Source organism: Sphingomonas kyeonggiensis (genome assembly GCF_030812785.1).
GTDB classification, from domain to species: Bacteria; Pseudomonadota; Alphaproteobacteria; order Sphingomonadales; family Sphingomonadaceae; genus Sphingomonas; species Sphingomonas kyeonggiensis_B.
Genome location: NZ_JAUSTJ010000001.1, coordinates 557,242 through 611,528 on the forward strand (window position 1 = coordinate 557,242; position 54,287 = coordinate 611,528).

Consider the following 54,287-nt stretch of genomic DNA (forward strand, 5'->3'; position numbering starts at 1 on the left):
TCTGCTTGCCGGGCAAGGCGTCCAGGGTGAAGCGCGCGCTGACTTCGGAGACGCGGCCGGCACCCTTGGTCACCACGATCATGTTGATGATCACGATCACGGCGAACACGACCAGGCCGACGACATAGTCGCCGCCGATCATGAAGGTGCCGAACGCCTCGATCACATGGCCGGCGGCGCTTTCGCCCTCATGGCCGTGGACCAGCACGACGCGGGTCGAGGCGACGTTGAGGCCGAGGCGGAACAAGGTCGCGAACAGCAGCACGGTGGGGAAGGCGGAGAAGTCGAGCGGCTTCTGCGCGTTCAGCGCCACCATCAGCACCGCGAGGCTGATCATGATGTTGAGGATGAAGAAGACGTCGAGCAGGAAGGCCGGGATCGGCACCACCATCAGCGCGACGAGCAGCAGGATCGCGCCGGGCAGCGCGAAGCTCTTCAGGGCAGGCGCAGTCCCTGCGGGAAGCGAAAGTGCAGACACTAGGGGTTACGCTCCCAGGTTCGCGAGCATGAGATAGGCGAGGCGGGCATTTTCCGGCGTCGGGCGCAGCGGATCGATGCGTCGGCCGAGCGGATCGCCGGCGGCTGGGCCCTGCGAGACGTTGAGCTGGGCCAGCGTGTTCTGCACCCAGTGCCGGTCGCTATCGACCGCGCCATTGCCGAGCACGACTTCATTCTCGCCATCGGTGAAGCCGCGGGCGGCGGCATCGAAGCCGGCGTCGAGCCCGTCCGAGGCCATGCCGGTGGCGCCGCCGGCCGCCGCGCCCTGGTCGAGCTTGCCGGCGAAGCGGCTGTAGATCTCCGACAGCGTGCGCGGCTGGCCGTTCGCGGCGTAGAACACGCCGCGATTGGCGCGGGCGGCTGCCGGGAACATGCTGGCGCCGGTGCGGCCGGGATTGTCGGCCATCGCGCTCAGGAACTTGTCGGCGCCGCCCAGGCCGAGGAAATGCGCCATGTAGAGGTCGGTGCCAGTGGCCGGCCGGCCGAGGGTGTCCTCGAGCGACGCCTTGTTGTCGGCGGCATGTTCGGCGGCCATCAGCGAGGCGGTCTGCGGATCGCTGCGCAGGTTGAGGATCGCGCTGCGCGTCGCGGGATCGCTGACGACGTAGCGGCCCGATGCGTTCTGCTTGATGCTGTCGGCGGCCCAGGACAGGCCATGCTCGGCGCCGTGCTGCTTGACCACGCCGAGCCAGCTCTGCTCGATGAACTGATAGAGACCGGTCGCCGAGGAGGTGCCGGCGCGTGCATTCGCCTTCAACCCGCTCTCGACCTGTGCCTGGCCGAGCAGATAGTTGAAGTCGATGCCGGTCTTGCGGCTCGCCGCGGCGATCGCCGTCTGGACGCTGGCCCTGGTATTGACCGAAGTGACGCTCATCTGGTCCCGATCCGGATTGCCCTTATTCGGGGCTATCGCAGCAAGGACCGTGCCAGTTCTGGTTAATCGGCGTTATGCACGCCTGTCAGGCCAGCGCGTAGCCGACCGCCTTGTAGGAAGGCGCCTGCTGACCGGAAAGGATTTGCAGGCGGCGGCGAACATTTGCCGCCATCAGGTTCACATAGATGCGGCAGGTCTCGTTGAGCTTGTGCGCCTCGGCGGCGAGCTCGCGGATTTCGGCATCGGGAGCCTCGCCGTCATGCAGCGCTACCGTGTCGATCGCGGCCAGCTTGGCATGGGTCGCCGCCTCGAGCGCGGCGACGTCGTTCGTCTTCAGCGCCGCGATCTCGGCGTGGAGGCATTCGATCACCTGGATGAGCGCGTCACGACGGTTCACGGGACTTCCAATCGAGCTTGAAGGCGAGCAGCCGGTCGGCGATCGTCGAGGGCGAGAGCGGGAACTTGTTGTCCTGGATCGCCTTGCGGATGCGCGAGACGCGGTCGGCATCGACCGGCGGCCGGGCCGCCTGCTCCCCCGCGATCTCCGCCGCCGCGCTGCGCACCGCCGGGGTGTCGCTCGCGACCGGGCGGACCGCGGCGACCTTGGCCGCCGGTTCAACGGGCACAGTGCGACGGTCGGTGACCGCGCCTGTCTTCGTGCCGATTGAGTCCACCATTGCCTGCAACCTCGCTATGCCTGCAGCCCATCAAACGGCCCGGCGGCGCGAAACTTTACGGGAAAATTCAGCTGCCCTCGGCAAAGCCCGGCAAGCGGGCGCGGCCCGGCTCGATCGCGATCGCCTGGAGCGGCGGCTGCTTGTCGTCGATCTTCACGCTGATCCGCCCGCCGGGAGGCGCGTCGTTCATCGCGACGCCCTGGCGCGAGATCGAGAAGCCCGCGGCCCCCGCCTCGACCGTGACCGCGTCACCGCGCTTGATCACCGGCTCGGCCTTCACCGCCACTGGCGGGCGCACGACGACATTGGCGGGCATCGGCGCAGGCGTGGCGACCTTGGGTCTGGGCACCGCCGCGACCGGCACGAAGATCTTCCAGGCCGGCGCCATGCAGCGGACCACGACCGCGTCATGCGTGTCGCTCCGCCATTCGAGCTGGGGCGCGGCGCAGCTGGCGAGCTTGAGCCGCCGGTCGATCGGCGCGATCGCTCCGCCCTGCTCGCCGATTTCCTTGCCGGTGAACTGGGTGACGATCGTGTCGAGCGCCGCGACCGATTGGAAGTCCGGGGCGGCGAGGCTGAGTGCGAGTGCGAGGATCATGGCCGGTCTCCTTCGAAGCCGAGCGTGAGGACGGCGCGGCGCTGGCCGCGGCCGGTGGAAAGAACGATGCGCGAGGGATCGATCGCGCGCTGGCGGATGAGCAAGGCGGCGACGGCGCGCGCGCGGTCGGCGGCGAGGATCGGGCCGCTGCCGGTGGCGGGATCGACGTCCGCCGCCGATCCCTCGACTTCGCCGGTGATGCGCAGCCGGGTGCGCGGATCGCGCGCGGCGGTCCGCGCCCATTCAAGCGCCGAACCGGTGTCGGCCAGCACAGCCGAACCCGGTGCGAAGCCGGTGGCGGTGGCGATATCGACCGGCATCGGCGCCGGAACCGCAGCGCTCTCGCTGGCGCCGAAGCCCGCGCGGATGCCCGCGGCGAGCCTGGCCGGATCGACCTGGTTTGCCTGGAGGAAGACGAAGAAGCCGACGAGCAGCAGCGACAGGTCGGCCAGGGTCATCAGCCAAGGTGCGCGGGCGCGCTCGTCCTCGTCGAACGCGGTCACGCCGCTATCTCCTTGATCCGGCCGCTGCCCGGCTCGATCCCGGCGAGCAGTGCGAGCGCCGGCTGGAGGCGGAGACGCTCCTGCGCCTCGTGCCGCGCCCGGCGCTTGAGCCGCGTGGCGACCGGCAGCAACGCGAGATTGGCGAGCAGCGCGCCGTAGAGGGTGGCGAGCAGCGCCACGGCCATCGCGCCGCCGATCGCCTGGGGATCCTTCATCGCGGAGAACATGCCGACCAGGCCGACCAGCGTGCCGACCATGCCCATCGCCGGCGCCAGTTCGGCCGCGCCGGACCAGACTTCCCAGCCGCCGCGATGCCGCTCGAACCGCGCGCAGCGGCGCTGCTCGAGCAGCGTCCCGACCTCCTTCGGGCTCGCCCCGTCGACGATCGCGGCGACTGCGGCAGCGATGTCCGAATCCTCGATCTTCGAGCGGTCGAGCGCGATCACGCCGTGGCGCCGCGCGATCCGGCCGAGCGCCGAGACCTGCGACAGCAGCGGCTCCACATCGAAGCGCCGGCGCGGCAGCTGGCCCAGCGCGGCGACGCTGCGGGCAAGGTCGCCCGAGGCGCTGCGCAGCACGGTGCCGGCCACCACGCCCCCGCCGACAATGGCGAGCGCGATCGGATCGAGGAAGGTCCCCAGGGCAGGAAGCACATTCATATCCATGCCCGTGTGGGTGCAAGAGGCGGGCCAATTGCCCTCCCCTCAGAGGGCGGCAATCCGGCCCCGCAAACCCGGCAAGCAGCTGCCGACACACCGGCAAAAACCTGCCGCCGCTTGCCGCTCCTCAGAGGAAAGGCGGTTTTTTCGCCTCTCCGGCCAAATTGGCACGGCGGTTGCAGAGAAGCCCACAAGCCTTTCCGGCGAACTTTTGTGCGGGAGACGTGCAATGCCCAATGACAACCTCTTCGGCGTACATGGCACCGCGCTTGCCGTGCGCTCGCAGCGCATGGGCATGCTCGCGTCGAACATCGCGAACGCCTCGACCCCCGGGTACAAGGCGAAGGACATCGACTTCCGCGCGGCGCTCAACGGCGCCACCGCTGCGGGCGGCTCGATCGACGGCGCGATCGACGCCAACACGCTCTACCGCGTGCCGCTCCAGCCCTCGGCCGACGGCAACACCGTCGAGCTGACCACCGAGCAGACCGCCTTCGCCGAGAACGCCGTCGCCTATCAGACGACGCTGTCGTTCCTGAACGGCCGCATCGGCCAGATCACGCGCGCTCTGAAGGGAGAGTAAGAGATGGGCGACCAGCCGCTTTCGATCTTCCAGGTCTCCGGCCGCGCGATGAGCGCGCAGCTGGTGCGGATGAACACCACGGCCTCCAACCTGGCCAATGTCGGTACCGTCGCATCGAGCCCGGACGCCGCCTATCGCACGATCAAGCCGGTGTTCCGCACCGCCTTCGACCAAGCGAGCGGCATGTCGACCGTCGATGTCGAGCAGGTCGTCACCGCCGGCTCCGAGCCGACCAAGCACTACGATCCGGGCAACCCGATGGCCGACAAGGACGGCAATGTCTGGGAAGCCGCTGTGGACGAGACCCGGGAGCTGGTCGACATGATGGAGACCGCCCGGAACTACCAGAACAACGTCGAAGTGATGCAGACTGCCAAGCAGCTCATCGTCGACACCCTCAAGCTGGGCCGCTGATCATGAGCGATTTCGATAGTGCACTGCAGAACCTGGGCATCCCCCGGTACAACACCTCGAGCACGACGAGCGGCACCACGCTCGACACCAAGGACACCTCGCGGCTCGGCAAGACCGACATGGGCGTGTCCGACTTCCTCGCGCTGATGACCGCGCAGCTGAAGAACCAGGATCCGTTCCAGCCGGTCGACAACAGCCAGATGGTCGCCCAGATGGCGCAGTTCTCGTCGCTTTCCGGCATCACCGAGATGAGCTCGACGCTGAAGACGATCGCCGGCCAGCTCGGCTCGACCTCGCTCAACGACGCGATCGGCTATGTCGGCAAGAACGTGCTCGTCCAGGGCTCGACCGCCTATCCGCGCACCACCGGCGGCCTCGCCGGCGCCGTCGCGCTGGAGAAGGACGCGACCAACGTCACCGTCACCATCAAGGACAAGGACGGCAACACGCTCAAGACCATCGAGATGGGCAAGGAGACCAAGGGCGCGGTCGCCTGGGACTGGGACGGCAAGACCGATACCGGCGCGGACGCCGGCGCCGGCCCGTTCACCGTCAGCGTCACCGCCACCGACGGTACCGGCAACGTCAAGGGCTATCCGCTGGTCTGGGCACCGGTCACCGCGGTCTCGATGGGATCGGACGGCAAGCCCGTCCTCACGCTTCCCGAGATCGGCAACGTCTCCACCGACGCCGTCTGGCAGGTCGGCTGAATCAATTTTTCCTAGGAGTAACGGAAAATGTCCTTCTTCACCTCGCTCTCCGGCCTGCAGGCAGCGCAGACCGACATGTCGACGATCTCGCACAATCTCGCGAACGTGCAGACCAACGGCTTCAAGAAGAGCACCACCCAGTTCGCCGACGTCATCGCGTCGACCGCCAACATGAACCCCAGCCAGATGGTCGGTTCGGGCGTGGTCGTGAAGGCGGTGCGCCAGCAATTCGGCCAGGGCGGCTTCACTCAGTCGTCCTCCGCGCTCGACGTCGCGATCTCGGGCGACGGCTTCTTCATCGTCAAGGGTGACGAGAAGAGCGGCAATGGCGTTGCCTACACCCGCAACGGCAGCTTCCAGGTCGATGCCGATCGCTATGTGGTCGATGCGCAGGGCAACAAGCTGCAGGTCTATCCGGTGGACGGCTCGGGCGCGGTGGTCGCGACCGGCCTTTCCTCGACGGTCAGCCTGCGCCTGCCCCAGACCAGCGGCACGCCCCAGGCGACCGAGAACGTCAAGCTGGGCCTCAACCTCAATGCCGGCTCGCCGATCCCCTCGGACAATCCGAAGTTCGACGATACCGAGTACAAGTTCGACCGTTTCGACCCGACCACCTACAACCAGTCGGTCCAGACCACGGTCTATGACGCGAATGGCAACGCGCTGACACTGACCAACTATTTCGTCCGCGAGACCAAGCCGACCGATACCGACGCGACCAGCAGCTGGAAGGTCTATTCGTTCGTCGGCGACCAGCAGCTCAATGCCGGCGACGATCCCGCGACGATGAAGCAGTTCGAACTGAAGTTCGACAGCACCGGCAAGCTCTCCGAGCCGACCACGCCGATCACCTTCATGGGCTTCCTGGCGCCGGGCGCGACTTCGGAGCAGGTGCTCAAGCTCGACCTGACCGCCGGCACCACCCAGGTCAGCTCCCCGTTCAGCCTCAACTCGACCAAGCAGGACGGCTCGCCCGTCGGCCAGATCGAAGGCGTGACGATCGGCGACGACGGCACGGTGACGGCGAGCTTCTCGAACGGCGACACCCAGGCGCTGGGCAAGGTCGTGCTGGCCAGCTTCACCAACAATGCCGGCCTGCGCCAGCTCGGCAACTCGACCTGGGCGGCCACCGGCTTCTCGGGCGACGCGCGGCTCGGCGAGCCGGGCACCAACGGTTTCGGCGGGCTGATGTCGGGCGCGATCGAGCGCTCGAACGTCGACATCACCGAGGAGCTGGTCAATCTGATCGCGGCGCAGCGCAACTTCCAGGCGAATGCCAAGGCGCTCGATACCGCCAGCCAGATGTCCCAGACCATTTTCAACATCCGCAGCTGATCGGATCGGCTGAGGAGGAGTAACCCATGGACCGGCTTGTCTACACTGCGATGTCGGGGCTTCGGAGCCAGATGTCGGCGCAGGCGACGATCGCGAACAACATCGCGAACGCCTCGACGATCGGCTTCCGCGGCGAACGCGTCAGCTTCGACCGGCTGGTCCTCCAGGGTACCGGGATGGATTCGCGCCAGATGGCCTCGGCGGAAGTCGAGGACTTCGACCGGAGCAAGGGCACGATGATCCAGACCGGCAACCCGCTCGACATCGCGGTGAACGGCGATGCCTGGATCGTGGTCCAGGCCACCGATGGCACCGAAGCCTATACGAGGCGCGGCGATCTGCGGATCGCGCCCTCGGGCGTGCTGGAAACCGGCGACGGTTTCCCGGTGATGGGGTCGGGGGGCCCCATCACCGTGCCGCCCGCCGACAAGGTTTCGATTGCCGAGGACGGCACCGTCTCGATCGTGCCGCGCGGCGGCGATCCGACGCAGCCGCAGGAAGTCGGCAAGATCAAGCTGGTCAGCACCGACGGCACGCAGACCGCCAAGGGGCTGGACAATCTCCTTCATGTGAAGGGCGGCGGCGTGCTGCCCGAGGACATGGACGCGAAAGTGACTTCCGGTTCGCTCGAGCAATCGAACGTGAACCTGACGCAGGCGCTGGTCGACATGATCGAGAACCAGCGCGCCTACGAAGTGCAGGCCAACCTGCTCAAGGAAGCCAAGAACATGGACGAGAGCACCGCATCGCTGATGCGGATGCCGTCCTGATAGGGAGTAAGACCGATGGGTTCGGCAGCATTGCACATCGCGCGCACGGGTCTCGACGCCCAGGACACGCGCATGCGGGTCATCTCGAACAACCTGGCCAACGTGAACACCACGGCGTTCAAGAAGGACCGCGCCAGTTTCGAGACGCTCGCCTATCAGGTGATCACCGCGCCGGGCGCCGCCTCGACCGCGGAGACGAAGTACGCGACCGGCCTCAACCTCGGCACCGGCGTGCGCACCCAGGGCACCCAGCGCATCGAGACCCAGGGATCGCTGCAGACCACCGGTAATGGTCTGGACATGGCGATCGACGGCAACGGCTATTTCCAGATCCAGCTGCCCGGCGGCAGCCTCGGCTATACCCGCGCGGGCAATTTCTCGCGCTCGCCGGAGGGCCAGTTGGTCACCTCCGAGGGCTATCAGGTGATGCCCGGCGTCACCATTCCCGAAGGTGCGATCTCGGTCACCGTCGGCAGCGACGGCACCGTCTCGGCACAGATGCCGAACCAGACCGACCTCACCCAGATCGGCCAGATCCAGGTGGCGAGCTTCCCCAATCCGGCGGGCCTGCAGGCAGTGGGCGACAATTACCTGATCGAGACGCCCGCCAGCGGTACCGTCGCGCTCGGCAATGCCGGCATCGATGGCCGCGGCACGATCCGCCAGGGCATGCTCGAAGGCTCGAACGTCAACGTCGTCGAGGAGCTGGTCGACATGATCGAGACGCAGCGCGCCTATGAGGTCAATTCGAAGATGATCTCGGCGACCGACGAGATGCTCAAATACGTCAACCAGAACATCTGAGGTGGCAGATCATGAAGCATCTCTCCACGCTCGCCTCCGCCACGCTGCTCGCCGCCGGGCTCGCCTTCACCGCGACGCCTGCCCAGGCGCAGTTCCTCGGCATCGGCGGCAAGAAGAAGCCCAAGGAGGATTTCTCCGCGACGCTTCCCGCCCCCGTCGCCCCGCAGCAGCCGGCGAATGGCAGCATCTTCCAGGCGAACGACGGCTATGCCGCGCTCTACGAAGGCCAGCGCGCCCGCCGTGTCGGCGATCCGCTGTCGATCCTGCTGGTCGAGAAGACCGCCGCCTCCAAGTCTGCCGGCACCAAGCTCGACAGCGGCGGCGGCTTCGGCCTGACCCCGCCAAGCACCGGCGCGCTCTCGCTGTTCAAGGAGAGCGATGCCAGCGTCAGCGGCAAGCGCAACTTCAACGGCACCGGCGCCGCCGACCAGGCCAATGCGCTGTCGGGCGAAGTCAGCGTCACGGTCGCTGCGGTCTATCCCAACGGCACGATGCTGGTGCAGGGCCAGAAGCGCGTGACGCTCAACCGCGGCGACGAGTTCGTCCAGATCAAGGGCATCGTGCGCGTGGCCGACATCGACGCGAACAACCGCGTGCTTTCCACCCGCGTCGCCGATGCCCGCATCGCCTATACCGGCAAGGGCGACGTCGCCCGCGCCAGCCGCCAGGGCTGGCTGAGCCGGTTCTTCTCCGTGATCAGCCCCTTCTAAGCCGGAGCAGACCGATGATCCGCCGCTTCCTCGCGCTCGCCGCCCTTGCCCTCGCCGCCGCCACCGTGCCGGCGCACGCCCAGCGCGTGAAGGACCTTGGCGGCTTCCAGGGCATCCGCACCAACCAGCTGACCGGCTATGGCGTGGTCGTCGGCCTTCCCGGCACGGGCGACGACAATCTCGAATATACCGTCCAGTCGATGAAGGGCGTCACTTCGCGCTTCGGGCTGCAGCTGCCCGCCGGCGTCGCGCCGGGGCTGAAGAACGCCGCAGTGGTGATGATCACCGCCGAGCTGCCCGCCTTCGCCAAGCCGGGCCAGAAGCTCGACATCACCGTCTCGTCGATGGGCAAGGCCAAGTCCCTGCGCGGCGGCACGCTGATCCTGACGCCGCTGCAGGGCGCCGACGGCCAGATCTATGCGATGGCGCAGGGCAACCTCGCGGTGGGCGGGCTCGGCGCCGAAGGTGCCGACGGCTCGAAGATCGTCGTCAACACGCCGAGCTCGGGCCGCATTCCGGAAGGCGCCACGGTCGAGCGCAGCGTCGATACCGGCTTCGACAAGTCGCCCTTCATCACCTTCAACCTCGCCCGCGCCGACTTCACCACGGCCCAGCGCGTGCAGGACGCGATCAACCTGCGCTTCGGCGCCGACCGCGCCCGCGCGATCGACGGCGTCTCGATCGCCATCCAGGCGCCCGAGGGCCGCGACGTGCGCTCGGAGCTGATGAGCGAAGTCGAGAACCTGCCGGTCGAGGCCGCCGAGGCCGCCGCCCGGGTGATCGTCAACGCGCGCACCGGCACGGTGGTGATCAACTCGGCCGTCCGGGTCAGCCCTGCCGCGGTAACCCATGGTAAACTGACCGTTCGTATTGATGAGAACCAGCGCACCAGCCAGCCCGCGCCGTTCAGCAAGGGCGAGACCCGTACCGAACAGCACAGCACGGTCGGCGTCGAGGAGGAAAAGCATCCCATGTTCCTGATCGAGCCGGGCCCGAAGCTTTCGGACGTCGTCAAGGCGGTGAACGCGATCGGCGCGTCGCCGGCCGACCTGGTCGCCATCCTCGAGGCGCTCAAGGAAGCCGGCGCGCTCAAGGCGGAGCTGATCATCCTGTGAGCAACCTCCTCGCCCCGATCGGCAGCACGTCCGGCGGTGTCTCGACCGACACGTCGCGCCTCGCCTCCAAGGAGAATCTCGAGGCCGCTGGCCAGCGCTTCGAGGCGGTCTTCACCGGCATGATGCTCAAGTCGATGCGCCAGGCGAAGCTCGGCGACGGGCTGTTCGACAGCAAGGGCGAGGACCAGTTCCGCGACATGCAGGATCAGCAGCTCGCCCAGAGCATGGCCGCGCACGCCCCGATCGGCATCGGCAAGGCGATGACCGCCTTCCTCGCCAGGAACCTCAAGACCGAGACGCCGGCCCAGCCCGGCACCACGCCGCCCGCGCCCGAAGGAGGTGCCGTCAAATGACCGACCTGCTTTCGATCGGCGCCAGCGGCGCGCGCGCCTATCAGTCGGCGCTCGCCACCACCTCGGACAATATCGCCAATGCCGCGACCGTCGGCTATTCGCGCCGTGTTGCCACGGTGCGCGAAGTCGTCGCCACCGGCGGCAACACCAGCGCGATCAACTCGGGCCTGGGCGCCAATGTCGGCGGGGTGACCCGCTCGGCGGACGCCTTCCGCGCGACCGAGGTGCGCACCGCAAGCTCGGACCTTGCCCGCACGCTTGCCGGCGCGGCCTGGCTCGGCCGGATCGATTCGGGCCTGACCCAGAACAAGCTGGGCGACCAGCTCACATCCTTCTTCACCTCGGCCAAGGCCGTCGCGGCCGACCCGACCGCGCTGCCGGCGCGCGCGACGATGCTCGAGAACGCCGCGGGCGTCGCCGCAGCCTTCGGCGCGACCGGCAAGGCGCTCGACGGCGCGATGACCGATCTCAAGGCCTCGGCCGATACCGCGGTGACGCAGCTCAACAACCTGTCCGCTGGCCTGGCCAAGGTGAATGCCGGCCTCGCCCGCGCGACCGACGGCACCGCCGGGCAGGCCGCCCTGCTCGACCAGCGCGACCAGATGCTCGAGCAGATGAGCGCGCTGACCGATGTCAGCGTCAGCTTCGACAATTATGGCCGCGCCACCGTCCAGGCCGGCAACAGCTCGGGCCCGACCCTGGTCGAGGGCGCCCAGGCAGCGATCGTCTCGCAGGTCAGCAACGACGAAGGGACCTTCTCCTTCTCGGTCAAGCAGGCCAGCGGCGCGGTGCAGACCATGGCGCCCAACGGCGGCGCGCTCGCCGGCATCGCCGAGAGCGGCAGCCGCATCGCCGCGGCGCGCGACCAGATCAGCCAGATGGCGCAGAGCTTCGCCGAGGGCGTCAACGCGGTCCAGGCCGCCGGCGCCGATCTCCAGGGCAATGCCGGCCAGCCGATCTTCTCGGTCGGCGATCCGGCCTACAATCTCAGCGTCGTGATGACCGATCCGCGCGGCATCGCCGCCGCTTCGGCCGGCGGCGGCACCCGCGACAACAGCAACCTCGCCGGCTTCGATACGCTGCGCACCAGCGGCAATTACGAGCAGCAGGTGACCGATCTCACCGCCGCCAACGGTGCGGCGCTTTCGGGTCGCAACAGCGTCGCCGATGCGCAGAGCTCGATCCGCGATTCCGCCGTCTCGGCGCGCGATTCGGTCAGCGGCGTGAACATCGACGAGGAGGCGGTCGATCTGATGCGCTTCCAGCAGGCCTATCAGGCATCGACCCGCGTGATCCAGATCGCGCGCGAGACGATGCAGTCGATCCTCGATATCAGGTAAAGATCATGCGCATCGCCACTTCGCAGATGTACAGCCGCCCGACGTCGCTGATGACCCAGCTGACCGCCGCTGCCGACAAGACGCAGACCCAGATCGCCACCACCAAGCTCGGTATCACCGCGGCTTCGGACGCGGCCGCCTATATCAAGCTGCAGCAGATCCAGCGCGCCACCACCGGCGATGCGACCTACAAGTCGAACATCACGATCGCCCAGGGCGTGACTGCGCAGACCGACCAGACGCTGGAGAGCGTCGAGACCCAGATGCAGCGCGCGCTCGAGCTGGCCACCCGCGCCAAGAGCGACACGCTGTCGGCATCGGACCGTGCCTCGATCGGCGAGGAGCTGGACTCGATCCGCGACACGCTGTTCGCGCTCGCCAACACCAAGGACGATATCCGCGGCCAGCCCCTGTTCGGCGGCGCGACCGGCGACACCGCCTATGTGAAGAACGCCGACGGCTCGATCAGCTTCGCCGGCACCGGCGAACCCTCGGCAATCCCGATCGGCGATGGCGAGAGCGTGCAGCCGACGATCAGCGGCGAGCGGGTGTTCAGCCCCGCCGGCGCCGACATGTTCGCGGTCCTCGGCTCGCTGTCGGCCGCGCTCAAGTCGGGCACCGATGTCCAGGCTGCGGGTGCCGCGGCGCTGGACGGGATCAACGCCTCGCTCGACACGGTGGCGCTCGCCCGCGCCTCGGTCGGCGCGCGCGGCGCCCGGCTCGATCTCCAGGCCGACCGGCTGACCGACGTCGCCGAGACCCGCGAGACGACCCGTTCGGGCATCGAGGATACTGACATCCCGACCGCGGTCGCCAATCTGCAGAAGACACTCACTGTTCTGCAGGCGACCCAGGCCAGCTTCACCAAGCTGACCAGCGTCTCGCTGTTCGACTATCTCAAATAAGCCACGGGAAAGCCGCGACTTTCGCCGGAGTGCGCGCCGCTAGACCGTTTGTGCCCGAAACCCAAGCGAAAGCCCGAAATAATTCGCGCCGGTAACGAATTAACCATGTTTTTCCGCTGAATATCACGGCGAAACGGTCGTTAACCGAGACGACAAATCGGGGGTTTCGCGCACATGTTTCCGGCAATCGGCCTCGTCATCCTGCTGGCAATGGTCTTCGGTGGTTTCGCGATCACCGGCGGCGCGCTCGGCCCCGTGCTCGAAGCGATCCCGCATGAGATGCTGATCATCGGCGGCGCCGCCGCCGGCGCGCTCGTCATCGGCAATTCGACCAAGGAGCTGAAGGCGCTTGGCGGCGGCCTGGCCAAGGTGCTCAAGGGCCCGAAATACAAGAAGCAGGACTATCTCGACACGATCTTCCTGGTCTCCAAGCTGATGAAGATGCTGCGGACCGAAGGGCCGATCGCGCTAGAGCCGCATGTCGAGGATCCCAAGTCCTCCGCGATCTTCGCCGAATATCCGCGCCTGCTCGCCGATCACACGCTGATCAACCTGATCACCGATACGCTGCGCCTCGTCGTCGTCTCGTCGGGCACGCTCGACGTGCACGCGGTCGAGGAGGTGATGGACAACTCGATCAAGACGCACCACCACGAGGTCCAGGGCCCGCAGACCACGCTCCAGTCGTTGGGCGACGCCCTCCCCGCACTCGGCATCGTCGCCGCCGTGCTCGGCGTGGTGAAGACGATGGGCTCGATCGACAAGCCGCCGAGCATCCTTGGCGCGATGATCGGCTCGGCACTGGTCGGCACCTTCATGGGCGTGCTGCTCGCTTACGGCATCGTCGCGCCGCTCGCCGGCCGGCTGCAGCAGGTGATCGACGCCGATGCGGCGATCTATCATGTGGTGAAGCAGATCATCATCGCCTCGCTCCACGGCCATCCGCAGCCGCTGGTGATCGAGGCCGCCCGCTCCAGCATCGCGCACGTCAACCAGCCAGGCTTCGGCGAGGTGTTCGACGGGCTGAGGGGCCGGTAAGTGGCGGCGCCCCGCGCACCCCACGGGAACCAGCTCCAGCCGAAGATCATCGTCAAGAAGATCATCGTCGAGGGGCATGGCGGCCATCACGGCGGCGCCTGGAAGGTCGCCTATGCCGACTTCGTGACCGCGATGATGGCGTTCTTCCTGCTGCTCTGGATCCTGGGCGCCACCACCGAGAAGCAGCGCAAGGCGCTTGCCGACTATTTCGCGCCGACGCTGGTCGAGCTGAAGCAGAACAGTGCCGGCTCGAACGGCCTGTTCGGCGGCGAGGCGATCAACCAGCGCGACAATTATCCGGGCAAGGCCTCGCAGACCGGCACCAAGTCACTGACCGTCCCGGTAGGCGGCGCCGGCGGCAAGGATGTCGGCACCGGCGCCAAGGGCACGCTCAAGGACCAGCGCGCGCTGACCCAGCAGGACCAGAAGAATTTCGAGGAGACCGCCAAGCGGATCCGCCAGCGCATGCAGGCGACGCCGTCGCTGGCCAAGCTGGCCAATCATGTCCGCTTCGTGCCGACGCGCGACGGCATGCGGATCGACTTGCTCGACGACGCCAACTACTCGATGTTCAACTTGGGCACGACGGCCCTGGTGCCCGAGGCGAGCATATTGGTCGGCACGATCGCGGACTCGATCAAGGGCATGGAAAACCCGATCATGATCCGCGGCCATACCGACAGCCTCGGCTATGGCGATCCGCTGGCGATGAACAACTGGATGCTGTCGAGCGGCCGCGCAGAAGCCACCCGCAGGCGCCTGCTGTCGGGCGGCGTCACCGAGATGCGCTTCGAGCGGATCGAGGGCGTGGCCGACCGCGAGCCGCTGATCGTCGAGAACCCCGCCGACCCGCGCAACCGCCGCGTCTCGATCACCCTGCTCTATCGCCGGATCATGGACCAGGACCCGCAGGGCCGCTTCCGCCCCGGCCTACGCGCCAGCCGCGAAGCCGACGCGCCGCTGGGGGCGCACTAGGGGCTAGTCGCGCTTCCTCGCGTGAGGAGGCGCACGAAGAAGAGATTGACGCGGAGGCGCGAAGACGCGGAGGGGTCTCGCGCCGCGCCAGCGGCCCCCTCCATCGCTACGCTCCCGGCATCATGGCCGCTGACGCGGCACCAACACTCTCCGCGAGCGCAACCTCTTCGCGTCTTCGCGCCTCCGCGTGAACCACTCTGTTCTTCTTCGCATCCAGCAATACCGGCCCCTCCGAGACCGGCACGCGTCGCTCAGAAGAACTGCTTGCGGAAGGTGAGCTTCACCGTGCGGCCGATCGGGTCGCGCAGGTTCGGCGCATAGGCCACAGGCGTCACGCCATTCTCGTCGGTCACCCGCTGGCGCGCGTTGAACATGTTGTCGACGCGCAGCTGGATCCGCGAGCCACGGAACCAGGGGTGCTTGAGCAGGAAGTCGATGTCCTGGCCCGGGTTGAACTCGGCGAGCAGGTTGACCTTGGCCAGGCTGCCGAAGTTGAGCTCGCCGGTGCTGCCCGGTAGGCTGGTGGTGCCGCCCGTGGTGCGGGTGCCGCTCTGCCAGTTGCCGTTGAGCTGGACGAGTAGCGCGTCGCGCTTCACGCCCGCGGTGAAGTCCACCCGGTGCGCCGCGATCGCCTGACTGGTCGTGTCGCCGAGCCGGTCGATGACCGGCAGGCCCGGACGGATCTGGATTTCGTCGCGCAGCACCCAGGTGTGATAGGCGCTGAGGATGATGCGGTTGCCACCGCCTCCACCGCCAAAGCCGCCACGGCCACCGCCGCCGCCACCACCACCACCGGGGCCGCCAAAGCGCGGACCGCCGCCGCCCGGCGGACCACCCGCACCCGGGCCGGCACCGTCCGCCGGCGGGCGCGGCGGGGCTTCCTGACCCTGGCCCGGCTGGCCCTCGGGCCGCGGGCCACGGAACTGGCCGCCCTGGGTACCGCCGAACAGGCTCGACTGCTGGCCGAGGCGGCGGAACTGATCGAACATCGCCGTCATCTCGGGCGGCAGCGGCTGGCCGGTGCGGCGCGATTCCTCGCGCGCCTTCTGGAAGGCCTCACGGCGCTCGCGCATCCGCTTCTGCTGGGGCGAGGCGATCGGCAGGAACAGGTTGAAGCCCCAGCGCAGCTCCGAATGCTCGGTCCGGTCATAGTTCACCGGGCGCGCATCGATGTTGAGCAGCCGGCCGTCGCCGTCGCGCACGAAGCGGTCGGGGAATGCCGCTTCGACTTCGGCGGAAGCACCGGGGAAGCTCTGGATCGCGTTGCGGAAGCGCGAATTGGTGTAGTTCACCACGATGCCGAGATTGGTCTCGGTGAACGGCCGGATGTTGAGCCCGGCGCGGAACACGTGGCGGCTGTCAGCGCTCAGCGCGGTGTTGCCGCCGCTGATCTGGCTGATGTTGACGCTCTCGCCGCGCACGAAGTCGTAGACGGTCACGTTGGGCGTGGTGACCACCGGATTGCCGAGCTGCCCCGGCGTCGGCGCGTTGCTGTCATCGATGAAGCTGACGATCGCCTGGACCTGGGTGATCGGCGACCAGTTGAAGCCATAGCCGGTGGTGGTCAGCCGCCCGAAGTCCGAGAGCTGCTCGACTTCGATATTGGCGTTGACCGAGAAGTCGCCGATCGCGTCGAGCACCGCGCGGCGCCGGCTGGTGATCGGGATAGAGATGTTGCCGCGCACCGCGCCGGTGTCGCGCGAGATGTCGCTCGAACTGAACACGCCCGAGCGGAAGGACCTGCCCGACAGGTCGTTGGTCCGTCCCGCTACGCGGATGCTGCCGGTGACGTCGCCCGCCGGCAGCTTGAACAGCGGGCCGTTGGTGAGGAACTCGACATTGCCGACCTTGGTGGTCGATTCGGTCCAGTCGTCCGGCCGGCTGCCGATCAGGCTGTAGGGGATCGGCGCGAACGGGTTGAAGCTCGGGTCGTTGGCATTGAGCAGCGCCTGGGCCACGCTGGGGTCGACGCCGCGCGTGGTGGTCGAATCGCTGCCGGTCTGCTGGTAATTGGCGTTGAGCGACCAGCGCCAGCTGTTGATCCAGGGCGCGCTGTCGCCGTTGACCGTCAGCTCGCCGCGCAGCGCCTGGCTGCTGCTCGAGCGGGTCAGCGGGTTGAGATTGTCGTAATAGCGCCGCAGCTCGACATCCTGGCCGAAGGGCGAGAACGGATTGCCTGTGGGCAGGGTCAGCGTCGCGCTCGGCAGGCCGAGCCAGCTCTCGCTCTCGTTGACGTCGAGGTTGATCGTCGCGGTGGCGCTCACCTTGGGCGAGAGCGCGCGGTTGTAGATGCCGCTGATCGTCAGGTTCTTCGCCGGGCCGACCAAAGTGCGATAGGGCGTGACGTCGGTGATGTTGGGATCATTGGCATTGGCCGCATAGCCGGCGAGCGCCTGCTGGCCGGACACCGGCACCCCGGCGACCGTCACCGGCCGGCCGGCCAACGCGCTCAGCGCCGGATCGATCTCGCGGCCGATCGGGGCACCGGTGACCGGATCGAGCACCACTGCGCCCAGCCCACTGATGTTGCCGGTCGTGTCGAACAGCGCATTGCCGGCGCGGCTGACCCCGCGCTCGCTCTCGAGGATCGACGAATTCTGGTTGTACTTGACGTCCAGCGTCACCCGCCCGTCGCGGTTGAGCTTGAGGATGTTGAGGTTGGCGCTCTCGGTCGCATTGCCGCCATCGGTGGGCATCTGCCCTTCGAGCACCGTCGTCACTGCCTGGAAGCGGCGGCGCAGCACGAAGTTGATCACCTTCTGGGTGGCGCCATAGCCATATTGCAGCGCGACTTCCTCGGGCAGGATGTCGACCCGCTCAATCGCCTCGGTCGGCAGGTCGCGGACCTCGTTCATGCTCGAGCGGCGGCCGCTGATCAGGATCACCGGCTGCTCGTCGCCGCGGCCCGAGCCGCTGCCGAGCTGCGCCTGGAGCGCAGTGATCAGCTCGGACACATTGGAGGCGCCATAGGCGCGGATGTCGGCCGGGTTGAGCTGGACCTCGGGCTTGACGTCGGTCTTCACCGCACCGGGCAGCACGCCGTTGACGACGATCGCGCCTTCGTCGCCCATCTCGTCCGTGCCCTGGTCCTGCGCTGCTGCGGGGGCCTGCGCCTGGGGCTGGGGATGATTCTGCGCGGAGGAAGGCGTGGGCGCCTGCTGCTGCGCCTGGGCGAGCACCGCGCCCGGCATCATGCCGGCGAGCAATCCGGCAACCGCGGCACCACGCATCAACTTCGAACGCATCAAATTCCCACCCTTTTCGAAAACCCCGCGCGGCAAGTGACACCGCCAGCATGAATGCTGCGTGGCTAGCCGCGACTTGTCGCAGAAGTTTGCCGGGTTCTCGAAAAAATTGCGGCACCGCGGCGATGTCGCCGGGTGCCTGCATTTTTCACTGGTGCGGTCGAGAAGACTCGAACTTCCACGGCCTTTCGGCCACAACGACCTCAACGTTGCGCGTCTACCAGTTCCGCCACGACCGCACGTGAAATCCGTCAGTTGGGATACCGACGGCTGGTAAGGCAGCGGCCCCTAGCAACGCGTTTCGGACATTGCAAGCGGTTCCGCCGCGCTTTTCCAAACGAAGCGAAATCCGCTAAGCGCGCCGTCCCATGCGCATCGCCCCCGATCTTTCCGCCGAGATGCGCCGAATCCTGTCGCTGGCCTGGCCGGTGGCGCTGACCAGCCTCAACTGGACGATCCTCCATGTCACCGACGTGGTGGTGGTCGGCTTCACCGGCACCGAGCAGATGGCAGCCCTCGGCGCCAGCCGCGCGCTCACCTTCCCGGGCATCGTGATGGGGCTGGGCGCGCTTTCCGGCGTGCTCGTCCATGTCTCGCGCGCCGATGGGGCGAAGGACCTGCCGGGCACCGGCCGCGCCTTCCACCAGGGGCTGCTGCTCGCCGCCGCGCTCGGCATGCTCAGCGCGCTGCTGCTCTTCGCCTTCGCCATGCCGATGCTGCTGGCGATCGGCGTGGCCGGCGAGATCGCCCCGCACGCCGCCGAGGTCGTGCGGGTGATGGCGCTCGCCTATCCCTTCCAGCTGCTGATCGTCACCGCGAGCTTCTTCCTCGAAGGGGTAAGCCGCCCGCAGCGGGTGACCGTGGTCAACCTCGCGATCCTGCCGGTCAACGCCCTGCTCGCCTGGGCGCTGTCGGCCGGGCATCTCGGCTTGCCGGCAATGGGCGCGACCGGCGCGGCGCTGGCCACCACCATCGCCTCCGCCTTGGGCGCGGCCGGCATGATCGCCGCCGCCTGGACCCTGCCCCGCGCCAAGGCGCGCGGCGTGCACGACCTCTCCGGCATCTTCAGCCGCGATTCGCTAAAGGGCGCGCTGGGGCTCGCCTTGTTCGGCCTGATCCCCGCCATCGCCTCGGGGCTCGAGCTGGTCGGCTTCTCGATCCTGATCGCGCTGTCGACCGAGCTGGGCGACGTCACCGCGCATGCCTTCCAGCTCGTCTTCTCGATCCACAACGTCACCTTCTCGGTGGCGCTCGGCCTGGGATCGGCGGCGGGGGTGCGCGTCGGCAACGCGGTGGGCGAGGGCGTGCCCCAGGCGGCCGCGCGGCGCACCGCCATCGCCGCCTCGCTCGCCGCGCTCGCCACCGGCCTGCTTGCGCTCCTGCTGATCCTCGTGCCGGCGCCCTTCGTCGCGCTGTTCCCGGCCGTGCCCGAGGTGCACCGGATCGCGCTACTCATGCTGCCGATCTGGGCGCCGTTCATCCTGTTCGACGGGGTGCAGGTGGTGTTCGTCTATGCTCTGCGCTCGCTCGGCGACCAGGTCGCGGCGGGGATCAACTCGGTGATCGCCTTCTTCCTCGTCACCGGCGGCGCGGGGCTGGTGTTCGTGCGGCTATGGGGCTGGGAGGCGACCGGCCTCGTCCTCGCCTCGGGGATCGGCATGGTGGTCGCCGCGGCGCTCCACGGCGCGCGGCTGTGGCGGGTCAGCCGCCGATTTCGGTAGCGAAGGCCAGGCGCGCCGTCGCCGCGCTGCGCGGCGGATCGACCTGGGCCGAATTGAAGTCGATCGTCTGCTTGGGCCCGATCTCGCGCACCGACGGCGTGACCCGCCAGCTATAGACGAGCCGGTCTTCCTTGTCCTTGAGCTCGATCCGGATGTCGGGCACGCGCTGCTTGTCGGCGGTGGGGTTGGCCACCTTGCCCGAGATGATGAACAGCTCGCTGCCATTGGTCTGGGTGCGCAGCTCGACATTCTTGTCGGTGAACACCAGGGGCGTCTCGACTTCGCCGCCGATGCCGAGGCCCCAGCCCAGCTGCGCGGCGAGCCCGGGCGCGCCCGAATAGAGGATCGCACCGGTGCCGAGCAGCATCGAGAAGCCCGCGACGAAGGCGGCGGCGGTCCAGCGGCGCGCCGGGTTGCGGCGCGGCTTGAACGGCGGCTGCGGCGCGAAGGGATCATAGTCGGGCGAGGGCCCGCCGGCAGCGGCGGTGATCGAGGCATCGTCGAACACCCGCGGTGCCGCGGGCGCCTCGCGCTTCGGCACCTCGGCCTCGCGCTTGGGCGCCGGGGTGACCGGGCCGTCCGCCGCCGTGGCGCGCGTGGTCAGGTCGAGCGCGACCGGCGCCTGGAACCAGCTATGCTTGCAGCTCGCGCAGCGCACGGTGCGGCCGTCGGCGCCAATGGCGCTGTCCGGCACCAGATAGCGGGTTCGGCACTGGCTGCATTCGAGGATCATTGCGCTCGGCTCACGACACACGGGGGCCTGTCGCCCGATTGTCACGATTCTAGACCCATCGATTCGCGCGAACAAGAGTCCCCGGCCCGAGTATCCCCAGCTTCTTGAGAAAGGCGGGCCGTCAAATATCCACCCGTCATCCCCGCGCAGGCGGGGATCCAGGGTAATCCGGGGCAATCGAAGCAATCGGGCACGCCTTGCCGGAAACGCCGAGGCGTGCCGGGCGTGCGCCGCCCGTGGCTCTGGATCCCCGCCTGCGCGGGGATGACGATGAAGGATATCCGGACGACCTCCCCGGCGCGCCACGCTTGAGCCCGTCAAATCCCTGTGCGATGGCAGGTGCAAGGGAAGCGCCGGGAGCCTGATGGCCAGCATCGTTCAATTCGAGAATGTCGGCCTGCGCTATGGTTCGGGCGACGAGACTCTCTCGGACATCAGCTTCTCGCTGAACACCGGCGCCTTCTATTTCCTCACCGGACCCTCGGGCGCGGGCAAGACCTCGCTGCTCAAATTGCTCTACCTCGCCCAGCGCGCGACCCGCGGCACCGTCCGCATCTTCGGCGAGGATGCCGGCGCGCTGCCCCGCACCCGCCTGCCCGGCTTCCGCCGCCGCATCGGCGTGGTATTCCAGGATTTCCGCCTGGTCCCCCACCTTTCCGCCTATGACAATATCGCGCTCCCCTTGCGCGTCGCCGGCGTGTCGGAAAGCGATATCGAGGCGCCGGTGCGCGAGATGCTCGCCTGGGTCGGCCTCACCGATCGCGGCCGCGCCAAGCCGCCCACCCTGTCGGGCGGCGAGCAGCAGCGCATCGCCATCGCCCGCGCGGTGATCGGTCGCCCCGAGCTGCTCGTCGCGGACGAGCCCACGGGCAACGTCGATCCCGACATGGCCGAGCGGCTGCTCCATCTGTTCGACAGCCTCAACCGGCTCGGCACCACCGTGGTGGTGGCGACGCACGACTTCCACCTGCTCAACCGCATCCCCAACGCGCACATGATGCGGCTGGAGAAGGGTCGGCTCAACGATCCCACCGGCGCGCTGCGCAACCCGCCGCGGGGCGCCCAGTGAAGCTGAGCCTCAACCCCAACGCCCCCGATCGCCGCCTGCTCGACGAGAGCCGGCGCACCCGCGCGATGACCTGGATCATGGCGATCATGGTCTTCCTCACCGTGCTCGCCGGTGCGCTGGGGCTCGGCATGTTCGCCGCCACCGCCCAGCTCGACCGCCAGCTCGCCGGGCGGCTGACCATCCAGATCGTCGAGCCCGATGCCGCGTTGCGCGACGGCCAGGCGGCCGCGATCCGCGCGGCGGTCACCCGGCTGCCGGGGGTGCAGCGCGTCGCCGAGGTCGATCGCCAGCGGCTCGCCGAGCTGCTCAAGCCCTGGCTCGGCGATACCGGGCTCGACCCCGACCTGCCGATGCCGGCGATGATCGATATCGAGGTGCGCGGCAGCACCACCGCGGCAGTGGAGCGCGCCGCCCGCCAGGTCGCGCCCAATGCCCGGATCGACCGGCACGCCCAGTGGCTCTCGCCGGTGCGCGGGTTCATGACCACGATGAGCTGGCTCGCCGTCGGGCTGATGCTGCTGATCGCCAGCGCCACCGCTGCGGTGGTGCTGCTCGCCGCGCGTTCGGGGCTGGACACGCACCGCGACACCATTGATGTGCTCCACATGCTCGGCTCCACCGATGTCCAGATCGCCCGCCTGTTCCAGCGGCGGATCGCGTTCGATACGCTGCTCGGCGGCCTGCTCGGCACCGTGGCGGCGCTCGGGCTGGTCTGGTTCCTCCAGTCGCGCATGGCGCTGGTCGGCTCGGAGATGCTGAGCGGCGTGGCGCTGCAGCAGCGCGACTGGTTCCTGCTCCTGCTGCTCCCGCTCGGCTTCGCGCTGCTCGCCACCTTCGCGGCGCGGCGCACCGTGCTGCGCGCGCTGGGCCGCACGCTGTGATCCTGCGCCTGATTGCGCTGGTGGTGATCGCCTGGGCACTCGGCTTCGCTGCGTTCATGCTGTCGCTCGGCCATCCGCTGGAGGGCCGCAAGACCGATGCGATCGTGGTGCTGACCGGCGGATCGAAGCGGATCGACCGAGGCCTGGAAGTGCTGCGCGCCGGCGATGCCGAGCGTTTGCTGGTCAGCGGCGTCGATCCCGATGTCCGCCCCGGCGAGTTCGCGGCGGAGTACAAGATCGATCGCAAGCTGATGCGCTGCTGCGTCGATCTCGGCTGGCAGGCGGTCGACACCCGCTCCAATGCCGAGGAGACCGCCGAATGGGTGAAGGAGCATGGCTACAAGACCGTGCGCCTCGTCACGTCGGACTGGCACATGCCGCGTGCCCGGCTCGAGCTCGCCCATGCGCTGAAGGGCGTGGAAGTGGTCGGCGATCCGGTGCGCAGCCAGCCGGGCTTCGCCATGCTGTTCCGCGAATATCACAAATATCTGGTGCGCCGCATCGCACTGCTGCTCGGTGCTCGCTGATGAACTTCCTGCGTACGCTGATCTTCTCGCTCTTCTTCTACGGCCTCTCGGTCGTGCTGGTGCTGCTCGTGCCGCTGGTCGCGCTGCTCGGCGGCGATTCGCTGCGCAGCTACGCGATGGCCTGGGTGGGGCTGATGACCTGGTCGGCGCGCTGGATCCTCGGCATCCGCGTGCAGATCGAGGGCACGATTCCCAAGGGGCCGGTGCTCTTCGCCGGCAAGCATGAATCGCTGTTCGAGGCGCTGGAGCTCAGCCGGCTGCTCGGCTCGCCCGCCACGGTGATGAAGCGCGAGCTCGCCCAGATCCCGCTCTGGGGCTGGGCGGCACGGCGCTACGGCGTGATCATCGTCAATCGCACCGCCAATGCCGCGGCGCTGCGATCGATGATGAAGGATGCCAGGGTTGCGCTCGCGCAGGGCCGCTCGGTGCTGATCTTTCCCGAAGGCACGCGGGTGAAGCCGGGCGAGGCGCCGGCGCTGCGCTCGGGCTTTGCCGGGCTCTACCGGATGCTCGACCTGCCCGTCGTGCCGATCGCGGTGCGGAGCGGCCATGTCTGGCCCAAGCATGGGATCAAGAAGCCCGGCGTGATCACCTTCCGCTTCCTCGATCCGATCCCGCCGGGCCTGCCCCGCGCCGAGGCCGAGGCGCGCGTGCATGCCGGGATCAACGCGCTCAACGGCTGAGGCGCGGCCCGGCTTGCAATGTAGGATTTCGTCTGGTTGGCTCGGGCGGTCGGAACTGGCGTTCCGGCCGCTCTTTGCCTTGTTGGAAAAATAGGATCCCGCACACGCAAGAATGTTGCGAGATGCGGTGCGCTCGCGGGAACTGTGTCAAATTAGGCGCCGCGAAAACCCGCTTCTGGCGTGTACTTCGTGTCCTTTGGCGATTCGCACGGGCGGCGCCCGTAGGAATCTAGTCGTGCGAACGCCCGAAGTCCGGCGCGGCATCGTCCTGGCCCTGCTCGATGATCGAGCGGCGGATCGCACGGGTACGGCTGAACAGCTCGAACAGCTCGTCACCCTTGCCCCAGCGGATCGCACGCTGCAGCGCGGTCAGATCCTCGGAGAAGCGCTGGAGCATGTCGAGCACCGCTTCCTTGTTGGCCAGGAACACGTCGCGCCACATCGTCGGGTCGGATGCGGCGATGCGGGTGAAGTCGCGGAAGCCGCCGGCGGAGTATTTGATCACTTCGGACTGGGTGACTTCCTCCATGTCCGATGCGGTGCCGACGATCGTATAGGCGATCAGATGCGGCAGATGGCTGGTGACGGCGAGGACGCGGTCATGATGATCGGGCGCCATCGTCTCGACCTCGGCACCGAGGCGGCGCCAGAATTCGAGGACGCGCTCGACGGCGAAGGGCGCGGTGCCTTCGACCGGGGTGATAATGCACCAGCGGCCATGGAACAGCGAAGCGAAGCCGGCCTCGGGTCCGCTATTCTCGGTGCCGGCCACCGGGTGGGCGGGGACGAACACGGCATCGGGCAGCGCGGCATGGACGGCCTCGACCACGCTTTCCTTGCACGAGCCGACATCGCTGACGATCGCCTCGGCCGGCAGGTCCGCCGCGATCTCCGCCGCCGCCGCGCCCATCGCGCCGACGGGGACGCAGAGGATGACGAGGTCGGCGTCGATCACCGAGGTGCCGGCGGTATCCGCGATGTCGTCGCACAGGTCGATGCGCACCGCGGTCTCGCGCACCGCCGGGTCGGCGTCATAGCCGGTCACCCGCACGCTCGGCATGTGCTGGCGGACGGCGCGCGCGATCGACGAGCCGATCAGGCCCAGGCCGATGACCGTGACGCGCGCGAACGGCAGCATCAGGCTTCGCCCGCCAGGCTCCGCAGCGATGCGATCACGCCGCGCGTCTCTTCCTCGGTGCCGATGGTGATGCGCAGGCCATGGGGGAGGCCCTGGCCGGGCAGCCAGCGGACGATGTAGCCGGCGTCCATCAGGCCCTTGTACGCCGCCTCGGCAGTGAGCTGGCCCTCGAACAGCACCAGCACGAAGTTCGCCTGGCTCGGCACGGCGCGCAGGCCCTTGTTGCCCAGCTTGGTGATCTCGTCCGTGAACCAGCGGCGCCACTCGGCATTATGCGCCTTGGTGTGGTCGACGAAGTCGGTGTCGCCCAGCGCCGCGACTGCCGCCGCGGTGCCCGCGATGGTGATCGAGAAGGGCAGGCGGATGCGGTGCATCGCCTCGATGATCGGCGCCGAGGCATAGCCCCAGCCGATCCGTTCGGCGGCGAGGCCGTACATCTTGGAGAAGGTGCGCGTCACCAGCACGTTCGGCGCAGTGCGGGCCAGCTCCATGCCGCCATCGTCGTCATCGCCTTCGATATATTCGGCATAGGCGTGGTCGAGGACGAGCAGGATGTCGCTGCGCAGCCCGGCATGAAGGCGCAGGATCTCGCTGCGCGGCGCATAGGTGCCGGTCGGGTTGTTCGGGTTGGCGACGAAGACGATCTTGGTCTTGTCGGTCACCGAGGCGAGGATCGCGTCGACATCGGTCGCATAATCCTTGTCGGGCGCCACCACCGGGATCGCGCCGACCCGGCGGGTGGCGATCGGGTACACGGTGAAGCCGTAATGGACGTAGATGATCTCGTCGCCCGGACCGGCGAACGCTCCGGCGGCGAGGTGGAGGACTTCGTCCGATCCGTTGCCGTAGATGATGCGGGCGGGATCGAGGCCGTACTTCGCCGCGATCGTCTCGCGCAGTTCGACGGCGCTGGCGTCGGGATAGCGCTCGAGGCTGGTCGACGCGGTGAGGAACGCGTCGCGCGCCTTCTGCGAAGTGCCGAGCGGATTCTCGTTGGACGAGAGCTTGGTCACCTTGCGGCCGTCATCGGTGGTGGAACGCCCCGGCACATAGGGGGCGATTTCCATGATCCAGGGCTTGGGAACAGGTGCGGTCATGGTCGCGCGGCTTGGCGGAATGGTTACCGGATGGCAAGGGTCAGGCGCTAGGGCTTCATGGTTAAGCAGGAGCCGAGGAGGGGCAATGCGGGGGAATGGCATCGTCTGGCGCGCACTCGAGATGGCGCGGCGACGGAATCTGGAAGCGGCGGGGGAGCCGCAGCCGGTCAAGGGCGCCAGCGGCGCGACGCGGCGCGCGGTGCTGCAGGCGATGGCAGCTGGCGGCGTGGCCACCGCCCTGCCCCGCCCCGCCGCGGCGCGCCCCGCCGGCCGGGTGGCGATCATCGGCGGCGGCATCGCCGGTCTCACCGCGCTCCACCACCTGCGCGAGGCCCATGTCGACGCCTTCCTCTATGAGGGCCGGGGCCGCACGGGCGGGCGGATGTACACGCACAAGTCGGGCGACTGGACGTTCGAGGTCGGCGGTCAGCTGGTCAACACCGACCATTATGACATGCAGGCGCTGCTCAAGCGCTTCGACATCCCGCTGATCGACCGCAAGGCCGAGCCGCACGACACGTTGATCCTCGCAAATGGCCGACTGGTCAGCGATACCGAGCTGGCCGAGGCGCTGCGCCCGATCGCCGCGCAGATCGGCAAGGATGCCGACCGGCTCGACAAGGACCAGGCCCGAGTCGCCCCCGATCTCGATCGGATGTCGATCCACGACTATCTCGACCGCCACGCCGCGCTGATCCGCCAGCCCTGGCTGCGCCAGTTGCTCGAGGCGACCAGCCGCACCGAATATGGCGTGGAGCCGAAGCGCGCCTCGGCGATCGAGCTGATCTTCAACCTGCCGACGGTGGACGGCCAGCGCGCCGAAGTGCTGGGCGGCGCGGACGAGCGCTATGTGATCGAAGGCGGCAGCTCGGCCCTGGTCGAGGCGATGAGCACCCATTATGCCGACCGGATCGCGACAGGGAAGCGCCTGCTCCGCGTCGAATCGGGGCTGAAGCTGCATTTCCTCGACGGTTCGGTCGAGACGGCCGACACGCTGATCGTCGCGGTGCCCGGTCCCGTCACCCGCCAGATCGACTTCCGCGTGCCGCTGCCCGCCCAGTGGCGCGCCTTTATCGGCGAGATGGAGCTGGGCCTGAACGAGAAGGTCCAGTCCGGCACCAATGCGACGCCGTGGCGTGGGCCAATGGGCGTCGGCGGCGAGCTTTGGCAGACCGACGCCGATGCCGGCTGGGCACTCGGCTGGGACGGCAGCGTCCACCGCAAGCATGGCGTCTCGCCGGTCTGGACCTGGTTCCTCGGCGGCGACGAAGTGCTGCGTTCCGAGAGCGAGGCGCCGTCCGCGCTGGCGAAGCGCTTCGCCGCCAGTGCCGCGCCGGCGATCCCCGGGCTGATCGAAGCCGCCACCGGCCCCTTCACCCGCACCAACTGGCACGCCCAGGCGCTGACGCTCGGCGCCTATTGCAACTATGCCCCCGGCCAGCTCACCCGCTTCTCGAAACTGCTCTACGTCGAGGACGAAGGCGGCAACCAGGTGCCCCATGCCGGGCGGATCTGGTTCGCCGGCGAGCATCTCTCCGACGCCTTTCCCGGCTATATGAACGGGGCGGCACAGACCGGGCGGATGGCGGCAAGCGCGATCCTCGGCAAGCGGATCGACGCCAAGGCCGCTTGAACCGGGGGGCGCAGGCCCGTAACGAGCCGGATATGTCCGTCGATCCGCGTTTTGGCACTGGCCGCTCGGTGACGCTGCCGGGGCCTCTGCGCCTCGACGGCGGCGTGCTGCTCTCCCCGGTCGATATCGGCTACGAGACCTATGGCACGCTAGCCCCCGATGGCGGCAACGCGATCCTGGTCTGCCATGCGCTGACCGGTGACCAGCATGTCGCCTCCGAGCATCCCCGCACCGGCAAGCCCGGCTGGTGGACGCGGATGGTCGGACCGGGCAAGCCGATCGATACCGACCGCTATTTCGTGATCTGCTCGAATGTGCTGGGTTCCTGCCTCGGCAGCTCGGGCCCGGCGACGGTCAACCCGGCCACGGGCAAGCCCTGGGGGATGAGCTTCCCGGTGATCACCATCCGCGACATGGTGCGGGCACAGGCGATGCTGCTCGACCATCTCGGCGTGGACAAGCTCTTCGCCGTCGTCGGCGGATCGATGGGCGGGATGCAGGCGCTGAGCTGGGCGGCGACCTTCCCCGAGCGCGTCGCCTCGGCCGTCGTCATCGCCAGCGCGGCGCGGCATTCGGCGCAGAACATCGCCTTCCACGAAGTCGGGCGCCAGGCGGTGATGGCCGATCCGAAATGGCGCGGCGGCGATTACTACGCCGACAATGATCCACCCGTCGCCGGCCTCGCGGTGGCGCGGATGGCGGCGCACATCACCTATCTCTCCGAGGCAGGCCTCACCGCCAAGTTCGGGCGCAAGCTGCAGAGCCGCCCAGAAAAACCCGATGGCGCCAAGACCTTCGGCTTCGACGCGGACTTCCAGGTGGAGAGCTATCTGCGCCACCAGGGGCTGGCGTTCGTCGACCGGTTCGACGCCAACTCCTATCTCTACATCACCCGGGCGCTCGACTATTTCGACCTGGCCGAGGAGCATGGCGGGCTGCTCGCCGACGCCTTCAAGGGCAATGACACGCGCTTCTGCGTGGTGAGCTTCGACACCGACTGGCTCTACCCGACCAGCGAATCGCGGTCGGTCGTCCATGCGCTGAACGCGGCGGGCGCGCGGGCCAGCTTCGTCGAGCTGAAATCGCCCTTCGGCCATGACGCCTTCCTGCTCGAAAGCCCCGAGCTCGACAGGGTGGTGCGCGGCTTCCTCGAGGCGGGCAAAGCATGAGCGACTATCGCATCTCGTTCGACAAGGCTGAGCTCGACCTCGACCTGATCCATGCGTTCCTGAGCGGATCCTATTGGGCCAAGGGCATTCCGCGGCACATCGTCGAGACCTCGATCAAGCACAGCTTCTGCGCTGCCGTGTTCGCCAAGGACGAAGCGGGACAGGACGAGCAGGTCGGCTTCGCCCGGCTGATCACCGACTTCGCGACCTTCGCCTATCTGGCCGATGTGTTCGTGCTGCCGGCGCATCGCGGCAAGGGCGTGGCGATGCAGATGCTCGAGGCGGTGCAAGCGCATCCCGAGCTGGCCGGCCTGCGCCGCTGGCTGCTGTTCACCCGCGACATGCAGTCGCTCTACGCCAAGCTCGGCTGGACGCCGATCCCGCATCCCGAGCGTTGCATGGAGCGGCACGATGTGGACCTCTACACAAGATGACCCTGCGCCCCGACCTTGCGATCATCGCGGCGAACGTCGCGGCGGGGAGCCGCGTGCTCGATGTCGGCTGCGGCGACGGTGCGCTGATGGCGGCGCTGCGCGACACGCGACAGGTCGATGCGCGCGGGCTGGAGCTCGACGCGGGCGACGTCGCCGCCGCGGTGGGGCGCGGCCTTTCGGTGGTGCAGGGCGATGCCGATACCGACCTGGCCGACTATCCCGACAACAGCTTCGACTATGCCATCCTGAGCCAGACGCTGCAGACCACGCGCCACCCGGACGTGGTGCTGGAGAACCTGCTGCGCATCGGCAAGCACGCCTTCGTCTCCTTCCCCAACTTCGCCCATTGGCGGGTGCGCGCCTCGCTGCTGTTCGGCGGGCGGATGCCGGTGACGCGGCTGCTACCGATCGCCTGGTATGCCACACCCAACATCCACCATGTCACCGTCGACGATTTCCGGGCACTGGTGCACGAGCGCGGGATCACGATCGAGGGGTGCTGGTTCCTCTCCGGCGACCAGCGTTGCGGCTCGGCGATGGCGAACCTGTTCGCCGAGCATGCGGTATTCCTGCTGCGAAGGTGAGGCGATGCGGACGGTGAAGCGGCTCCACCCGGCATTTCGCGACGATATTGGCGACCTGGTCACACGACGCCCGCTGCCGGGACCGGCGATCGGCCATGTCGGCGCGTTCCTGTTCCTCAACCATCACGGGCCGCAGACCTACGCGCCGAACAATCGCGGGCTGCCGTTCGGGCCGCACCCGCATCGCGGCTTCGAGACGGTGACCTTCATCCTCGAAGGCGAGCTGGCGCATACCGACAGCGCCGGCCACTCCAGCATCATCCGCGCCGGCGGCATCCAGTGGATGACCGCGGGCAGCGGCATCGTCCATGCCGAGGTCTCGCCGCCCGACTTCAAGCGCGACGGCGGGCCGATGGAAATCCTCCAGCTCTGGGTGAACCTGCCCGCCCGGCTGAAGATGACGGCGCCGCGCTATGTCGGGGCGCAGGCCGGAGCGATCCCGGCGGTCGCCGCCGACGGCGCTACCGTCCATCTTGTCTCGGGCGCGTTCGCCGGCGCCACGGGCGTGGTCGAGTCGCTGACCGGCGTGTTCCTGAGCTGGGTCGAGATCGAACCCGGGGGCAGCGTGACCTTCACCGGGCTCGAGGGGCGCGACGTGTTCCTCTATTGCGCGCGCGGAGTGTTCCACGTGGAAGGCACCGCGGTGCCGCACTTCCATCTCGCCGAGCTGAACCCGGGCGGCAGCGTGACGATCACCGCCACCGAGCCTGCGCTGTTCCTGTTCGGCCATGCCGAGCCGATCCACGAGCCGATCATTGCGCACGGCCCGTTCGTGATGAACAGCGAGGCGGAGATCCGCCAGGCTTTCCAAGATTACCAGACGGGCAAGTTCGGCGTGGCGGAGATCGTGGAAGCCTGAGTTTCAGGGCCTAGTTCGCCAGGCCCCAGTTCACCGTGACGTTGGTGACCGCCGTGGCCGATTCGGCCATCACCCGCAGCGTGCGCTTGTTGCCGTCGCCGGCGGTGAACGACTTGCCGTCCTCGATCCGCAGCGACAGGCCCTGCGCCAGAGCCTGCTGCTTGGACCAGGTGAGGATCGTCGAGGGCGAGGCGAAGTTGGTGTAGATCACCGTGCCGCTGCGCTTGCCGGTCACCGCCACATCGCCGCTCGTGCAGCTGATGATCTTGGCTTCCTTGTAGACCGGCACGAAATCGGGCTTGTCGTTGCAGGTGCCCGCCGCGACCTTGGCCGGCACCCCCTTAGAGGTCGCGTCGATCACATTCTGCGCGGCGGGATCGTCGGTCGTCCTGGGGCCGCCACAGGCCCCGGCCAGCAAGGCCAATCCGATCACCGCAACGCGCATCATGTCATCTCCGGGCTTAGAACGGGACGTCGTCGTCCAGATCATCGGGGAACCCGCCGCCGAAGCTATTGTTTCCGCCGCCGCTGCCGCCGCCCGAGCGCTGGCCGCCGCTGTTGAAATTGCCGCCGCCGCGGCTGGAGGACTGGCCGGCGAACTCGTCGCCGCCGCCCGCACCCCAATCGTCACCGCCGCCGCCGGACGAGCGACCGCCGCCATAGCTGCCGCCCGCACCGCCGCCACCGCCGGGCGCGCCGTCGAGCATGGTCAGCACCGAGTTGAAGCCTTGGAGGACGATCTCGGTCGAGTAGCGGTCCTGGCCCTGGGCGTCCTGCCACTTGCGGGTGGTCAGCGCGCCTTCGATATAGACCTTGCTGCCCTTGCGCAGATAGCGCTCGGCGACGTTCGCCAGGCCCTCGTTGAAGACCTTGACCGTGTGCCACTCGGTCTTTTCCTTGCGCTCGCCCGAGTTGCGATCCTTCCAGCTTTCGGACGTGGCGATGCGCAGCTCGACCACCTTGCCGCCATTCTGGAAGCTGCGGCTCTCGGGGTCGCGCCCGAGATTGCCCACCAGGATCACTTTGTTGACGCTGCCCGCCATGGAAACTCCGCTATGAAAATCGTATCGACGGTGGCGCGTGCGCACTTCGCCGGTGAACGAATGGGGTACTATCCTTGGCCGAGATCATCAACCTGAACCGGGCACGCAAGGCCAAGGCACGTGTGGACAAGTCCGCCCGCGCCGAGGAGAACCGTGTCCGCTTCGGACGCCCCAAGGCCGAGAAGCAGGCCGAGGCCTCGGAGAAGGCGCGGATCGCGAGGACTCTGGACGACGCGAAGCGCGACTGAGCTTTCCTACATCCGCGCGGCGGGCGACTCGTCAAAGGCCACGAAGTACACGCCAGAAGCAGGTTTTCGCGTCGCCTAATTTGACACAGTTCCCGCGAGCGCACCGCATCTCGCAACATTCTTCCGTGTGCGGGATCCTATTTCCCCAACAAGGCAAAGAGCGGCCGAAACGCCAGTTCCGACCGCCCGAGCCAATCAGACGAAATCCTACATTGCAAGCGAGGCGCTACAAGCCCAGCGCCACCGCGCTCCAATAGGTGAGCCCGGCCGAGACATAGGCGAGCGCGAACAGATAGCCGATCATGAACATCGGCCATTTCCAGCCATTGGTCTCGCGCCGCGTCACGGCGATCGTCGAGATGCACTGAGGCGCGAAGACGAACCACATCAGGAAGGCGAGCGCGGTCGGCAGGCTCCAGCGCTTGCGGAGGTTCTCGGTGATCGTCGCCTCGCCCTGGGCATCCTCGGGATTGTCGACCGCATAGACGGTGCCGATCGCCGCCACCGCCGCCTCGCGCGCCGCCATCGCGGGGAGCAGGGCGAGCGAGATGTCGTGGTTGAAGCCGATCGGCCTGACCACAATCTCGATCCCGCTCGCGATGCGGCCGGCGACCGAATATTCGCTCTGCTTCTGCCCGGCGGGCGCCTGAGGGAAGGTGGTGAGCAGCCAGAGGATCGCCACCGTCGCGGCGATGGTGGTGCCGGCGCGCTTGAGGAAGATCTCGGCGCGCTGCCACAGGCCGAGCAGCACGTCGCGGATGCGCGGCAGCTGGTATTTCGGCATCTCCATCATGAAGCCCGAGGTCGCGCCCCTGGTCACCGTGTGGCGCAGCACGAGCGCCGCGCAGAAGGCGCCGACGATGCCGAGGATGTAGAGCGCGAACAGCACAAAGCCCTGCAGGCCGATGCCCGGGAGCAGGCTCCGCTCGGGGATCAGCGAACCGATGATGATCGTATAGACCGGCAGGCGCGCCGAGCAGGTCATCAGCGGGGCGATCAGGATGGTGGTGAGCCGGTCCTTCTCGTCGGCGATCGTGCGCGTCGCCATGATGCCGGGGACGGCGCAGGCGAAGCTCGACAGCAGCGGGATGAAGGCGCGGCCTGACAGGCCGACGCTGGCCATCACCCGGTCCATCAGCATCGCGGCGCGGACCATATAGCCGGTCGCCTCGAGCACGAGGATGAAGGCGAACAGGATCAGGATCTGCGGCAGGAAGACGACGACCGCGCCGACGCCGGCGATCAGGCCCTGGACGAGGAAATCGCGGAGGAAGCCGTCGGGCAGCGCGCCGGCCACCGTGTCGGACAGCCACGCCATGCCGCTCTCGATCCAGCCCATCGGCGCCTCGGCCCAGGCGAAGACCGACTGGAACATGACGAACATCAAGGCGAGCAGGAGGATCGGGCCGGCGACCGGGTGGAGGACGATCGCATCGATCCGGTGGGTCCAGCGGCGCGCTGCGGTCTCGGAGACGGTGACCGCGGTGGCGATCTGGCGGGCGCGGCGCTGGAGGACGACGATGTCGTGCTGGACGCCGGCACCTTCGCGCAGCTTGTGGCCGGCCTTGAGGACCTCGCCCAGCCGCTCCTTGAGCGCGTCGAGCCCGCGCTTGCGCACCGCGACGGTGGCGACGACGGGCACGCCCAGCTCGCGCTCCAGCGCTTCCGGATCGAGGATCAGGCCGTCGCGCTCGGCCATGTCGACCATGTTGAGCGCCACCACCATCGGCAGGCCGAGCGCGGCGAGCTGGAGGGTGAAGCGCAGGTGATTGTCGAGATTGGTGGCATCGACCACCACGACAATCCCGTCGGGCAGGCGTTCGCCCTCCTGCCTGCCGAACAGCACGTCGCGGGTCACCGCCTCGTCGGGCGAGGAGGGATCGAGGCTGTAGGTGCCGGGCAGGTCGAGCAGCTCGACCGGGCGGCCATCGGGCAGCGCCAGGCGGCCGGCATGGCGCTCGACGGTGACGCCGGGATAGTTGCCGACCTTCTGGCGGGCGCCGGTGAGGGCGTTAAACAGGGCGCTCTTGCCGGCATTGGGATTGCCGACCAGCGCAACCAGCGGGGCCGCGTTCATGCGCCGGGACTGACGTGGATCGCCGAGGCGACGTGACGGCGCAGGGCGACGATCATCCGGCCGATGCGGCAGGCGATCGGGCCGCCGCCGAGCAGGCCCGACTTGTGGAGCAGCTCGACCTCGACGCCCTCGTCCAGCCCCAGCTCACGCAGGCGCCGGCCCTCGGGCTCGCTCAGCTGGCTCCAGTCGACCATGGCGACGGAGCCGGGCTTGTGGCGGGGCAGGCTGGCAAGCGGAACGGGCACGGGAATCGCGGCGGGGGCATTCATGCTGCGAGTCATTATCAATTGCGGGGGGAGGACGCCAGTAGGATATGTCCTACGCCTCTCCACGATCCGTTCGTCACCCCGGACTTGTTCCGGGGTCCACCGGGAGGCAGGTCCTGGACAGGAGGTGAGAGCGCTCTGCGTGCGGCGCAGTGGACCCCGGCACAAGGCCGGGGTGACGGCTATGCTCTGCCTAGACCGCCGGATACCGCAGCCGGCCCACGAAGCGCGACAGGCTGAAGCGGTGCTCGGGCGGGGTCAGCCATTTCGCCTTGGCCTTCTCGAACTGCATGATGTTCTCGATCCGGCGGGCGAGGAAGGCCCGGGTATCGGCCTGGCCTTCGCTTTCGTCGTCGAGGAACACCGCGATGGTCGAGGCATAGACCGCGCCGAGCGTCATGCGCTTGCTGTAATGGTTGTAGTCGGTCGCGGTATCGCCCGCGGCGCGCCACATCGCATCGGCGGCGCGCCAGCCGAGCTGGGCTGCGCGGGCGAGGTTCTGGGGCATGGCGAGGATGGCGAGCGCACGGCGCAGCGCCTCGCGGTGCGGGGCGGCGAGGTCGAGCCGGGCCTCGACCAGCGCGGTGATGCGCGCGCGGATCTTCATCGCGGCCAGCTGCTCTGGGGTGAAGCGGGCGAGCATCGCGGCGTCGATATGCGCGAACCAGGCATCGATCATCGCGACCGGCCCATCGGTGAAGGCGAGATGAGCGACATCCCGGTCGACGCCGAGCGAGTCCGCCGCGGCATCCACCGCGCGGTTGTTCCAGCCGTCGAACGCCGCATTGGCCACCACCTGCGGCGCGAGTGCGGCGCGCAGTTCGTCGAGAGTCGCGTCCTTCAGGTCCATCATGCCGGTTTACTCTCCCCGGCCTCAGGTGCAACCCGCGGACCGCCGCTGCGCACCAGGACGAGCGCGATCGCGACCAGAATAGCGCCGATAAAGTCGGGCGGGCCCAGCGTCTCGCCATAGACGCTCCAGCCGACGATGCCGGCGACGATCGGCTGGGATAGCAGGCCGATGCCCACGACGAGCGGCGAGAGGTGGCCGATCGCGTAGATCATCAGCCCCTGCCCCACCACCTGGCTGGCGAGCGCGAGGCCGATCAATACGCCCCAATGCCCCGGCCAGAATGTCTCGCCCATCACCTGCGCCGCGACCAGCAGCGGCAGCGCGCTGGCGAGGGTGGAAAGGGCGAGCGCGGGCAGCGGCGCCATCGCCTCGCGGGCCTTGCCCATCAGCACGAAATAGACGGTGTAGAGCGTGCCGGCGAGCAGGCAGAGCAGGTCGCCGATCAGGTGATCGGGCGAGAGCTGGAAGGAGCGGCCGAGCAGCAGCGCGGCGCCGGCCGCGGCGAGCGCGAGGGCCAGGCCCTGGGTCCGCGTCGGCCACATGCGGGCGACGAGGAAGCCGTAGATCGGGTACATCAGCGTCGCCGAATTGCCGAACAGCGTGGCGTTGGCGAGCGTGGTCTGGAGGATGCCGACATGCCAGCTCGCCAGGTCCGCGGCGAAGGCGAGGCCGCCGAGCGCGGTCGGCAGCCACAGGCCGCGCGCCGGGGCGAAGGGCCGCTTCTGCCCCATGAAGGAGAGCGCGATCAGGATCGGCGCGGCGATCGCGATGCGCCAGAAGCCCGCCGCCACGGGTCCCACATCGGCCAGCCGCACGAACCACGGCCCGAAGGCGAGCGCGATATTGCCGGCAAGCAAGGCGGCGATCGGCAATGCAGAGGCGGTTTGCGGGGAAATAGCTTTTCTTGGGGAGGCGGGCCGATGCATGCGCCCCCTTAGCCCCCTATTTCCCGGCGTCACAGTCGTTAGGGAATTTGCGACGATGCCGAACCTGTTCGATCCGATCCAGCTGGGCGCGATCCATGCGCCGAACCGCCTGCTGATGGCGCCGCTGACCCGCGGCCGCGCGACGCGCGAGCATGTGCCGACGCCGATCATGGCGGACTATTATGCGCAGCGCGCCAGCGCCGGGCTGATCATCTCCGAGGCGACCGGGATCAGCCGGCAGGGCCTGGGCTGGGCCTATGCCCCGGGCCTGTGGAGCGACGAACAGACCGATGCGTGGAAGCCGGTGGTCGAGGCGGTGCATGCGGCCGGCGGACGGATCGTCGCGCAGCTCTGGCACATGGGCCGGCTGGTCCATCCCGACTTCCTGGGCGGCGAAGCACCGGTCTCCGCTTCGGCCAACACCGCGCCGGGTGAAGTCCGCACCTATCCGGCGGAGGAGAGCGGCGAGATCAAGCGGCCCTATGCCCAGGCCCGGCCGCTCAGGACCGACGAGATCCCCGGGCTGCTCGAGGACTATGCCAATGCCGCGCGGAACGCGATCCGCGCCGGCTTCGACGGGGTGCAGGTCCATGCCGCGAACGGCTATCTGATCGACAGCTTCCTGCGCGACAATTCCAACTTCCGCGACGACGCCTATGGCGGCTCGATCCCCAACCGGGTGCGGCTGCTGCGCGAGGTGACCCAGCGCGTAGTCGACACGATCGGCGGCGAGCGCACCGGCGTGCGGCTCTCTCCGAACGGCGAGGTGCAGGGCATCAACGACAGCAACCCGGCGCCGCTGTTCGAAGCGGCGGCAGCGGCGCTCGACGAGATCGGCATCGCTTTCCTCGAGATGCGCGAGCCGCGTCCGGGCGGCACCCGCGGCAAGCCCGATCATCCGCCGGTCCATCCGGGGATGCGCAAGGTCTTCAAGGGGCCGCTGATCCTCAACGCGGACTATCATCTCGACGACGCCCAGGCCGCGCTCGACGCAGGCGAGGCCGATGCGATCGCGTTCGGGCGGACCTTCCTCGCCAATCCCGACCTGCCGCACCGCCTGCGCGAACGGCTGCCGCTCAACCCGCAGCGCGAGGAGCTGTTCTATATCGGCGGGGCGGAGGGGTACACGGACTATCCTGTGGCGGCCTAGTTCGGGGTCGAGTCGATCGCAGTGAGCCAGGTGGTGGCGGCGGTGCGGAAGCCGTCACGCGCCTTGGCATTGAGCCCGACGAATACAAGGGCGAACACGATCCACCAGCCGATGAACGCGACGAGGAAGATCATAACGACCAGCGCCACCATCAGCGCGCCGACGAGCTGGCCCTGGCCATCGGTACCGATCCGGATCGTGCGCGGACCTTCCTTGTCGAACCACGGCGCGGTGGTGAAACTGAATCCCTCCCCGCCGACATAGCGGCCGCGCGGCTCGGGCTTGCCCAGCGGCGGGCGGTGTGGCGCCTGTAGCCGCGGCGCTTCCATCGTCCGCGGCCGGTCGCTCGGCATTTCGGGCCGGGATGCGATCGCCGGCGGCGTGACGGACCGTCCTGCCAGCGTGTCGATCACGACAAGCCGGCGCCCCTGCTCCACTACGCGGTAGCGGGACGGGGGCATGTCCATCGGATCAGCCGAACTTGCTCTTGAGCGCGAGCATCGCCAGCGCGGCCTTGGCGGCCTCGCCGCCCTTGTCCTTCTCGTCCGGCTTCGCCCGGGTAAGGGCCTGGGCTTCGTTCTCGACGGTGAGGATACCGTTTCCGATGGGGAGCGAGTCCATGGCGAGGGCCATCAGGCCGCGGGCGCTTTCATTGGAGACCACTTCGAAGTGATAGGTCTCGCCGCGGATCACCACGCCGAGCGCGACAAACGCATCATAACGGCCGGTCTCGGCAGCCATCGCCACCGCGCCGGGAATCTCGAGTGCGCCGGGCACCGTGATGGTCTCGTGGCTATGGCCCGCTTCCTCGATCGCGGCGCGCGCGCCTTCGAGCAGCAGGTCATTGAGATGCGCGTAGAAGCGCGCTTCGACGATCAGGACACGTGCCAAGTCATTCTCCGGTATCGATGGGATGCTCGCCGACGATCGACAGGCCATAGCCGTCGAGTCCCACGAGCGTGTGATGGGTGTTGGTGAGCAGGATCATGTCCTGCACGCCGAGTTCGGTGAGGATCGTCGCGCCGACGCCGTAATCGCGCAGCTCGTCCATGTCCTTGGGCTCCAGCGTGCCCTCGCGGGCCTGGAGCGCCCGGGTGAACTGGTCGGGACGCGGCTTGTTGATCACCACGACCACGCCCGCGCCCCCCTCGGCGATGATCTCCATCGAGCGGCGTAGCAGCCCGCCGCGCGCACCGCCCTCGCCGAAGATGTCGGAGAAGGGCGAGAGCGCATGCATCCGCACCAGGGTCGGCTTCTCGGGGTCGATCTTGCCCTTCACCAGCGCGACCTGCTCGCTCTCGGTCGCCTTGTTCCAGAAGGTCATCGCGGTCCACTCGCCGCCCCAGTCGCTGTCGAAGCGCGTCTCGGCGCGCTTCTCGACGAGATGGTCGTGGCGGCGGCGATAGGCGATCAGGTCGCGGATCGTGCCGAGCTTGAGATTGTGGAACTGGGCAAAGGAGATGAGGTCGTCGAGACGCGCCATCGTCCCGTCGTCCTTCATGATCTCGCAGATCACGCCCGACGGGTTGAGCCCGGCGAGCCGCGCCAGGTCGACCGCCGCCTCGGTATGGCCCGTGCGGACCAGGACGCCGCCGTCGCGCGCGATCAGCGGGAAGACATGGCCGGGCGAGGTGATCGCATCGGGGCCGTTGGCCGCATCGATCGCCACCGCGACGGTGCGCGCGCGGTCCGCTGCCGAGATGCCGGTCGAAATGCCTTCCTTCGCCTCGATCGAGACGGTGAAGGCGGTGCCGAGCGGGGTGCCGTTGACCCGCGCCATCGGCTCCAGCTGCAGCTGGCGCCCGCGCTCGGCGGTGAGCGCGAGGCAGATCAGCCCGCGGCCGAAGCGCGCCATGAAGTTGACTGCGTCGGGCGTCGCCATCTGGGCGGGAATGACCAGATCGCCTTCATTCTCGCGATCCTCGTCATCGACCAGGATCACCATCCGGCCGTTGCGGGCCTCGTCGATCAGCTCCTCGGGCGAGGAGAGGAAGGCGTGCTTGAGGCGCGCCAAAGGATTTGCTTGCTCAGGCTTTGCCACGAAGGGACTCCATGCGTTGCAGATAGCGGGCGAGCACGTCGATCTCGAGATTGACGGCCTGCCCGGCTTCCAATGCCCCGAATGTAGTGACGGAAGCGGTGTGGGGAATGATGTTGAGGTCGAATTCGACTCCGGCATCGGTATCGCGCACCGCGTTGACGGTGAGCGAGACGCCATCGACGGTGATCGAGCCCTTGGGCGCCACGTACGGCGCCAGCTCCGCGCCGGTCTGGATCACGATGTGATGCGAGCCGCCGATCTCCTCGATCGACTTCACGGTGCCGATGCCGTCGACATGGCCGGTGACGATATGGCCGCCCAGCTCGTCGCCGAGCTTGAGCGCGCGCTCGAGGTTGAGCTTGCGGCCCGAGGTCCACATGCCCTGCGCGGTGCGGCTGATCGTCTCGCCCGAGACATCGAACGCGACCCAGGCCGGACCCTTGTCGACCACCGTCAGGCAGACGCCCGAGCAGGAGATGGACGCACCGAGATCGATGCCCCCCGTTTCATAGGCGGTGGAGACGCGGACATGCAGGTCGCCCTGCTTCTCGGTCGCCTCGACCGTGCCGATATCAGTGACGATTCCCGTAAACATCAGGCGTGCTCGTAGACCTCCATCCTGTCACTGCCAAGCATGCGGCTTTCTACCAGCCCCCAGCGGCCATGGGCATCGCCCAGCCGGGTAAGCCCGATGTCGCCGAGTGCCGCCCTGCCCTCGCCGATCAGGATCGGCGCGCGGTAGAGCAGCAGCCGGTCGACCAGGCCGGCGCGGAGAAAGGCGGAGGCGGTCTCGGCGCCGCCTTCGACGAAGAGATGGTCGACGGCTTCGAGGCCGGCGATATCCTCCGGGCGCTTGAGGTCGCCAGTCGAGGACAGCATCAGCCGGCGCGGCGCGCGGTCCTCGAGGCCAGGCAGGCGGACATCGAGCCGCGGCCGGTCGATCTCCATCGTGCGCCTGCCGACCAGGATCGCCTCGTGCCGGCTGCGCTCGAGATGGGTATGTGCGCGCGCCTCGGGGCCGGTGATCCACTGGCTCTCGCCCGAGGGGAGCGCGATGCGGCCGTCGAGCGAGGTGGCGAGCTTGAGCGTGACCTGGGGGCGGCGGTTCTCCAGCCGGGCCAGGAAGCCGGCCATCGAGCGACGCGCCTCATCGATACGGATACCTTCGGTCACCTGGATTCCCGCAGCGCGGAGGCGCGCGGCCCCCGCCCCATTGGTCCGCGGATCGGGATCGCCGAGCGCGATCACCACTCGGGCGACGCCGGCGGCGATCAGCAGGTTCGAGCAGGCGGGACCGCGCGGAGACTCGTGCGCGCAGGGCTCCAGCGTGACATAGGCAGTTGCGCCGCGCGACTTTTCGCCGGCCCCGGCCAGCGCCATCGCCTCCGCATGCGGGCGGCCGCCGGGCTGGGTCCAGCCGCGGCCAATCACGGCTCCGTCGCGGACGATCACGCAGCCGACATTGGGATTGGGCGCGGTGCGCCCCCTGCCCCGCTCCGCAAGCGCGAGCGCGGCCCCCATCCAGCGCGCATCGCTCAGAAGCCGTGCTGGGTCAGCCAATCGTCATATTTCTTGAATTCGGCCTGGCGCTTCTTCTGCGCCGCCTCGAACTCCGCCTTGCGCTTCAGCTCGGCGGGCAGGTCCTTGGCCTGCTGCGCCTTGATGTCGGCATCGCTGCGATCGAGCCGCCATTGCTGCACATAGATGATGTCGCGCTTGTACGGCGTCTCGACGTTCGAGTCCTTCACGAACATCCACAGGATCACCAGCGTGACGCCCATGGCGAGGATCATGAACCACAGCTCATAAGGCTTGCGGGTGGCGAGCCAGCGCCTGAAATCGCCAAAGGCGCGCAGGGGATTGAATCTCTGAAGGTAGCTCATCTTGGCCCAAAGATAGGCGCGCGGGGGCCCGAGAGCCAGCCCCCGCGCACCATCAAGTCCCCTTACTGGTCCTTGATCTGAAAGGTGACGCTGAGCGTCATCCAGCTTTCCTCGGCCACGCCGCCCCGCGTCGCCGGCTTGAACCGCCATTTCGACAGGGCCTGGCGCCTGGTTGCGTCGAAAAAGGCCGGGCTGGTGGCGCTGACCTGCTCGACTGCCTTCACCCTGCCATTGGTGCCGACCAGCACGCGGACGGAGACGCGCCCGTCGCGCTGCTCGCGCAGCTCGGACGCCGGGTAGGCGGGCTGGAAGTCCTCGGCATAGCGCCCGTCGCGGCGGGCACCGACCAAGGGCAAGGGCGCCGGCTCGACGCGCGGCTCGGGCTTGGACACCGGTCCGGTCTCGACCGGCTTGCTGTTGTCCGGCGTGACCAGAGGGATATCCGGCGTGGTCTCCAGCTTGTTGTCGGTCGGCACGGTCTTGAGAATCGGATCGGGGGCGGTGACCGGCGGCTGCATCGCCGGCTTCGGATCCGGCTTGGGCTGCTCCTTGGGCTTCACGTCCGGCGGCGGCGGCAACGTTTCCTTGACCGGATAGGTGGTGAGCGTGGTGTCCCGGATGGCTTTGACGAAATTGGGCGAGGAATAGACCATCCCGGCGATGATCGCCCCGCTGAAGAGCAGCGACGCGCCGATGCTGACGGTGCGCGATTGCTGGGGCCGGTAGCGTTGTTCAGCGTACATGGCGTTGCACTCCATCTCCATTGCCGGTCTGTGCCGACTCCAGTGATGATACAACATTACATTAAACGTGCAAAGGGTTTTGCGATCATGCGCTCCCAAGCCGTTCCAGGGCAGCATCCTTGCCGATCAGCGGCAGGAGCGCGGCCATGTCGGGGCCATGCTCGCGCCCGGTGAGCGCGAGTCGCAGGGGCAGGAACAGCGCGCGGCCCTTGCGGCCGGTGGATTCCTTGAGCGCGCCGGTGAGGGCGGGCCAGGGATTGGACCAGTCGAGCGTCGCGGCGACCTCGGCGGCCTGGCCGAGGAAGGGGCGGTCCTCCTCGGCGATGCTGGCGGTGACGGGTCCCTCGACCACGCTCCACCAGTCGGCGGCTTCGGCGATGGTGGAGAGGTTGGGGCGGATCGCGGCCCAGCCGGCCTCGGTCATGCCGGCGGGGAGGCGGCCCTTCACTGCGGCATAATCGAGCTGGTGGACGATGCGGGCACCCAGCTGCGCCAGTTCCTCCTCGTCGAAGCGCGCGGGGGCGCGGCCGAAACGGGCGAAGTCGAAGCTCTCGATCAGCGGGGCCGAATCGGCCAGCGGCTCGACGGGATCGCTGGTGCCGAGCCGGGCGAGCAGCGCGATCAGTGCCTGGGGCTCGATGCCGATCTCGCGGAAATGCTCGATACCGAGCGAGCCGAGCCGCTTGGAGAGCTTGCCCTCGACGCCGGTGAGCAGCGCCTCATGCGCGAAACGGGGGGCGGCGGCGCCGAGCGCCGCGAACATCTGGAGCTGGGTCGCGGTGTTCGAGACATGGTCCTCGCCGCGCACGACATGGGTGATGGCCATGTCGATATCGTCGATCACCGAGGGGAGCAGATAGAGCCAGCTGCCATCGGCGCGGCGGACCACCGGGTCGGACATGGTCTTCGGATCGAAGCGCTGGGGGCCGCGGACCAGATCGTCCCACTCGATCATGGCGTCATGGTCGAGCCGGAAGCGCCAGTGCGGGCGGATGCCCTCGGCCTCCAGCTTCGCCCGGTCGGCATCGGTGAGGGCCAGGGCGGCGCGGTCATAGACCGGGGGCAGGCCGCGGCCGAGCAGCACCTTGCGCCTGAGCTCCAGCTCCTGCGCGGTCTCATAGGCCGGATAGACGCGGCCGGCGGCCTTCAATTCCTCGAAGCGCGCCTCGTAGCGATCGAAACGGGCGGACTGGCGCTCCTCGCCATCGGGGTTCAGGCCCAGCCAGGCGAGATCGGCGCGGATCGCCTCGACGAACGCTTCCTCCGAGCGCTCGGCATCGGTGTCGTCGATGCGCAGCAGGAACCGGCCGCCCTGCTTCTTCGCGAACATCCAGTTGTGGAGCGCGGTGCGCAGGTTTCCGACATGGAGCTTGCCGGTGGGGCTCGGCGCGAAGCGGGTGGTGACGGTCATGGGCTTCGCCTTAGGAGCGCCGTGCCTTCACGGCAAACCGCTCGAGCGTGGCGATGAGGTCGGCATCCTGCTCGGGGCTGAGGACATGGCGCGGCAGGATCAGCACGATCCGCTCCTGTGGCCGGACGACAATCGACTTGCCGTCGGCGAGCCAGCCATAGAGCGAGGCCCATTCGACCCGGCTGGTGCCGGCCGCAGAATCCGCGACCAGCCCGGCACCGTCCCAACGCCAGCTGGTTTCGGAGAAGAGCGAGGGCTGCTGCTCGGCCATGCGACGGACCTGTGCGGGAATGCGCCACGAGGTCCAGACCAGGACACCCAGCATCACCAGCACGCCGAACAGCGCGGCCCCCTTGTCGCCGAGGCTCCGCGCCAGCGACCACCCGACCGCGAGATCCCAAGCCATCGTGCCCAGGCCCCCCAGCGCGAGCACCACTATCGCGACGAGGAAGAACCGGGCCAGCGGCCGGCGCTGATAGGCGCGATACCATAGCCGCTGCCCGGCGACATGGTCCTCAAGCTGTGGCGTGAACGTCACTTCGCGGTGCATAACCCTCATCCCCCGTCTTGCCCCGCTGCGTATCGGCTGACAAAGGGGGCGTCGAGGGACACTCGGGAGATATTCGATGAAACTGTTGGCCGGCAATTCGAACGCGCCGCTCGCCAAGGCGATCGCGGAGTATCTCGAGATTCCGCTGACCCAGGCGAATGTCCGCCGCTTCGCCGACGAGGAGATCTTCGTCGAGATCCTCGAGAATGTCCGCGGCGAGGACGTCTTCGTGATGCAGTCGACCAGCTATCCGGCGAACGACAACCTCATGGAGATGCTGATCATGATCGACGCGCTGAAGCGCGCTTCGGCCAAGCGCATCACCGCGGTGCTCCCCTATTTCGGCTATGCCCGCCAGGACCGGAAGCCCGGTCCGCGCACGCCGATCTCGGCCAAGCTGGTCGCCAACCTGGTGACCACCGCCGGCGCCGACCGCGTCCTCTCGGTCGACCTGCACGCCGGACAAATCCAGGGCTTCTTCGACATCCCGACCGACAATCTCTTCGCCGCCCCGGTGATGAGCGCCGACATCCATAGCCGCTTCCCCGACAAGAAGTGGATGGTGGTCTCGCCCGACGTCGGCGGCGTGGTCCGCGCCCGCGCGCTGGCCAAGCGGCTTGAGAACGCCCCGCTCGCCATCGTTGACAAGCGCCGCGAGCGCCCGGGCGAATCCGAAGTGATGAACATCATCGGCAATGTCGAAGGGCGCTTCTGCATCCTGATCGACGACATCGTCGATTCGGCCGGCACGCTCTGCAACGCCGCTGCCGCGCTGAAGGCAGCGGGTGCCGAGGACGTGGTCGCATACTGCACCCACGGCGTGCTCTCGGGCGGCGCCGTTGCCCGCGTCGACGGTTCGGCGCTGGCCGAGCTGGTCATCACCGACTCGATCGGCAACCATGCGGTGATCGCCGAGAGCAGCAAGATCCGCCACCTGACGATCGCGCCCTTGCTCGCCGAGGCGATCAAGCGGATCGCGGACGAGAGCTCGGTTTCGAGCCTGTTCGACTGAGCCAAAGTACAGGAAGTACACGCCAAAGCGCGTTTTGGCGTCTTGGTCGCTTCAATGATTACAATGGCTTAGCGAATCGCCTCGGCGACGAGGGCGGTGCCGACCAGGATCATCAGCACATAGATCGCGGTGTAGAAGCGCGCCGCGTCGACCTTGCGCACCAGCCAGACGCCGGCGACGGTGGAGACCAGGGCGAGCGGCAGCAGCGCGGCTGACGTCATGACGTTGGCCGTAGTGAACTGGCCGAGCGCGAGATAGGCCGGGACCTTGATCCAGTTGGTCGCGGCGAAGAACAGCGCGGTGGTGCCGACCAGGATGTCGCGCGGCAGGTTGCGCGGCAGCACCCAGAGCTGGAAGGGCGGCTGGCCGGCATGGGCGATCTGGCTGGTGAAGCCCGAGGCGACGCCGAACAGCGAGCCGATCCAGTCCGGCCAGCGTGCGGTGTCCTTCGGGGTCGCATAGCGCGCGGCCCAGAGCCGATAGGCGCCGAACAGGATCGAGATGCCGCCGACCATCGCCATCACCGCGGCGGAGGACACGCTTGCGGCGAACCAGTAGCCGAGCGCGATGCCGACGATCGAGCCTGGGAGCATCCAGCCGAGCAGCCGCCAGTCGACCGTGCGGCGGAACGCCCAGACCCCGACCACGTCCTGCGCGATCAGGATCGGCAGGGTGATCGCCGCGGCGCGCACCGGATCGACCGCGAAGGTGAGCAGGGGGAGGGAGAGGGCGCCCATGCCGGCGAAGCCGCCCTTGCTGAGCCCGAGCAGGATCACCGCGGGGATTGCGAGCACGTAGAAATGCCAGTCGGTGATCATGCCAGGCCCCATGCCCCAACCGTCATCCCCGCGAAAGCGGGGACCCATCTCCAGGACCATCCGCAATCGCAACCGTCGTGCATGCCGCCGGTGCAGAGATGGGCCCCCGCTTTCGCGGGGGTGACGAAGTGGAGGAAGCGGCTTAATCCGCGGTCCATGGCAGAGGATCGCACCGGGCAAGTCGCCGTCCTGTTCATTTCCGAGCGCACGGGGGAAGACGCAGAGGGGTACGCCGTCGCCGCCGCGGCGATGGACGCGCTGGCGGCACAGCAGCCCGGCTATCGCGGGGTCGACCATGTCGGCAACGACCAGGGCCAGGCGATCACGATCAGCTATTGGGCCGACGAGGCGAGCGCCGTCGCGTGGCGCAAGCATCCCGAGCATGCCGAGACCCGGGAGAAGGGCCGCGGGCGCTGGTACCGATGGTACATGCTCCATGTCGCCGAGATCGGGCGCAGCTACAGCTGGCAGCGGCCATGAGGTTCCGGCGGGTCGACGGCACCTTCGCGCTGCTGTTCACCGTCATGCTCGTCATCGCGGCAGGCAATACCGCGCTGCAATCGGTGCTGCCCGCGCTCGGCCGCTCGCTCCATGCCCCCGACAGCGCCGTCGCCGCGGTGTTCTCGGTCTCCGCCCTGCTCTGGGTGATCGCCGCGCCCTTCTGGGCCAACCGATCCGACCGGCACGGCCGCCGCGCGATGGTGCTGCTCGGCATTGCCGGCTTCACCGTGTCGCTGGGGCTGTGCGGCCTGTGCCTGGCGCTGGGGATCAATGGCTGGCTGGGCCCGGTGGCGACCTTCATCGCATTCGTCGCCGGGCGGGTGATCTACGGGACCTTCGGATCTGCGGCGCCGCCGGCGGTGCAGGCGATCGTCGCGGGGCGGACCAGCCGCGAGGAGCGGACCCAGGCGCTGACCCTGCTCGCCTCGGCCTTCGGGCTCGGCACGATCCTGGGCCCGGCAATCGCGCCCTATCTGGTGATGGGGCATCTCTGGCTGGGAGGACCATTGATAGGACTCGCCGGCCCCGCCTTTGCCGCCAGCGCGATCGGGGTGGTGATCTGGATCGCCGCCGCCCGGGGCCTGCCCCGGGACGAGGGCCATGCGCACGGTGCGGCGATCTCCTATCCCTCGATCGGCGGGCAGGGGACCGGCGCGACGGTGACCGCCGCCACCGCCGAGGAGACCAGCGAGAATATCCGCTATTTCGACCCGCGCATCCGCGCCTGGATCGTCGCCGGGCTGATCATCGGCCATGCCCAGGCGATGACAGGCCAGGCGATCGGCTTCCTGGTGATCGACCGGATGCAGCTGCCGCCGGTCGAGGCGCTGCAACCGACCGGACTGGTGCTGATGATCGGCGCCGGCGCCTCGCTGCTCGCGCAATGGGGGCTGATCCCGATGCTCGACCTGCGACCGCGCGCGCTGGTGCTGGCGGGGGCGGGGCTGGGGCTGCTCGGCTGCGTGGCGACCGGCACAGCGACGACGCTGTACGGCATCGCGATGGGCTATGCGCTGATCTCGCTGGGGATGGGCTTTGCCCGGCCGGGCTTCACCGCCGGCGCCTCGCTGGGGGTGGGAGCGGAAGCGCAGGGATCAGTGGCGGGCAAGGTCACCTCGGTGAACGGCGCGGCGTTCGTGCTGGGACCGTCGATCGGGGTGGGGCTGTACGAGGTCTGGCGGCCGCTGCCCTATCTGACCGCGGCGGGGGCGCTGGGGTGCCTGCTGGTTTATGCCTGGGTGGCGACGCGGGGTTCCAAACAGCCCTAACGTCATCCCCGCGAAAGCGGGGACCCATCTCCCGGACTATCCCGCATCACAGCCGTCGTGATTGACGATAGGGCAGGAGATGGGCCCCGGCTTTCGCCGGGGTGACGAAGTGGAGCGTCAGTCCGAGCCCTTCGGACCGCGGCCCTGCAGCATGCCGGGGGCGATGAACCCCAGCGGCTGGATCGCCGAGGCCTGCTGTTTCAGCCGGCCCGACATCGCCTGGTACTCATTCTCCATCTCGGGCGTGACCGTGGCGCGCGAATCGGCGAGGGCCTCTTCGAAATGCGCCTGGGTCACTTCCTTGGCCTGGAGCGACTGGCGCAGCGCGACCAGACCCGCGCGGCGGACCACGTCCTCCAGGTCCGCGCCGGTATAGCGCTCGGTCTGCCGCGCGATCTCGTCCAGATTTACATCCGAGGCGAGAGGCATCCTGGCGGTCTGGATCGCCAGGATCCGCGCCCGGCCGGCCGCATCGGGCACGCCGACATAGACCAGCTCGTCGAACCGGCCCGGACGCAGCAGCGCCGGATCGATCAGGTTCGGCCGGTTGGTCGCGCCGATCACCACCACCGACTGCAGCTCCTCGAGTCCGTCCATCTCGGCGAGGATCGTGTTGACCACGCGCTCGGTCGCCTGGGGTTCGCCCAGGCCGCCGCCGCGCGCCGGAACGAGGCTGTCGAGCTCGTCGATGAAGATCACGCAGGGCGCAACCTGGCGGGCGCGGGCGAACAGACGTGCGATCTGCTGCTCGGACTCGCCATACCATTTGCTGAGCAGGTCGCTCGACTTGGTGGCGATGAAATTCGCCTCCGCCTCGCGCGCGACGGCCTTGGCAAGGAGCGTCTTGCCGGTGCCCGGAGGCCCATAGAGCAGGAAGCCCTTGGCCGGGCGGATGCCGAGGCGGCGGAACGCGTCGGGATCCTTGAGCGGCAGCTCGACGCCTTCCTTGAGCCGCATCTGCGCATCGTCGAGCCCGCCGACATCCTCCCAGCGCACCGTCGGCGCCTGGACCATGACTTCGCGCATCGCCGAAGGCTGGACGCGCTTGAGCGCTTCCAGGAAGTCCTCGCGCGTGACGGCCAGGGTATCGAGCACCTCGGGGGGGATCGTGCCCTTCTCCAGGTCGAGCTTCGGCATGATCCGGCGCACCGCCTCGATCGCCGCCTCGCGGGCGAGCGCCGACAGGTCGGCCCCGACGAAACCGAAGGTGGTGCGGGCGAGCTCGCCGAGATCGACCTTGTCGCCCAGCGGCATGCCACGCGTGTGGATGCCGAGAATCTCGCGGCGGCCGCGCTCATCCGGCACGCCGACGACGATCTCGCGGTCGAACCGGCCCGGCCGGCGCAGTGCCTCGTCGATCGCGTCGGGCCGGTTGGTCGCGGCGATGACGACGATGTTGGCGCGCGCCTCCAGCCCGTCCATCAGGGTGAGCAGCTGCGCGACCAGGCGCTTCTCCGCCTCGCCCGAGACCTGGCCGCGCTTGGGCGCGATCGAATCGATCTCGTCGATGAAGACGATCGACGGCGCTGCCTTGGCCGCTTCCTCGAAGATCTGGCGGAGACGCCCTTCCGACTCGCCATAGGCCGAGCCCATGATCTCGGGCCCGTTGATCAGGAAGAACTGCGCGTCCGATTCATTGGCGACGGCGCGGGCGAGCCGCGTCTTGCCGGTGCCGGGCGGGCCATGGAGCAGCACGCCCTTGGGCGGATCGACGCCGAGGCGCTGGAACAGCTCGGGATAGCGCAGCGGCAGCTCGACCATCTCGCGCAGCTGGTCGATCGTGCCGGCCATGCCGCCGATATCGTCATAGGTGACGTCGGCGCGGCGGGCATCGCCCGAGGCTTCCTCATATTCGGGGCGCAGCTCGACCTCGGTATTCTCGTCGATATGGACGATGCCCTTGGGGCTGGCCGCGACCACGGTGAGACGGATCTCCTGCAGCGCATAGGCCGGCGCGCGGAGGAACTGGGCGACCTGGGGCGGGATGTCCGCGCGCTGCTGGCCGGCAGTGGCGACGACGTCGCCCTGGGCGAGCGGGCGCTGGAAGAAGACGCGCTTCAATGCCTCGCCGCTGCCCTGGAGGCGGAGATTCTGCTGGGCGGGCGCGAATACCACGCGCGTCGCCGGCTTGGACTGCGCCTTGCGCACTTCGACGAAATCGCCCGAGCCGACGCCGGCATTGGCGCGCTGGAGACCGTCGATACGCAGGAGCTCAAGGCCCTCGTCCTCGGCATAGGGCAGCACGGCAAGCGCCGGGGTGGCGCGCTTGCCGATAATCTCGATCACATCGCCTTCGGTGAGGCCGAGCCGCGCCATCAGGGCGCGCGGCAGATGCGCGAGGCCACGGCCGCTGTCCTCGGGTCGGGCATTGGCAACCTGCAGCCGGGTGGGCTGCGCTTCTTCGTCCGCCATTTTCTGTTCTCCCCAGGCGTGTGAGACGCCGGAGGTGGGGAATCGTTCAGACAAAAAAAAGGCCGATCGCGAGGACCGGCCGGGAAAGTTTTAGGAGAGGATGCCTGAAAGGCACGTGCTTTGTGCAGTGCGGGCGGTTTTTGTGCAAGTGCGAAAAGAAACATTAACGCGTGCACAACTTGCAATCGCGAATAACAAGAGCGATATATGCCTAACACCCAAAAGGGCATTGGCGTGGGGCGAAACCCGCGCCAAGGATAATGACGCAGCGCAACAAAAAGAGAGCGAGATGCGACGACTTCCTCCCCTGACGGCAATCGAAGCATTCGTGCAGGTGGCGCGGCTCGGCTCGATCAAGGCCGCGGCGGAGGAGCTTGCGCTCTCCTCGCCGGCGCTGAGCCGGCGCGTCCAGGCGCTCGAACGGTTCATCGGCAAGCCTTTGTTCGAGCGGCGCCACCAGGCGCTCAAGCTCAACGACGACGGCGACCGGCTGCTCGGCATGATCGCCCCGGCGCTCGACACCATGGCCGATGCGGTGGAGACGATGACCAGCGGCACCGAGCTGCTGCGCCTGCGCCTGGGGCTGCTGCCGCTGTTCGCGACGCAGCGGCTGATGCCGCACATGGGCGACCTCAAGCGCAAGCATCCCGAGCTGCATCTCGATGTGGACACGGGCGGCCATGCGGTGGCGCGGCTGGGCGACGGGCTCGACGCGGCGATCGTCGTGGCGCGCGACATCGACCCGACGCTCTATGCCAAGCGGCTCGATCGCAACCGCGTCTATGTGATCGGCGCGCGCGCGCTGCTCGAAGGGCCGGATCCGATCACCAGGCCCGAGCAACTGTCGCGGCTCACCGCGCTGGTGCACCGCGACATGGCCGACACCTTCACCGCGTGGCGCGCGGCGGCGGGGCTTTCGGAGCAGGAGATCGAGCCGGCAGCGATCGACCATTTCGATTCGGGCACGCTGATGCTCGAGGCGGCGGCGCAGGGACTGGGCGTCGCCTTCATGCTCGAATCGCATTTCGAGGCGGCACGCGACGAGCGGCTGGTCCAGCTCTTCGACCTGACCGTGGACAGCGACTACAGCTACTGGTTCGTCTGTCGCCCGCGCGCGCTGACCACGCGGCCGGTCAAGCTGTTCCACGACTGGCTGGTCGACGTGCTCGAGGCAGACCGGGTGGCGTAGGCGCTGCAATCCTCTCCCTGTGGGAGAGGATCAGCGAAGCTTGGCAGCTTGCTGCCTAGCGTAGCTAGGTGAGGGTGGCCTGCTTATCGACAGGGCGATCCCCTCACCCAGCTCCGACTAAGGCCGAGCTTCGCTCGACCCAAGTCTGCGCAACCCTCTCCCGACGGGAGAGGGAAGGCTAGGACCTTACGCCTCGGTGCGCGCCTTGACGATCTTGCCCGGGTTGCGCGGCGGCTCGCCCTTCGGCAGCGCGTCGACATGCTCCATGCCCTCGGTGACCACGCCCCAGACGGTGTACTGGCCGTCGAGGAAGGTCGCGTCGTCGAGGCAGATGAAGAACTGCGAGTTGGCGCTGTTCGGGTCCATCGTGCGGGCCATCGAGCACACGCCGCGGACATGCGGCTCGCGGCTGAACTCGGCCGGCAGATTGGGCAGGCTCGAGCCGCTCATGCCAGTGCCGGTGGGGTCGCCGCCCTGGGCCATGAAGCCGTCGATCACGCGGTGGAAGACGACGTCGTCGTAGAAGCCTTCGTCGGCGAGAGTGGCGATGCGCTCGACATGCTTGGGGGCGAGATCGGGGCGCAGCTGGATGTGCACCTCGCCGGTATCGAGGGTCATGACGAGCTTGGTGGGTTCGGACACGAAACTTACTCCTGAGAAGGCTTTGCACAGCACCTAGTGGGGCGCGGGGCGACTTGCAAATCACGGCCGGCAATGGCAGCGGCGGAAGCGGGGCCAAACAGGGAGGTCGAACCTTGAGCGAGACCGAACTTCAAGCGGATAGCATGGTCCCCGAGCCCCAGCTCGACGAGGACGACCGGCTGCGGCCGGAGTTCGTCGACGCCGTGCTCGACGCGGTGCACGATGGCGACTCCGCCCGGGCGCATGCGCTGGCCGAGCCGCTCCACCCCGCCGACATCGCCGACCTGGTCGAGCTCGCGCCGTCCGAGGACCGCGCGGCGCTGGTCAGTGCGATCGCCGACCTGATCGACGGCGACGTGCTCGCCGAGATGAACGACTGGGTGCGCGAGGCACTGGTCGAATCGCTTACCGCGACCCAGGTGGCCGACATCGCCGCCGAGCTCGATACCGACGACGCCGTCGCGATCATCGAGGACATGGACGCGGAGGACCAGCGCGAGGTGCTGCGCGCGCTCGATCCGGACGACCGCGCCGCGATCGAGGAAGCGCTTTCCTATCCGGAGGAATCCGCCGGCCGCCTGATGCAGCGCGAGCTGATCGCGGTGCCCGAGCACTGGTCTGTCGGCGACGTGCTCGATTACCTGCGCAAGAACGAGGATCTGGCAACCGATTTCTGGGAAATCTTCGTCGTCGATCCCAGCCACAAGCCGGTGGGCACCTGCGCGCTTTCCTGGATCCTGCGCACCCCGCGCGTCGTCTCGATGGGCGATGTGATGAAGCGCGAGCAGACCTTGATCCCGGTCGACATGGACCAGGAGGAAGTGGCGCTGCGCTTCCAGAAATACGCGCTGATCTCGGCCGCGGTGATCGACCCGAACGGGCGGCTCGTCGGCATGATCACGGTGGACGACATCGTCCACATCATCTCCGAGGAGGCGGGCGAGGACGCGCTGCTGCTCTCGGGTGCCGGCGAGGGCGACATCAACGAGCCGGTGATCGATTCGTACAAGGGCCGGGTGCGCTGGCTGCTGACCAATTTGCTCACCGCCTTGGTGGCGGCGACGATCATCAGTCTGTTCGAGGGCACGATCCAGAAGATGGTGGCGCTGGCCGCACTGATGCCGATCGTCGCGGGCGTGGGCGGCAATGCCGGTACCCAGACCATGGCGGTGACGGTGCGTGCGCTGGCCACCAACCAGCTGACCCAGTCCAACACGCTGCGCGCGATCCAGCGCGAGATTTCGATCGCACTGCTCAACGGCGTGACCGTGGCGCTGGTGATCGGCACCGCGGTGGGGCTGTTCTACCATCATGCCGCGCTGGGCGGCGTGATCGCCGCGGCGATGATGACCAACATCTTCATCGCCGGCCTGGCCGGGGTGGTGGTGCCGGTGACGCTCGACCGGTTGAAGGCCGATCCGGCGGTGGCCAGCTCGATCTTCGTGACGATGACCACCGATTCGATGGGCTTCCTGGCGTTCCTCGGCCTCGCCAGCGCGAGCGGTCTGGTCGGTTGATCCAGGCCGGATCGCACACCAGATTGATCTCGTGCCACTTCATCTGACCAAGGTCGCCTTTGGCTGCGACTCCGTAGAGTATCTCGCCCAGCGCCTCGCATCGCGCGGGGAGGTCTGGGGGCTGACCACCCGCTATCTGCCCAAGCGCCACGAGGAGATCGGCGGCGAGGGATCGCTGTTCTGGATCCTCAAGCACCAGCTGGTCGGCCGCACCCCGATCGTCGGGTTCGGTGAGGCCGAAGGCGGGCGCACCGCGATCCTGATGGAGCCGCGGCTGATCCTGGTCGCCAACCGCCCCAAGCGCGCGCACCAGGGCTGGCGCTATCTCGAGGATACGGACGCGCCGAAGGATCTGGGCGAAGCGGGGGCGGGGCTCGACGAGCTGCCGCCCGCGCTTATGGGCGAGCTGGCGGGGCTGGGACTGATCTGAAACTCTAGCCCTCTCCCACTTTCGCGGGAGAGGGTTGGGTGAGGACACTTCTTATATTCGCCTCAGCGGACAGAAGAAATACCCTCACCCTTCCGCCGACTTCGTCGGCTCCTTCCCTCTCCCGCGAAAGCGGGAGAGGGATTGTGGCTCAATTCACCAGCAGCGGGTACGCATTGCGGAACGCCGCGACCTTCGGCTTGTCGTAGCGCACGATGTAGGGATAGGTCGGGTTCCGCCAGAAGAAGTCCTGGTGATAGGCCTCGGCCGGATAGAAGGTGCCGGTCTCGAGCTTCGTCACGATCGGCTTCGGGAACGCCTTCGCCTTGGTCAGCTGCGCGATATAGGCTGCGGCGACGCTGCGCTGCTCGTCATTCTGCGGGAAGATCGCCGAGCGATAGCTGGGGCCGGTATCGGGATATTGCCGGTTGAGCTGGGTCGGATCGTGCGCGACCGAGAAATAGATGCGCAGCAGCGTGCCGTAGCTGACCTTCTTCGGATCATAGGCGATGCGCACCGCCTCGGCATGGCCGGTCTTCTCGGTCGAGACCTGGGCATAGGTCGCGGTCTGCGCGGTGCCGCCGGCATAGCCGCTCGTCACCGAATGAACGCCCTTCACCGACTGGAAGACCGCTTCCATGCCCCAGAAGCAGCCGCCGGCAAGGACGGCGACCTG

The 54,287-nt window shown here is 68.2% G+C and carries 61 protein-coding genes and 1 tRNA gene (2 of these 62 only partly in view); 31 read left to right on the top strand and 31 right to left on the bottom strand.

Annotated elements, in window-relative coordinates; translation table 11 throughout:
- The 7 genes from flhA to J2W22_RS02715 all read right to left on the bottom strand — a co-directional run.
- Positions 1–478: the beginning of a flagellar biosynthesis protein FlhA gene (gene flhA, locus J2W22_RS02685; protein WP_307116720.1), read on the bottom strand. 1,604 nt of this gene lie to the left of the window's left edge; only the first 478 of its 2,082 coding nucleotides appear in the window; the start codon lies at positions 476–478; its stop codon lies off the left edge, out of view.
- Positions 479–484: 6 nt separating this feature from the next.
- A complete protein-coding gene (locus J2W22_RS02690) occupies positions 485–1,372 on the bottom strand; it encodes a lytic transglycosylase domain-containing protein (protein WP_307116721.1) in 888 nt (295 codons plus the stop codon).
- A gap of 85 nt (positions 1,373–1,457) precedes the next feature.
- Positions 1,458–1,769, bottom strand: a complete 312-nt coding sequence (locus J2W22_RS02695; RefSeq protein WP_307116722.1) for a flagellar protein FlgN — start codon at positions 1,767–1,769, stop codon at positions 1,458–1,460.
- The gene (flgM, locus tag J2W22_RS02700) at positions 1,756–2,049 is read right to left on the bottom strand and encodes a flagellar biosynthesis anti-sigma factor FlgM (protein ID WP_307116723.1); all 294 of its coding nucleotides are present in this window, start codon (positions 2,047–2,049) and stop codon (positions 1,756–1,758) included. Before flgM ends, J2W22_RS02695 begins: the two co-directional genes overlap by 14 nt.
- A gap of 67 nt (positions 2,050–2,116) precedes the next feature.
- Entirely contained in the window at positions 2,117–2,647 is a 531-nt protein-coding gene (locus tag J2W22_RS02705) for a flagella basal body P-ring formation protein FlgA (RefSeq protein WP_307116724.1), read from the bottom strand.
- Positions 2,644–3,150, bottom strand: coding sequence for a flagellar motor protein MotB (locus J2W22_RS02710; protein ID WP_307116725.1), 507 nt, complete (start codon positions 3,148–3,150; stop codon positions 2,644–2,646). Before J2W22_RS02710 ends, J2W22_RS02705 begins: the two co-directional genes overlap by 4 nt.
- Positions 3,147–3,809 (bottom strand): MotA/TolQ/ExbB proton channel family protein, encoded by a 663-nt coding sequence (locus J2W22_RS02715; RefSeq protein ID WP_373422929.1) that lies wholly within the window; start codon positions 3,807–3,809, stop codon positions 3,147–3,149. The genes J2W22_RS02710 and J2W22_RS02715 overlap by 4 nt, the downstream gene beginning before the upstream one ends.
- A 229-nt stretch (positions 3,810–4,038) precedes the next feature.
- Here J2W22_RS02715 and flgB point away from each other — a divergent pair, with 229 nt between their 5' ends.
- The 13 genes from flgB (at position 4,039) to J2W22_RS02780 (ending at position 14,861) form a co-directional block, all read left to right on the top strand.
- Positions 4,039–4,392, top strand: coding sequence for a flagellar basal body rod protein FlgB (gene flgB / locus J2W22_RS02720; protein WP_307116727.1), 354 nt, complete (start codon positions 4,039–4,041; stop codon positions 4,390–4,392).
- A gap of 3 nt (positions 4,393–4,395) precedes the next feature.
- Positions 4,396–4,806: a flagellar basal body rod protein FlgC gene (gene flgC, locus J2W22_RS02725; RefSeq protein WP_307116728.1), complete on the top strand. Its 411-nt coding sequence runs from the start codon at positions 4,396–4,398 to the stop codon at positions 4,804–4,806.
- A 2-nt stretch (positions 4,807–4,808) separates the two neighbouring features.
- Positions 4,809–5,516 (top strand): flagellar hook assembly protein FlgD, encoded by a 708-nt coding sequence (locus tag J2W22_RS02730; protein ID WP_307116729.1) that lies wholly within the window; start codon positions 4,809–4,811, stop codon positions 5,514–5,516.
- A gap of 27 nt (positions 5,517–5,543) precedes the next feature.
- Positions 5,544–6,851 carry a flagellar hook protein FlgE gene (locus tag J2W22_RS02735; RefSeq protein ID WP_307116730.1) on the top strand — a complete coding sequence of 436 codons (1,308 nt, stop codon included), beginning with the start codon at positions 5,544–5,546 and terminating at the stop codon, positions 6,849–6,851.
- Between the two features lie 26 nt (positions 6,852–6,877).
- On the top strand, positions 6,878–7,621 hold the full coding sequence (gene flgF, locus J2W22_RS02740) for a flagellar basal-body rod protein FlgF (protein WP_307116731.1): 744 nt from the start codon (positions 6,878–6,880) through the stop codon (positions 7,619–7,621).
- Positions 7,622–7,636: 15 nt separating this feature from the next.
- Entirely contained in the window at positions 7,637–8,425 is a 789-nt protein-coding gene (flgG, locus tag J2W22_RS02745) for a flagellar basal-body rod protein FlgG (protein WP_307116732.1), read from the top strand.
- Positions 8,426–8,436: 11 nt separating this feature from the next.
- Positions 8,437–9,135, top strand: a complete 699-nt coding sequence (locus J2W22_RS02750) for a flagellar basal body L-ring protein FlgH (RefSeq protein WP_307116733.1) — start codon at positions 8,437–8,439, stop codon at positions 9,133–9,135.
- Positions 9,136–9,149: 14 nt separating this feature from the next.
- Positions 9,150–10,250 carry a flagellar basal body P-ring protein FlgI gene (locus J2W22_RS02755; RefSeq protein ID WP_307116734.1) on the top strand — a complete coding sequence of 367 codons (1,101 nt, stop codon included), beginning with the start codon at positions 9,150–9,152 and terminating at the stop codon, positions 10,248–10,250.
- Positions 10,247–10,603 carry a rod-binding protein gene (locus tag J2W22_RS02760; protein WP_307116735.1) on the top strand — a complete coding sequence of 119 codons (357 nt, stop codon included), beginning with the start codon at positions 10,247–10,249 and terminating at the stop codon, positions 10,601–10,603. Before J2W22_RS02755 ends, J2W22_RS02760 begins: the two co-directional genes overlap by 4 nt.
- Positions 10,600–11,943, top strand: a complete 1,344-nt coding sequence (gene flgK / locus J2W22_RS02765; RefSeq protein WP_307116736.1) for a flagellar hook-associated protein FlgK — start codon at positions 10,600–10,602, stop codon at positions 11,941–11,943. Before J2W22_RS02760 ends, flgK begins: the two co-directional genes overlap by 4 nt.
- 5 nt (positions 11,944–11,948) lie before the next feature.
- Positions 11,949–12,848: a flagellin N-terminal helical domain-containing protein gene (locus tag J2W22_RS02770; protein ID WP_307116737.1), complete on the top strand. Its 900-nt coding sequence runs from the start codon at positions 11,949–11,951 to the stop codon at positions 12,846–12,848.
- A gap of 174 nt (positions 12,849–13,022) precedes the next feature.
- A complete protein-coding gene (motA, locus tag J2W22_RS02775; protein WP_307116738.1) occupies positions 13,023–13,886 on the top strand; it encodes a flagellar motor stator protein MotA in 864 nt (287 codons plus the stop codon).
- Positions 13,887–14,861 carry a flagellar motor protein MotB gene (locus tag J2W22_RS02780; RefSeq protein WP_307116739.1) on the top strand — a complete coding sequence of 325 codons (975 nt, stop codon included), beginning with the start codon at positions 13,887–13,889 and terminating at the stop codon, positions 14,859–14,861.
- Between the two features lie 251 nt (positions 14,862–15,112).
- Here the strand turns inward: J2W22_RS02780 and J2W22_RS02785 are convergent, their stop codons facing one another.
- A complete protein-coding gene (locus J2W22_RS02785) occupies positions 15,113–18,106 on the bottom strand; it encodes a TonB-dependent receptor (protein ID WP_307116740.1) in 2,994 nt (997 codons plus the stop codon).
- 152 nt (positions 18,107–18,258) lie between these two features.
- A tRNA-Leu gene (locus J2W22_RS02790) sits at positions 18,259–18,345 on the bottom strand.
- A gap of 129 nt (positions 18,346–18,474) precedes the next feature.
- Between J2W22_RS02790 and J2W22_RS02795 the strand changes: the two genes are divergently transcribed.
- A complete protein-coding gene (locus J2W22_RS02795) occupies positions 18,475–19,827 on the top strand; it encodes an MATE family efflux transporter (RefSeq protein WP_307116741.1) in 1,353 nt (450 codons plus the stop codon).
- Here J2W22_RS02795 and J2W22_RS02800 read toward each other — a convergent pair.
- Positions 19,808–20,560, bottom strand: a complete 753-nt coding sequence (locus J2W22_RS02800) for an MJ0042-type zinc finger domain-containing protein (RefSeq protein ID WP_307116742.1) — start codon at positions 20,558–20,560, stop codon at positions 19,808–19,810. The genes J2W22_RS02795 and J2W22_RS02800 overlap by 20 nt on opposite strands.
- Before the next feature lie 364 nt (positions 20,561–20,924).
- On the opposite strand from J2W22_RS02800, the gene ftsE reads away from it, so the two are divergent.
- Genes ftsE through J2W22_RS02820 form a run of 4 tightly spaced genes read left to right on the top strand, consistent with a single transcriptional unit; the run spans position 20,925 to position 23,720 of the window.
- Positions 20,925–21,629 (top strand): cell division ATP-binding protein FtsE, encoded by a 705-nt coding sequence (ftsE, locus tag J2W22_RS02805; RefSeq protein ID WP_307116743.1) that lies wholly within the window; start codon positions 20,925–20,927, stop codon positions 21,627–21,629.
- A complete protein-coding gene (locus J2W22_RS02810) occupies positions 21,626–22,510 on the top strand; it encodes a cell division protein FtsX (protein ID WP_307116744.1) in 885 nt (294 codons plus the stop codon). Before ftsE ends, J2W22_RS02810 begins: the two co-directional genes overlap by 4 nt.
- Positions 22,507–23,037, top strand: a complete 531-nt coding sequence (locus J2W22_RS02815; RefSeq protein WP_307116745.1) for a YdcF family protein — start codon at positions 22,507–22,509, stop codon at positions 23,035–23,037. Before J2W22_RS02810 ends, J2W22_RS02815 begins: the two co-directional genes overlap by 4 nt.
- Positions 23,037–23,720: a lysophospholipid acyltransferase family protein gene (locus J2W22_RS02820; RefSeq protein ID WP_307116746.1), complete on the top strand. Its 684-nt coding sequence runs from the start codon at positions 23,037–23,039 to the stop codon at positions 23,718–23,720. Before J2W22_RS02815 ends, J2W22_RS02820 begins: the two co-directional genes overlap by 1 nt.
- A 229-nt stretch (positions 23,721–23,949) precedes the next feature.
- Here the strand turns inward: J2W22_RS02820 and J2W22_RS02825 are convergent, their stop codons facing one another.
- Both J2W22_RS02825 and hisC read right to left on the bottom strand, forming a co-directional pair.
- Positions 23,950–24,858: a prephenate/arogenate dehydrogenase family protein gene (locus J2W22_RS02825; RefSeq protein WP_307116747.1), complete on the bottom strand. Its 909-nt coding sequence runs from the start codon at positions 24,856–24,858 to the stop codon at positions 23,950–23,952.
- Positions 24,858–25,955, bottom strand: a complete 1,098-nt coding sequence (hisC, locus tag J2W22_RS02830; protein ID WP_307116748.1) for a histidinol-phosphate transaminase — start codon at positions 25,953–25,955, stop codon at positions 24,858–24,860. Before hisC ends, J2W22_RS02825 begins: the two co-directional genes overlap by 1 nt.
- Positions 25,956–26,040: 85 nt before the next feature.
- Here hisC and J2W22_RS02835 point away from each other — a divergent pair, with 85 nt between their 5' ends.
- Genes J2W22_RS02835 through J2W22_RS02855 form a run of 5 tightly spaced genes read left to right on the top strand, consistent with a single transcriptional unit; the run spans position 26,041 to position 30,634 of the window.
- Positions 26,041–27,588, top strand: a complete 1,548-nt coding sequence (locus J2W22_RS02835; protein WP_307116749.1) for a flavin monoamine oxidase family protein — start codon at positions 26,041–26,043, stop codon at positions 27,586–27,588.
- Between the two features lie 32 nt (positions 27,589–27,620).
- Positions 27,621–28,757, top strand: a complete 1,137-nt coding sequence (metX, locus tag J2W22_RS02840; protein WP_307116750.1) for a homoserine O-acetyltransferase MetX — start codon at positions 27,621–27,623, stop codon at positions 28,755–28,757.
- Positions 28,754–29,191, top strand: coding sequence for a GNAT family N-acetyltransferase (locus J2W22_RS02845; protein ID WP_307116751.1), 438 nt, complete (start codon positions 28,754–28,756; stop codon positions 29,189–29,191). Before metX ends, J2W22_RS02845 begins: the two co-directional genes overlap by 4 nt.
- A complete protein-coding gene (gene metW / locus J2W22_RS02850) occupies positions 29,188–29,775 on the top strand; it encodes a methionine biosynthesis protein MetW (RefSeq protein ID WP_307116752.1) in 588 nt (195 codons plus the stop codon). The genes J2W22_RS02845 and metW overlap by 4 nt, the downstream gene beginning before the upstream one ends.
- A gap of 4 nt (positions 29,776–29,779) precedes the next feature.
- Entirely contained in the window at positions 29,780–30,634 is an 855-nt protein-coding gene (locus J2W22_RS02855) for a pirin family protein (RefSeq protein ID WP_307116753.1), read from the top strand.
- Between the two features lie 10 nt (positions 30,635–30,644).
- On the opposite strand, the gene J2W22_RS02860 is transcribed toward J2W22_RS02855, so the two are convergent.
- Positions 30,645–31,082: a hypothetical protein gene (locus J2W22_RS02860; RefSeq protein WP_307116754.1), complete on the bottom strand. Its 438-nt coding sequence runs from the start codon at positions 31,080–31,082 to the stop codon at positions 30,645–30,647.
- Positions 31,083–31,095: 13 nt separating this feature from the next.
- Entirely contained in the window at positions 31,096–31,677 is a 582-nt protein-coding gene (gene ssb, locus J2W22_RS02865) for a single-stranded DNA-binding protein (RefSeq protein ID WP_307116755.1), read from the bottom strand.
- A gap of 74 nt (positions 31,678–31,751) precedes the next feature.
- Between ssb and J2W22_RS02870 the strand changes: the two genes are divergently transcribed.
- On the top strand, positions 31,752–31,925 hold the full coding sequence (locus J2W22_RS02870; RefSeq protein ID WP_307116756.1) for a DUF4169 family protein: 174 nt from the start codon (positions 31,752–31,754) through the stop codon (positions 31,923–31,925).
- A 226-nt stretch (positions 31,926–32,151) separates the two neighbouring features.
- Here J2W22_RS02870 and feoB read toward each other — a convergent pair whose 3' ends face one another.
- The 4 genes from feoB to J2W22_RS02890 all read right to left on the bottom strand — a co-directional run bounded on the left by feoB (position 32,152) and on the right by J2W22_RS02890 (position 35,993).
- Positions 32,152–34,002 (bottom strand): ferrous iron transporter B, encoded by a 1,851-nt coding sequence (gene feoB, locus J2W22_RS02875; RefSeq protein WP_307116757.1) that lies wholly within the window; start codon positions 34,000–34,002, stop codon positions 32,152–32,154.
- On the bottom strand, positions 33,999–34,271 hold the full coding sequence (locus J2W22_RS02880) for a FeoA family protein (protein ID WP_307116758.1): 273 nt from the start codon (positions 34,269–34,271) through the stop codon (positions 33,999–34,001). The genes feoB and J2W22_RS02880 overlap by 4 nt, the downstream gene beginning before the upstream one ends.
- A 190-nt stretch (positions 34,272–34,461) precedes the next feature.
- Positions 34,462–35,121, bottom strand: a complete 660-nt coding sequence (locus J2W22_RS02885; protein WP_373422930.1) for a COQ9 family protein — start codon at positions 35,119–35,121, stop codon at positions 34,462–34,464.
- Positions 35,118–35,993: a DMT family transporter gene (locus tag J2W22_RS02890; protein WP_373422931.1), complete on the bottom strand. Its 876-nt coding sequence runs from the start codon at positions 35,991–35,993 to the stop codon at positions 35,118–35,120. The genes J2W22_RS02885 and J2W22_RS02890 overlap by 4 nt, the downstream gene beginning before the upstream one ends.
- 109 nt (positions 35,994–36,102) lie before the next feature.
- On the opposite strand from J2W22_RS02890, the gene J2W22_RS02895 reads away from it, so the two are divergent.
- Complete coding sequence (locus tag J2W22_RS02895) at positions 36,103–37,197, top strand: alkene reductase (RefSeq protein WP_307116760.1); 1,095 nt, start codon at positions 36,103–36,105, stop codon at positions 37,195–37,197.
- Here the strand turns inward: J2W22_RS02895 and J2W22_RS02900 are convergent.
- From J2W22_RS02900 to J2W22_RS02940, 9 genes are all read right to left on the bottom strand, one after another.
- On the bottom strand, positions 37,194–37,664 hold the full coding sequence (locus tag J2W22_RS02900) for a hypothetical protein (RefSeq protein WP_307116761.1): 471 nt from the start codon (positions 37,662–37,664) through the stop codon (positions 37,194–37,196). The two genes, J2W22_RS02895 and J2W22_RS02900, sit on opposite strands and share 4 nt — an antisense overlap.
- Before the next feature lie 4 nt (positions 37,665–37,668).
- Positions 37,669–38,088 (bottom strand): 6,7-dimethyl-8-ribityllumazine synthase, encoded by a 420-nt coding sequence (ribH, locus tag J2W22_RS02905; RefSeq protein WP_221262833.1) that lies wholly within the window; start codon positions 38,086–38,088, stop codon positions 37,669–37,671.
- Position 38,089: 1 nt separating this feature from the next.
- Positions 38,090–39,238, bottom strand: a complete 1,149-nt coding sequence (gene ribB, locus J2W22_RS02910; protein ID WP_307116762.1) for a 3,4-dihydroxy-2-butanone-4-phosphate synthase — start codon at positions 39,236–39,238, stop codon at positions 38,090–38,092.
- Positions 39,225–39,833, bottom strand: coding sequence for a riboflavin synthase (locus J2W22_RS02915; protein WP_307116763.1), 609 nt, complete (start codon positions 39,831–39,833; stop codon positions 39,225–39,227). The genes ribB and J2W22_RS02915 overlap by 14 nt, the downstream gene beginning before the upstream one ends.
- The gene (gene ribD / locus J2W22_RS02920) at positions 39,833–40,759 is read right to left on the bottom strand and encodes a bifunctional diaminohydroxyphosphoribosylaminopyrimidine deaminase/5-amino-6-(5-phosphoribosylamino)uracil reductase RibD (RefSeq protein ID WP_307117977.1); all 927 of its coding nucleotides are present in this window, start codon (positions 40,757–40,759) and stop codon (positions 39,833–39,835) included. The genes J2W22_RS02915 and ribD overlap by 1 nt, the downstream gene beginning before the upstream one ends.
- A 14-nt stretch (positions 40,760–40,773) precedes the next feature.
- Positions 40,774–41,121, bottom strand: coding sequence for a hypothetical protein (locus J2W22_RS02925; protein WP_307116764.1), 348 nt, complete (start codon positions 41,119–41,121; stop codon positions 40,774–40,776).
- A gap of 62 nt (positions 41,122–41,183) precedes the next feature.
- Positions 41,184–41,864 (bottom strand): energy transducer TonB, encoded by a 681-nt coding sequence (locus J2W22_RS02930; RefSeq protein ID WP_307116765.1) that lies wholly within the window; start codon positions 41,862–41,864, stop codon positions 41,184–41,186.
- 85 nt (positions 41,865–41,949) lie between these two features.
- Positions 41,950–43,275, bottom strand: a complete 1,326-nt coding sequence (gene gltX, locus J2W22_RS02935; protein ID WP_307116766.1) for a glutamate--tRNA ligase — start codon at positions 43,273–43,275, stop codon at positions 41,950–41,952.
- A gap of 10 nt (positions 43,276–43,285) precedes the next feature.
- Positions 43,286–43,825, bottom strand: a complete 540-nt coding sequence (locus J2W22_RS02940) for a YcxB family protein (RefSeq protein ID WP_307116767.1) — start codon at positions 43,823–43,825, stop codon at positions 43,286–43,288.
- Positions 43,826–43,901: 76 nt separating this feature from the next.
- On the opposite strand from J2W22_RS02940, the gene J2W22_RS02945 reads away from it, so the two are divergent.
- A complete protein-coding gene (locus J2W22_RS02945; protein WP_307116768.1) occupies positions 43,902–44,837 on the top strand; it encodes a ribose-phosphate pyrophosphokinase in 936 nt (311 codons plus the stop codon).
- 68 nt (positions 44,838–44,905) lie between these two features.
- Here J2W22_RS02945 and J2W22_RS02950 read toward each other — a convergent pair whose 3' ends face one another.
- Positions 44,906–45,655 (bottom strand): sulfite exporter TauE/SafE family protein, encoded by a 750-nt coding sequence (locus J2W22_RS02950; protein ID WP_307116769.1) that lies wholly within the window; start codon positions 45,653–45,655, stop codon positions 44,906–44,908.
- A gap of 156 nt (positions 45,656–45,811) precedes the next feature.
- On the opposite strand from J2W22_RS02950, the gene J2W22_RS02955 reads away from it, so the two are divergent.
- Together J2W22_RS02955 and J2W22_RS02960 are read left to right on the top strand one after the other, a co-directional pair.
- Positions 45,812–46,135, top strand: coding sequence for an antibiotic biosynthesis monooxygenase family protein (locus J2W22_RS02955; protein ID WP_307116770.1), 324 nt, complete (start codon positions 45,812–45,814; stop codon positions 46,133–46,135).
- Positions 46,132–47,424, top strand: a complete 1,293-nt coding sequence (locus J2W22_RS02960) for an MFS transporter (protein WP_307116771.1) — start codon at positions 46,132–46,134, stop codon at positions 47,422–47,424. Before J2W22_RS02955 ends, J2W22_RS02960 begins: the two co-directional genes overlap by 4 nt.
- Before the next feature lie 117 nt (positions 47,425–47,541).
- On the opposite strand, the gene J2W22_RS02965 is transcribed toward J2W22_RS02960, so the two are convergent.
- Entirely contained in the window at positions 47,542–49,836 is a 2,295-nt protein-coding gene (locus J2W22_RS02965) for a CDC48 family AAA ATPase (protein WP_307116772.1), read from the bottom strand.
- 289 nt (positions 49,837–50,125) lie between these two features.
- Between J2W22_RS02965 and J2W22_RS02970 the strand changes: the two genes are divergently transcribed.
- Positions 50,126–51,025 carry a LysR substrate-binding domain-containing protein gene (locus J2W22_RS02970; protein WP_307116773.1) on the top strand — a complete coding sequence of 300 codons (900 nt, stop codon included), beginning with the start codon at positions 50,126–50,128 and terminating at the stop codon, positions 51,023–51,025.
- Positions 51,026–51,211: 186 nt separating this feature from the next.
- On the opposite strand, the gene J2W22_RS02975 is transcribed toward J2W22_RS02970, so the two are convergent.
- Positions 51,212–51,643: a peptidylprolyl isomerase gene (locus tag J2W22_RS02975; RefSeq protein ID WP_373422959.1), complete on the bottom strand. Its 432-nt coding sequence runs from the start codon at positions 51,641–51,643 to the stop codon at positions 51,212–51,214.
- Positions 51,644–51,780: 137 nt separating this feature from the next.
- Here J2W22_RS02975 and mgtE point away from each other — a divergent pair, with 137 nt between their 5' ends.
- Both mgtE and J2W22_RS02985 read left to right on the top strand, forming a co-directional pair.
- A complete protein-coding gene (gene mgtE, locus J2W22_RS02980; RefSeq protein ID WP_373422932.1) occupies positions 51,781–53,184 on the top strand; it encodes a magnesium transporter in 1,404 nt (467 codons plus the stop codon).
- Between the two features lie 31 nt (positions 53,185–53,215).
- The gene (locus J2W22_RS02985) at positions 53,216–53,614 is read left to right on the top strand and encodes a DUF1489 family protein (protein WP_307116775.1); all 399 of its coding nucleotides are present in this window, start codon (positions 53,216–53,218) and stop codon (positions 53,612–53,614) included.
- A gap of 148 nt (positions 53,615–53,762) precedes the next feature.
- On the opposite strand, the gene msrA is transcribed toward J2W22_RS02985, so the two are convergent.
- Positions 53,763–54,287, bottom strand: partial view of a peptide-methionine (S)-S-oxide reductase MsrA gene (gene msrA, locus J2W22_RS02990; protein WP_307116776.1) — the 3' portion only. 132 nt of this gene lie beyond the right edge of the window; the window shows 525 of its 657 coding nt (coding positions 133–657); the start codon falls outside the window, past its right edge — the gene reads right to left on this strand; it ends in the stop codon at positions 53,763–53,765.

Coding starts and splice junctions, on each gene's coding strand:
- J2W22_RS02690 (WP_307116721.1), bottom strand. CDS start 1,372: ATGAGCGTCACTTCGGTCAATACCAGGGCCAGCGTCCAGACGGCGATC.
- flgM (WP_307116723.1), bottom strand. CDS start 2,049: ATGGTGGACTCAATCGGCACGAAGACAGGCGCGGTCACCGACCGTCGC.
- J2W22_RS02705 (WP_307116724.1), bottom strand. CDS start 2,647: ATGATCCTCGCACTCGCACTCAGCCTCGCCGCCCCGGACTTCCAATCG.
- J2W22_RS02715 (WP_373422929.1), bottom strand. CDS start 3,809: ATGAATGTGCTTCCTGCCCTGGGGACCTTCCTCGATCCGATCGCGCTC.
- flgB (WP_307116727.1), top strand. CDS start 4,039: ATGCCCAATGACAACCTCTTCGGCGTACATGGCACCGCGCTTGCCGTG.
- flgC (WP_307116728.1), top strand. CDS start 4,396: ATGGGCGACCAGCCGCTTTCGATCTTCCAGGTCTCCGGCCGCGCGATG.
- J2W22_RS02730 (WP_307116729.1), top strand. CDS start 4,809: ATGAGCGATTTCGATAGTGCACTGCAGAACCTGGGCATCCCCCGGTAC.
- J2W22_RS02735 (WP_307116730.1), top strand. CDS start 5,544: ATGTCCTTCTTCACCTCGCTCTCCGGCCTGCAGGCAGCGCAGACCGAC.
- flgF (WP_307116731.1), top strand. CDS start 6,878: ATGGACCGGCTTGTCTACACTGCGATGTCGGGGCTTCGGAGCCAGATG.
- flgG (WP_307116732.1), top strand. CDS start 7,637: ATGGGTTCGGCAGCATTGCACATCGCGCGCACGGGTCTCGACGCCCAG.
- J2W22_RS02750 (WP_307116733.1), top strand. CDS start 8,437: ATGAAGCATCTCTCCACGCTCGCCTCCGCCACGCTGCTCGCCGCCGGG.
- J2W22_RS02755 (WP_307116734.1), top strand. CDS start 9,150: ATGATCCGCCGCTTCCTCGCGCTCGCCGCCCTTGCCCTCGCCGCCGCC.
- flgK (WP_307116736.1), top strand. CDS start 10,600: ATGACCGACCTGCTTTCGATCGGCGCCAGCGGCGCGCGCGCCTATCAG.
- J2W22_RS02770 (WP_307116737.1), top strand. CDS start 11,949: ATGCGCATCGCCACTTCGCAGATGTACAGCCGCCCGACGTCGCTGATG.
- motA (WP_307116738.1), top strand. CDS start 13,023: ATGTTTCCGGCAATCGGCCTCGTCATCCTGCTGGCAATGGTCTTCGGT.
- J2W22_RS02785 (WP_307116740.1), bottom strand. CDS start 18,106: ATGCGTTCGAAGTTGATGCGTGGTGCCGCGGTTGCCGGATTGCTCGCC.
- J2W22_RS02795 (WP_307116741.1), top strand. CDS start 18,475: ATGCGCATCGCCCCCGATCTTTCCGCCGAGATGCGCCGAATCCTGTCG.
- J2W22_RS02800 (WP_307116742.1), bottom strand. CDS start 20,560: ATGATCCTCGAATGCAGCCAGTGCCGAACCCGCTATCTGGTGCCGGAC.
- ftsE (WP_307116743.1), top strand. CDS start 20,925: ATGGCCAGCATCGTTCAATTCGAGAATGTCGGCCTGCGCTATGGTTCG.
- J2W22_RS02820 (WP_307116746.1), top strand. CDS start 23,037: ATGAACTTCCTGCGTACGCTGATCTTCTCGCTCTTCTTCTACGGCCTC.
- J2W22_RS02825 (WP_307116747.1), bottom strand. CDS start 24,858: ATGCTGCCGTTCGCGCGCGTCACGGTCATCGGCCTGGGCCTGATCGGC.
- hisC (WP_307116748.1), bottom strand. CDS start 25,955: ATGACCGCACCTGTTCCCAAGCCCTGGATCATGGAAATCGCCCCCTAT.
- J2W22_RS02835 (WP_307116749.1), top strand. CDS start 26,041: ATGCGGGGGAATGGCATCGTCTGGCGCGCACTCGAGATGGCGCGGCGA.
- metX (WP_307116750.1), top strand. CDS start 27,621: ATGTCCGTCGATCCGCGTTTTGGCACTGGCCGCTCGGTGACGCTGCCG.
- J2W22_RS02845 (WP_307116751.1), top strand. CDS start 28,754: ATGAGCGACTATCGCATCTCGTTCGACAAGGCTGAGCTCGACCTCGAC.
- metW (WP_307116752.1), top strand. CDS start 29,188: ATGACCCTGCGCCCCGACCTTGCGATCATCGCGGCGAACGTCGCGGCG.
- J2W22_RS02855 (WP_307116753.1), top strand. CDS start 29,780: ATGCGGACGGTGAAGCGGCTCCACCCGGCATTTCGCGACGATATTGGC.
- J2W22_RS02860 (WP_307116754.1), bottom strand. CDS start 31,082: ATGATGCGCGTTGCGGTGATCGGATTGGCCTTGCTGGCCGGGGCCTGT.
- ssb (WP_307116755.1), bottom strand. CDS start 31,677: ATGGCGGGCAGCGTCAACAAAGTGATCCTGGTGGGCAATCTCGGGCGC.
- feoB (WP_307116757.1), bottom strand. CDS start 34,002: ATGAACGCGGCCCCGCTGGTTGCGCTGGTCGGCAATCCCAATGCCGGC.
- J2W22_RS02880 (WP_307116758.1), bottom strand. CDS start 34,271: ATGAATGCCCCCGCCGCGATTCCCGTGCCCGTTCCGCTTGCCAGCCTG.
- J2W22_RS02885 (WP_373422930.1), bottom strand. CDS start 35,121: ATGATGGACCTGAAGGACGCGACTCTCGACGAACTGCGCGCCGCACTC.
- J2W22_RS02895 (WP_307116760.1), top strand. CDS start 36,103: ATGCCGAACCTGTTCGATCCGATCCAGCTGGGCGCGATCCATGCGCCG.
- J2W22_RS02900 (WP_307116761.1), bottom strand. CDS start 37,664: ATGGACATGCCCCCGTCCCGCTACCGCGTAGTGGAGCAGGGGCGCCGG.
- J2W22_RS02915 (WP_307116763.1), bottom strand. CDS start 39,833: ATGTTTACGGGAATCGTCACTGATATCGGCACGGTCGAGGCGACCGAG.
- ribD (WP_307117977.1), bottom strand. CDS start 40,759: ATGGGGGCCGCGCTCGCGCTTGCGGAGCGGGGCAGGGGGCGCACCGCG.
- J2W22_RS02925 (WP_307116764.1), bottom strand. CDS start 41,121: ATGAGCTACCTTCAGAGATTCAATCCCCTGCGCGCCTTTGGCGATTTC.
- J2W22_RS02930 (WP_307116765.1), bottom strand. CDS start 41,864: ATGTACGCTGAACAACGCTACCGGCCCCAGCAATCGCGCACCGTCAGC.
- gltX (WP_307116766.1), bottom strand. CDS start 43,275: ATGACCGTCACCACCCGCTTCGCGCCGAGCCCCACCGGCAAGCTCCAT.
- J2W22_RS02940 (WP_307116767.1), bottom strand. CDS start 43,825: ATGCACCGCGAAGTGACGTTCACGCCACAGCTTGAGGACCATGTCGCC.
- J2W22_RS02945 (WP_307116768.1), top strand. CDS start 43,902: ATGAAACTGTTGGCCGGCAATTCGAACGCGCCGCTCGCCAAGGCGATC.
- J2W22_RS02950 (WP_307116769.1), bottom strand. CDS start 45,655: ATGATCACCGACTGGCATTTCTACGTGCTCGCAATCCCCGCGGTGATC.
- J2W22_RS02955 (WP_307116770.1), top strand. CDS start 45,812: ATGGCAGAGGATCGCACCGGGCAAGTCGCCGTCCTGTTCATTTCCGAG.
- J2W22_RS02960 (WP_307116771.1), top strand. CDS start 46,132: ATGAGGTTCCGGCGGGTCGACGGCACCTTCGCGCTGCTGTTCACCGTC.
- J2W22_RS02965 (WP_307116772.1), bottom strand. CDS start 49,836: ATGGCGGACGAAGAAGCGCAGCCCACCCGGCTGCAGGTTGCCAATGCC.
- J2W22_RS02970 (WP_307116773.1), top strand. CDS start 50,126: ATGCGACGACTTCCTCCCCTGACGGCAATCGAAGCATTCGTGCAGGTG.
- J2W22_RS02975 (WP_373422959.1), bottom strand. CDS start 51,643: ATGACCCTCGATACCGGCGAGGTGCACATCCAGCTGCGCCCCGATCTC.